Source organism: Rhodococcus parequi (assembly GCF_046042785.1).
Classification (GTDB): domain Bacteria; phylum Actinomycetota; class Actinomycetes; order Mycobacteriales; family Mycobacteriaceae; genus Prescottella; species Prescottella parequi.
In genome coordinates this window covers 344,638-402,308 of sequence record NZ_JBDLNV010000001.1, presented here as the reverse complement: position 1 = coordinate 402,308, position 57,671 = coordinate 344,638, and the positions used below count along the sequence as shown (strand labels likewise).

The 57,671-nt window shown below is 64.9% G+C and carries 52 protein-coding genes and 1 pseudogene (2 of these 53 only partly in view); 33 read left to right on the top strand and 20 right to left on the bottom strand.

The genetic code is table 11. The features are described 5' to 3' along the window. The 5 genes from ABEU20_RS01880 to ABEU20_RS01860 all read left to right on the top strand — a co-directional run. A protein-coding gene (locus tag ABEU20_RS01880) for an SDR family oxidoreductase (RefSeq protein ID WP_420162694.1) crosses the window boundary here: on the top strand, positions 1–655 show its 3' portion. Its footprint begins 368 nt before the window's first position; 655 of the gene's 1,023 nt are visible here — the last part of the coding sequence; the start codon falls outside the window, past its left edge; its stop codon occupies positions 653–655. Further along, the gene (locus tag ABEU20_RS01875) at positions 655–975 is read left to right on the top strand and encodes a hypothetical protein (protein ID WP_420162693.1); all 321 of its coding nucleotides are present in this window, start codon (positions 655–657) and stop codon (positions 973–975) included. Before ABEU20_RS01880 ends, ABEU20_RS01875 begins: the two co-directional genes overlap by 1 nt. A gap of 28 nt (positions 976–1,003) precedes the next feature. Further along, positions 1,004–2,107, top strand: coding sequence for an enolase C-terminal domain-like protein (locus ABEU20_RS01870; protein WP_420162692.1), 1,104 nt, complete (start codon positions 1,004–1,006; stop codon positions 2,105–2,107). 132 nt (positions 2,108–2,239) lie between these two features. Next, on the top strand, positions 2,240–2,725 hold the full coding sequence (locus ABEU20_RS01865; protein WP_420162691.1) for an oxidoreductase: 486 nt from the start codon (positions 2,240–2,242) through the stop codon (positions 2,723–2,725). Further along, on the top strand, positions 2,718–4,208 hold the full coding sequence (locus tag ABEU20_RS01860) for a molybdopterin-dependent oxidoreductase (RefSeq protein WP_420162690.1): 1,491 nt from the start codon (positions 2,718–2,720) through the stop codon (positions 4,206–4,208). The genes ABEU20_RS01865 and ABEU20_RS01860 overlap by 8 nt, the downstream gene beginning before the upstream one ends. 267 nt (positions 4,209–4,475) lie before the next feature. Here ABEU20_RS01860 and ABEU20_RS01855 read toward each other — a convergent pair whose 3' ends face one another. The 4 genes from ABEU20_RS01855 to ABEU20_RS01840 all read right to left on the bottom strand — a co-directional run bounded on the left by ABEU20_RS01855 (position 4,476) and on the right by ABEU20_RS01840 (position 8,154). Then, entirely contained in the window at positions 4,476–4,772 is a 297-nt protein-coding gene (locus tag ABEU20_RS01855) for a hypothetical protein (protein ID WP_420162689.1), read from the bottom strand. 11 nt (positions 4,773–4,783) lie between these two features. Next, on the bottom strand, positions 4,784–5,713 hold the full coding sequence (locus ABEU20_RS01850; RefSeq protein ID WP_420162688.1) for a YncE family protein: 930 nt from the start codon (positions 5,711–5,713) through the stop codon (positions 4,784–4,786). A 119-nt stretch (positions 5,714–5,832) separates the two neighbouring features. Beyond that, the gene (locus tag ABEU20_RS01845) at positions 5,833–6,336 is read right to left on the bottom strand and encodes a DJ-1/PfpI family protein (RefSeq protein WP_420162687.1); all 504 of its coding nucleotides are present in this window, start codon (positions 6,334–6,336) and stop codon (positions 5,833–5,835) included. Positions 6,337–6,396: 60 nt separating this feature from the next. Further along, positions 6,397–8,154: a glycoside hydrolase family 15 protein gene (locus tag ABEU20_RS01840; RefSeq protein WP_420162686.1), complete on the bottom strand. Its 1,758-nt coding sequence runs from the start codon at positions 8,152–8,154 to the stop codon at positions 6,397–6,399. Between the two features lie 119 nt (positions 8,155–8,273). Between ABEU20_RS01840 and ABEU20_RS01835 the strand changes: the two genes are divergently transcribed. Together ABEU20_RS01835 and ABEU20_RS01830 are read left to right on the top strand one after the other, a co-directional pair. Then, positions 8,274–10,067, top strand: a complete 1,794-nt coding sequence (locus tag ABEU20_RS01835) for a thiamine pyrophosphate-requiring protein (RefSeq protein WP_420162685.1) — start codon at positions 8,274–8,276, stop codon at positions 10,065–10,067. Positions 10,068–10,073: 6 nt separating this feature from the next. Next, positions 10,074–12,959, top strand: coding sequence for an FAD-binding and (Fe-S)-binding domain-containing protein (locus ABEU20_RS01830; protein WP_420162684.1), 2,886 nt, complete (start codon positions 10,074–10,076; stop codon positions 12,957–12,959). Between the two features lie 1,582 nt (positions 12,960–14,541). On the opposite strand, the gene ABEU20_RS01825 is transcribed toward ABEU20_RS01830, so the two are convergent. Next, on the bottom strand, positions 14,542–14,988 hold the full coding sequence (locus ABEU20_RS01825; protein ID WP_420162683.1) for an anthrone oxygenase family protein: 447 nt from the start codon (positions 14,986–14,988) through the stop codon (positions 14,542–14,544). 86 nt (positions 14,989–15,074) lie between these two features. Between ABEU20_RS01825 and ABEU20_RS01820 the strand changes: the two genes are divergently transcribed. The 5 genes and pseudogenes from ABEU20_RS01820 to ABEU20_RS01800 all read left to right on the top strand — a co-directional run bounded on the left by ABEU20_RS01820 (position 15,075) and on the right by ABEU20_RS01800 (position 19,838). Beyond that, on the top strand, positions 15,075–15,653 hold the full coding sequence (locus ABEU20_RS01820) for a TetR/AcrR family transcriptional regulator (RefSeq protein ID WP_420162682.1): 579 nt from the start codon (positions 15,075–15,077) through the stop codon (positions 15,651–15,653). Positions 15,654–16,208: 555 nt separating this feature from the next. Continuing rightward, positions 16,209–16,553, top strand: a pseudogene (locus tag ABEU20_RS01815) (PAS domain-containing protein); the annotation flags it as partial. An 82-nt stretch (positions 16,554–16,635) separates the two neighbouring features. Then, the gene (locus tag ABEU20_RS01810) at positions 16,636–16,866 is read left to right on the top strand and encodes an ANTAR domain-containing protein (protein WP_420163122.1); all 231 of its coding nucleotides are present in this window, start codon (positions 16,636–16,638) and stop codon (positions 16,864–16,866) included. Positions 16,867–17,443: 577 nt separating this feature from the next. Then, positions 17,444–19,711: a hypothetical protein gene (locus ABEU20_RS01805; RefSeq protein WP_420162681.1), complete on the top strand. Its 2,268-nt coding sequence runs from the start codon at positions 17,444–17,446 to the stop codon at positions 19,709–19,711. Next, a complete protein-coding gene (locus ABEU20_RS01800) occupies positions 19,659–19,838 on the top strand; it encodes a response regulator transcription factor (protein WP_420162680.1) in 180 nt (59 codons plus the stop codon). Before ABEU20_RS01805 ends, ABEU20_RS01800 begins: the two co-directional genes overlap by 53 nt. A 649-nt stretch (positions 19,839–20,487) precedes the next feature. Here the strand turns inward: ABEU20_RS01800 and ABEU20_RS01795 are convergent. Further along, the gene (locus ABEU20_RS01795) at positions 20,488–20,919 is read right to left on the bottom strand and encodes a hypothetical protein (RefSeq protein ID WP_420162679.1); all 432 of its coding nucleotides are present in this window, start codon (positions 20,917–20,919) and stop codon (positions 20,488–20,490) included. A gap of 339 nt (positions 20,920–21,258) precedes the next feature. Next, the gene (locus ABEU20_RS01790) at positions 21,259–21,465 is read right to left on the bottom strand and encodes a hypothetical protein (protein ID WP_420162678.1); all 207 of its coding nucleotides are present in this window, start codon (positions 21,463–21,465) and stop codon (positions 21,259–21,261) included. An 807-nt stretch (positions 21,466–22,272) separates the two neighbouring features. Here ABEU20_RS01790 and ABEU20_RS01785 point away from each other — a divergent pair. Beyond that, positions 22,273–22,605 (top strand): MerR family transcriptional regulator, encoded by a 333-nt coding sequence (locus tag ABEU20_RS01785; protein ID WP_420162677.1) that lies wholly within the window; start codon positions 22,273–22,275, stop codon positions 22,603–22,605. A gap of 397 nt (positions 22,606–23,002) precedes the next feature. Here the strand turns inward: ABEU20_RS01785 and ABEU20_RS01780 are convergent, their stop codons facing one another. Together ABEU20_RS01780 and ABEU20_RS01775 are read right to left on the bottom strand one after the other, a co-directional pair. Then, the gene (locus tag ABEU20_RS01780) at positions 23,003–23,290 is read right to left on the bottom strand and encodes an Rrf2 family transcriptional regulator (RefSeq protein WP_420162676.1); all 288 of its coding nucleotides are present in this window, start codon (positions 23,288–23,290) and stop codon (positions 23,003–23,005) included. 178 nt (positions 23,291–23,468) lie between these two features. Further along, a complete protein-coding gene (locus tag ABEU20_RS01775) occupies positions 23,469–24,008 on the bottom strand; it encodes a TetR/AcrR family transcriptional regulator (RefSeq protein WP_420162675.1) in 540 nt (179 codons plus the stop codon). A gap of 99 nt (positions 24,009–24,107) precedes the next feature. On the opposite strand from ABEU20_RS01775, the gene ABEU20_RS01770 reads away from it, so the two are divergent. Next, on the top strand, positions 24,108–24,515 hold the full coding sequence (locus ABEU20_RS01770) for a nuclear transport factor 2 family protein (RefSeq protein WP_420162674.1): 408 nt from the start codon (positions 24,108–24,110) through the stop codon (positions 24,513–24,515). A gap of 354 nt (positions 24,516–24,869) precedes the next feature. Here the strand turns inward: ABEU20_RS01770 and ABEU20_RS01765 are convergent, their stop codons facing one another. Then, entirely contained in the window at positions 24,870–25,202 is a 333-nt protein-coding gene (locus ABEU20_RS01765) for an SdpI family protein (protein WP_420162673.1), read from the bottom strand. Between the two features lie 150 nt (positions 25,203–25,352). On the opposite strand from ABEU20_RS01765, the gene ABEU20_RS01760 reads away from it, so the two are divergent. From ABEU20_RS01760 to ABEU20_RS01750, 3 genes are read left to right on the top strand one after another with little or no spacing between them, the layout of a single operon-like run. Continuing rightward, on the top strand, positions 25,353–25,748 hold the full coding sequence (locus ABEU20_RS01760) for an IS5/IS1182 family transposase (protein ID WP_041674480.1): 396 nt from the start codon (positions 25,353–25,355) through the stop codon (positions 25,746–25,748). Next, positions 25,723–26,016 carry a transposase gene (locus tag ABEU20_RS01755; protein ID WP_420162672.1) on the top strand — a complete coding sequence of 98 codons (294 nt, stop codon included), beginning with the start codon at positions 25,723–25,725 and terminating at the stop codon, positions 26,014–26,016. Before ABEU20_RS01760 ends, ABEU20_RS01755 begins: the two co-directional genes overlap by 26 nt. Beyond that, positions 25,940–26,248, top strand: a complete 309-nt coding sequence (locus ABEU20_RS01750; protein WP_420162671.1) for a transposase — start codon at positions 25,940–25,942, stop codon at positions 26,246–26,248. Before ABEU20_RS01755 ends, ABEU20_RS01750 begins: the two co-directional genes overlap by 77 nt. 680 nt (positions 26,249–26,928) lie before the next feature. Here the strand turns inward: ABEU20_RS01750 and ABEU20_RS01745 are convergent. The 5 genes from ABEU20_RS01745 to ABEU20_RS01725 form a co-directional block, all read right to left on the bottom strand. Next, positions 26,929–27,903 carry an SDR family NAD(P)-dependent oxidoreductase gene (locus ABEU20_RS01745; RefSeq protein ID WP_420162670.1) on the bottom strand — a complete coding sequence of 325 codons (975 nt, stop codon included), beginning with the start codon at positions 27,901–27,903 and terminating at the stop codon, positions 26,929–26,931. 1,052 nt (positions 27,904–28,955) lie between these two features. Beyond that, positions 28,956–29,435 (bottom strand): carboxymuconolactone decarboxylase family protein, encoded by a 480-nt coding sequence (locus ABEU20_RS01740; protein ID WP_420162669.1) that lies wholly within the window; start codon positions 29,433–29,435, stop codon positions 28,956–28,958. A gap of 322 nt (positions 29,436–29,757) precedes the next feature. Beyond that, positions 29,758–30,012, bottom strand: a complete 255-nt coding sequence (locus ABEU20_RS01735) for an Atu4866 domain-containing protein (protein WP_013417620.1) — start codon at positions 30,010–30,012, stop codon at positions 29,758–29,760. Positions 30,013–30,062: 50 nt separating this feature from the next. Further along, a complete protein-coding gene (locus tag ABEU20_RS01730) occupies positions 30,063–31,460 on the bottom strand; it encodes an amidohydrolase family protein (RefSeq protein WP_420162668.1) in 1,398 nt (465 codons plus the stop codon). Between the two features lie 29 nt (positions 31,461–31,489). Next, entirely contained in the window at positions 31,490–32,224 is a 735-nt protein-coding gene (locus ABEU20_RS01725; RefSeq protein WP_420162667.1) for an Atu4866 domain-containing protein, read from the bottom strand. 224 nt (positions 32,225–32,448) lie between these two features. Here ABEU20_RS01725 and ABEU20_RS01720 point away from each other — a divergent pair, with 224 nt between their 5' ends. The 3 genes from ABEU20_RS01720 (at position 32,449) to ABEU20_RS01710 (ending at position 35,454) form a co-directional block, all read left to right on the top strand. Beyond that, the gene (locus ABEU20_RS01720; RefSeq protein WP_420162666.1) at positions 32,449–33,630 is read left to right on the top strand and encodes an MFS transporter; all 1,182 of its coding nucleotides are present in this window, start codon (positions 32,449–32,451) and stop codon (positions 33,628–33,630) included. Continuing rightward, positions 33,627–34,457: a helix-turn-helix transcriptional regulator gene (locus ABEU20_RS01715; protein WP_420162665.1), complete on the top strand. Its 831-nt coding sequence runs from the start codon at positions 33,627–33,629 to the stop codon at positions 34,455–34,457. Before ABEU20_RS01720 ends, ABEU20_RS01715 begins: the two co-directional genes overlap by 4 nt. A 244-nt stretch (positions 34,458–34,701) precedes the next feature. Beyond that, entirely contained in the window at positions 34,702–35,454 is a 753-nt protein-coding gene (locus tag ABEU20_RS01710) for an SDR family NAD(P)-dependent oxidoreductase (protein ID WP_420162664.1), read from the top strand. 240 nt (positions 35,455–35,694) lie between these two features. Here ABEU20_RS01710 and ABEU20_RS01705 read toward each other — a convergent pair whose 3' ends face one another. Next, entirely contained in the window at positions 35,695–36,120 is a 426-nt protein-coding gene (locus ABEU20_RS01705) for a LysR family transcriptional regulator (protein WP_420162663.1), read from the bottom strand. Between the two features lie 75 nt (positions 36,121–36,195). Between ABEU20_RS01705 and ABEU20_RS01700 the strand changes: the two genes are divergently transcribed. The 9 genes from ABEU20_RS01700 (at position 36,196) to ABEU20_RS01660 (ending at position 46,948) form a co-directional block, all read left to right on the top strand. Then, the gene (locus ABEU20_RS01700) at positions 36,196–36,909 is read left to right on the top strand and encodes an SDR family oxidoreductase (protein WP_420162662.1); all 714 of its coding nucleotides are present in this window, start codon (positions 36,196–36,198) and stop codon (positions 36,907–36,909) included. Positions 36,910–37,472: 563 nt separating this feature from the next. Beyond that, positions 37,473–37,682, top strand: coding sequence for a hypothetical protein (locus ABEU20_RS01695; protein ID WP_420162661.1), 210 nt, complete (start codon positions 37,473–37,475; stop codon positions 37,680–37,682). Between the two features lie 163 nt (positions 37,683–37,845). Then, positions 37,846–39,303, top strand: coding sequence for an aldehyde dehydrogenase family protein (locus ABEU20_RS01690; RefSeq protein ID WP_420162660.1), 1,458 nt, complete (start codon positions 37,846–37,848; stop codon positions 39,301–39,303). Positions 39,304–39,369: 66 nt separating this feature from the next. Further along, positions 39,370–40,098, top strand: a complete 729-nt coding sequence (locus ABEU20_RS01685; protein ID WP_420162659.1) for an SDR family NAD(P)-dependent oxidoreductase — start codon at positions 39,370–39,372, stop codon at positions 40,096–40,098. Then, complete coding sequence (locus ABEU20_RS01680) at positions 40,095–41,336, top strand: low temperature requirement protein A (RefSeq protein ID WP_420162658.1); 1,242 nt, start codon at positions 40,095–40,097, stop codon at positions 41,334–41,336. The genes ABEU20_RS01685 and ABEU20_RS01680 overlap by 4 nt, the downstream gene beginning before the upstream one ends. Before the next feature lie 645 nt (positions 41,337–41,981). Beyond that, entirely contained in the window at positions 41,982–44,741 is a 2,760-nt protein-coding gene (locus ABEU20_RS01675) for an ATP-binding protein (protein WP_420162657.1), read from the top strand. A 188-nt stretch (positions 44,742–44,929) separates the two neighbouring features. Then, positions 44,930–45,754: an alpha/beta fold hydrolase gene (locus tag ABEU20_RS01670; RefSeq protein ID WP_420162656.1), complete on the top strand. Its 825-nt coding sequence runs from the start codon at positions 44,930–44,932 to the stop codon at positions 45,752–45,754. A gap of 53 nt (positions 45,755–45,807) precedes the next feature. After that, on the top strand, positions 45,808–46,131 hold the full coding sequence (locus ABEU20_RS01665; protein ID WP_420162655.1) for a putative quinol monooxygenase: 324 nt from the start codon (positions 45,808–45,810) through the stop codon (positions 46,129–46,131). A 124-nt stretch (positions 46,132–46,255) separates the two neighbouring features. After that, on the top strand, positions 46,256–46,948 hold the full coding sequence (locus tag ABEU20_RS01660) for an SDR family oxidoreductase (RefSeq protein ID WP_064059567.1): 693 nt from the start codon (positions 46,256–46,258) through the stop codon (positions 46,946–46,948). A gap of 973 nt (positions 46,949–47,921) precedes the next feature. Here ABEU20_RS01660 and ABEU20_RS01655 read toward each other — a convergent pair. The 4 genes from ABEU20_RS01655 to ABEU20_RS01640 are packed head-to-tail and all read right to left on the bottom strand — an operon-like array spanning position 47,922 to position 52,488. Further along, positions 47,922–49,421 carry an aldehyde dehydrogenase family protein gene (locus ABEU20_RS01655; protein WP_420162654.1) on the bottom strand — a complete coding sequence of 500 codons (1,500 nt, stop codon included), beginning with the start codon at positions 49,419–49,421 and terminating at the stop codon, positions 47,922–47,924. Between the two features lie 50 nt (positions 49,422–49,471). Beyond that, the gene (locus ABEU20_RS01650; RefSeq protein WP_420162653.1) at positions 49,472–50,638 is read right to left on the bottom strand and encodes an iron-containing alcohol dehydrogenase; all 1,167 of its coding nucleotides are present in this window, start codon (positions 50,636–50,638) and stop codon (positions 49,472–49,474) included. A 21-nt stretch (positions 50,639–50,659) separates the two neighbouring features. Continuing rightward, positions 50,660–51,601: a 3-carboxyethylcatechol 2,3-dioxygenase gene (locus ABEU20_RS01645; protein WP_420162652.1), complete on the bottom strand. Its 942-nt coding sequence runs from the start codon at positions 51,599–51,601 to the stop codon at positions 50,660–50,662. Between the two features lie 14 nt (positions 51,602–51,615). After that, a complete protein-coding gene (locus tag ABEU20_RS01640; protein ID WP_420162651.1) occupies positions 51,616–52,488 on the bottom strand; it encodes an alpha/beta fold hydrolase in 873 nt (290 codons plus the stop codon). A 166-nt stretch (positions 52,489–52,654) separates the two neighbouring features. Here ABEU20_RS01640 and ABEU20_RS01635 point away from each other — a divergent pair, with 166 nt between their 5' ends. The 4 genes from ABEU20_RS01635 to ABEU20_RS01620 all read left to right on the top strand — a co-directional run. Further along, positions 52,655–53,596: a LysR family transcriptional regulator gene (locus tag ABEU20_RS01635; RefSeq protein ID WP_420162650.1), complete on the top strand. Its 942-nt coding sequence runs from the start codon at positions 52,655–52,657 to the stop codon at positions 53,594–53,596. An 85-nt stretch (positions 53,597–53,681) separates the two neighbouring features. Next, positions 53,682–54,560 carry an amidohydrolase family protein gene (locus tag ABEU20_RS01630; protein WP_420162649.1) on the top strand — a complete coding sequence of 293 codons (879 nt, stop codon included), beginning with the start codon at positions 53,682–53,684 and terminating at the stop codon, positions 54,558–54,560. A 33-nt stretch (positions 54,561–54,593) separates the two neighbouring features. Continuing rightward, positions 54,594–56,327, top strand: a complete 1,734-nt coding sequence (locus ABEU20_RS01625; RefSeq protein ID WP_420162648.1) for an FAD-dependent monooxygenase — start codon at positions 54,594–54,596, stop codon at positions 56,325–56,327. A 70-nt stretch (positions 56,328–56,397) separates the two neighbouring features. Next, positions 56,398–57,671, top strand: the 5' portion of a protein-coding gene (locus ABEU20_RS01620) for an MFS transporter (RefSeq protein ID WP_420162647.1). 103 nt of this gene lie beyond the right edge of the window; the window shows 1,274 of its 1,377 coding nt (coding positions 1–1,274); it begins with the start codon at positions 56,398–56,400; its stop codon lies beyond the right edge, outside the window.

Genomic DNA, 57,671 nt, shown 5'->3' with positions numbered 1-57,671 from the left:
GCTGCGCTGGATGCGCACCCGCAACCGCGGCACGATCGTGCAGGTGGGCTCGGCGCTGGGCGTCCGGTCGATTCCGCTGCAGTCCGCCTACTGCGGCGCCAAACACGGCGTCAACGGCTTCACCGAATCACTCCGCACCGAGTTGCTGCACGAGGGCAGCAACGTACACGTCACGGTCGTGACCATGCCCGCCGTCAACACGCCTCAATTCTCGTGGGTCCTCTCGCGGCTACCCAAGCATCCGCAACCAGTGCCCCCGATCTACCAGCCGGAACTGGCCGCCCGAGCCGTCCTCCACGCCGCCGACCATCCGCGTCGCAAGCACTACCTGGTGGGCGCAAGCACGCTGGGAACCGTGATGGGACAACGCTTTTTGCCCGCGTTGCTCGACCGGTACCTCGCGCGGACGGGGTACGCATCGCAGCAGACCGACCAACCGGTGTCGCCCGATCGCGCGCAGAACCTCTGGGAGCCGCTCGATGGTCCCGGCGGCGAGGACTTCGGTGCGCACGGCGAATTCGACGATCGCGCTCATGGGCGCAGCGCGCAGCTGTGGTTCGCGCTGCATCCCGCCGCGTCGGCCGCCGTCGCCGGCGTCGCCGCACTCGTCGGGGCGTCTGTATGGGGTCGTCGCGTTCGGGAAGGAGTAAAGTGATGTCCGCCGAAATCGGCATCGAGCCGGTCCAGGACCACGAGTATCGCGTACGCGTCGTCGACGCCGGCGAGGGCACCGACTTCGAAGTCGTCGTCCACCCCGACGTCCTGGCGGATCTCGGATTCACTTCGGCCGACGAGGAACTCGTCGTCCGCCACACGGCTGCCTTCCTGGCTGACCGCCAACCGGTCGTCGACCTTCCGTCACTGGTCTATCTCGACGAGGTCGCCGCCGCTTATGACGACTACCCCGAACAGCTCCGGCGTCGGTGCGGTGATGACCGTCCGCGTCCGGGCCCCCATCCTGATACCGGCGCATAACATGGGCGGCCGTGGGTAGTTCAGTGACATGCCTGGACCGCACATCCCAGTCGACTCCGTCACGGCGGCCGCCTACGAGATTCCCACCGACCAGCCCGAGTCCGACGGCACGCTCTCGTGGACGTCGACCGTTCTGGTGGTGGTCACCGCGACCGCCGGTGGGCGCCGCGGCATCGGATACACGTACGCGGGACCGGCCGCTGTCCGGGTCGTCGACGACACCCTGGCCGGTGTCGTCACCGGGGCGGACGCGCTCACTCCTGCCGCATCGTGGGCCGCGATGCAGATCGCGGTCCGGAACCTGGGACGCGCAGGGGTGGCGGCGTGCGCCATCTCGGCGGTCGACATCGCCCTGTGGGACCTGCATGCACGCCTGCTCGATGTGCCGCTGTCGGTAGCCCTCGGCGCGATCCACGACAGCACGCCGGTCTACGGCAGCGGCGGATTCACCTCGTACGACGACCGCACCCTCGCCGCCCAGCTGTCCGACTGGGTCGCGGCGGGCATTCCCCGGGTGAAAATGAAGGTGGGACGCGATCGCGACGCCGACCCGCATCGGATCCGCGTCGCGCTCGACGCCGTCGCCGGCGACGCCGACCTCTTCGTCGACGCCAACGGGGCCTACGGGCGCAAGGACGCGCTGTGGTGGGCGGAGTATTACCGCGGCCTCGGCATACCGTGGCTCGAGGAACCGGTGACGTCGGACGACCTCGCGGGACTGCGACTGCTCCGTGACCGTGGACCCGCCGGTCTCGACATCGCGGCCGGCGAGTACGGCTACGACCTTGCCTATTTCCATCGCATGCTCGACGCCGGTGCGGTCGACTGTCTGCAGGCCGACGTCACCCGCTGCCTCGGCTACACCGGGTTTCTGCGGGTCGCCGCGTTGTGCGATGCACGCGGACTCGACCTGTCTCTGCACTGCGCTCCGCAGGCGTCGGCGCACGGCGGCACGGCGGCGTGGCACCTCCGGCATCTCGAGTACTTCCACGACCACGTCCGCATCGAGGCCATCGCGTTCGACGGGGTCCTGACACCACAGCCCGGTGGCGTACTGAAACCGGACCGCGGACGTCCAGGTCACGGGCTGGAGCTGCGCGCGCCGGATCTGGAGCGCTTCCGGGTTCTGTGACGCGCGGATCCAGCGACTCAGGTGGCGGTGCGGCTCGTCTCGGCGCGGACGAAAGGTGTCCAGGAACGTGTGGTCGACAAGTAATCGGGTACCCGCCCGACACACGAGCGAAAGCGAAAGGGCGTCGACCGAATGACGGCGATCGCGCAGCGAATAATTCTGCACAGCAGGATGTATCGCCTGGTGACCAGCTACCGGTACGTGGCCGTGGATCTGCCGCGGACGACGGCGACCGTGCTCGGCGCGGCGCTGCTGGGGCTCGCCGCAACTCACGTCTACATTCTCGTTTCCGAGCCTGTGGTTCCGCTCTACCTGGTGATCTACGTGTGGGTGCTCGTGGCGGTGTGCATCGCAGCGGGCGTGGCGCTCGCCCTGGCGCCGGGTCCGATCGCGCGCGTGGGACGGGCGGTAGGGGCGGGGACCAGTGTCGTGTTCCTGGTCGGGTACGTCACGAGCCGGCTGACCGGTCTTCCCGCGCTGCCCGGCGTGCGCGGTTGGTGGGACTACGCACCGGGCACATTGGGGGGTCTCTGCGCAGTCGCCTATCTGGCGATCTCGGGGGCGGTTCTGCTCGGCATCACCGTCGCGCGCCCCGAGGAGCAGCATTGGCATGACTGAACTCGACTTCCCCGCGTGGCTGCGCATCGAGCACTGGCTCAATTTCCTGTTCCTGACGCTCGCGTTGCGCAGCGGCCTCGAAATTCTCGCGACCCACCCCAAGCTGTATCGGCGGCCCGACAGCGCACCCGGCACCGAATGGGCACGGTTCACACGCAAGACCATGCCGACCGACAAGCTGTACGACACGCTCGACGAGGAGGAGAGCTACTCGCCGCTCGTGGCACTGCCAGGACGACGGAACCTCGGCATGGGCCGGCACTGGCACTTCGTGAGCGTGCTCGCCTGGATCATGGTCGGCGCCGTCTACTACGTGCTGCTGTTCGCGACCGGCCAGTGGCGCCGCTACATCCCCACTTCGTGGTCGGTGTTCCCGCAGGCATGGGACGACGCGGTCACCTATCTGTCGTTCAACCTTCCCCCGCTGCTGCCAGGCGAACCGCTCGACGCCATCCAAAAACTCACGTACGCCGCCGTGATCTTCCTGTTGGCGCCGTTCCAGATCCTCACCGGAGCCCTGCAGTCACCGGCGATCGAAGCCCGATTCCCGTGGGCGGTACGGGCGTTCGGGGGCAGGCAAAGCGTCCGCACCCTGCATTTCCTGGGTCTGCTCGCGTTCGCCGGTTTCATCGTCATCCACCTCGCCATGGTGTTCTTCTGGAGCTGGGGCCAACTGAATGCGCTGATGATCTTCGGCGAGGTTCGCAACATCTACTGGGCTGTCGCACTGTCGTTCGTCATCATTGCGGCGGTCGTCGCGGCGCATGCGGCCGCCACGGTGTGGAGTCTGCGCAGACCCCGATCGGTCCAGCGCCGTCTCGGCGCGATCGTGGGGCCGTTCCGGCGCCTACTGCTGCGCCCGCTGCGATCCCGGCAGGACTACCCCGTCCGAACCGTGTCCGAGCAGCACCGCGTCAACGGCAAGCCGCCAGATTCCACCGAGTACAAGGTGATGGCCGTGCATGGCTTCCAGGACTGGCGTCTGCAAGTCGGCGGCCTCGTCGAGCATCCGATGACACTCGACCTCGATGGGCTGCGCCAACTCGGCGACAGGCAACGACAGCGTGTCCTGCACAACTGTGTTCAGGGCTGGTCGAGCATCGCCGAATGGGGTGGTCTGCCGCTGGCTGAGCTGGTGGCGCGAGTGAAGCCACTGCCGGACGCCAGGTACGTGTGCTTTCTGACCATGCAGGACACCGGACGCGACGAGCCGAGCGCCAAAGGTAGGGGCCGTTTCTACGAGGTGATCGACCTCGCTCTCGCGTCGTATCCGCAGGTGTTGTTGGCCTACGAGATGAACGGGGCACCGCTGCCCATCCAGCACGGTGCCCCACTACGCCTGCGAGTGGAAACACAGGTGGGTTTCAAGATGGCCAAGTGGATCGATGGCATCGAGTTCGTCGAGGACTACGCCGGTATCGGCCATGGGATGGGCGGGTGGCGCGAGGATTACGTGCATTACGACAAGGATGTGGAGGTCTGAGCATGGACGAAGGCCCGCGGCCAACCCCGACGGACTGCGTGCCTCTCACCGCACCCGAGCGCACCGAAGTGCTCGCGGTGATCGACCGGCAGAAGCTACGCTGTCCCGGCTGCAGCGACGCGGACTTCACCGTCGGACCCGCACTACCACTGGGATTTCTCTTTTTGTCCGAGGATGCGGAGAGTTTCATGGTCGCACTCACGTGCCGCACACCGAATTGTCCGCGTCCCCGCACCGGAATCCGGCTGACGGCCAGCGATTTTCGTGTCAGCGGATCACGGGTCGGGACAGCCCGAAGCGGTCGACGAGATCGGTGACGGCGTCGAGTTGTGCCAACAGGTCGCCGTAGCGTCGGCGCTGGTCGTCGGTGAGTGCACCCCGCTCGAAGTAATAGTGCAATCGTGGAAACCGGCCCGCCATCATTGTTCCCCATTCGACCGCGAGGGTGTAGACGCGGCCGGGATCTGCGTTGCGGCGTGGGTCGTCGGCAAGTGCGCGTAATGCTGCCACCATGGCGAACAGCACGTCGAGATCGGCTTCGACACCGTCGGCGGACCCGGCCATCGCCTCACCCCTCACACTCGCGGCTTTGCGACTCCGACCACCCACGGCGCACCCGAGAACGTGAGAAAGACCCGGTGGGCGGCCACGGTCACACCCGCCACCGGCGCATCCTTCGCCTCGCCGGAAAGCGCTGCGCGATAGTCGAAGTCCCGAATCACAGGGATCGTACTTCCGGCGTAACCGTCGAAGCTGTGAGTTTCGAGCACGACCACGCGCCGATCGGTCACCGCATAGATGCGCGTGTCATCGGTGGCGAGGAACTGCACGTCCTCCCCCAGATCAGCGGTGCCCACCACCTTCAGACCCTTTCCGTCCGAATCGGAGTCGACCGCCAGCACCTTTCCTGTGCCAGCCGGTCCTATGTAGACCCGACTCACCTTCGCCCTGTCGCCCGCCACGGCCGCCGCACCCGGCGTGAGCCGCCCGACGGATCCGACGGGCGGATCCACGCCCTGGTAGTGGGTGACAGCGGAGTCGTCCACGACGTGGAAGTCGAGTTGACGGCCGCGGGCCGCGCCCTGCACCAGCGCGCCGGGCCGGGCGTCGACCCGCGTCGCAGGCAACAGTCGGTCCCGGTGCAGATCCACTGGCGTAACCGTTGACGCGTCCGCGCTCAGCGACAGCAAAGTGCGCGAGCCCGAGTCGAGCGCCAGCACGTCCGGTTCGGGGCCCGCGTCGAGGGCGTCGGTTACCGACAGGTCGGCGATGTCGAGTCGGGCGACGCTCCCGGCACGGGGCTGCGGTACCAGCAGCGTCGATTCGTCGAGCGGAGAGATCTCGATGTTGCGGCCCATATCAGCCAGCGGCGCTGACAATGCGGTGTCCGCCTCACCGCCGCCGGACGCGAGGCCTTCCACCGCTGCGATTCGGCCGTCGTCGGTCACACCAAGAAGCTTCCCGTACTGAAACGACCACAGCGGCGCATGCAGCGCGGTGGCCATCCGGTCGACGGTGACCGCGTCGACGGCTTCGAGTTCCTCTCCCGGTGCGGCGCAGGACACCAGACATGCGAGCGCGGCGACCCATGGCAGCACTACCCGCCAGATCGGTGCGGGGCGGCTCACGGCGGCGCCGTCGAACGCGGGTCGTGGGGGTTCTCGGGCGCCAGCGCAAATTCGGTGATCGTGCGGGTCGCGAAGGCCTGCGCGTCGTCCGCGCTGGCGCCGGTGACGAGCCCGTGGTCGGCGACTACCGGGTAGGCGACGCAGTTGGCTCCGGCATCGAGGATCTGCGGGCGCAGCGATTCGGTGCAGCTCACGGTGCGGTTCCGCAGGACGCCGGCGTCGAGCAGCAGATGGACTGCCTCGCCGAGGACTGCGACGGGTTTCCCTTGCGCGAAGAATGCGCGCACGAACGCGATGATCGGGTCGGTTGTGTCGGGTCGGCCACCCAATGCCAGCAGGCCGTCGTAGCTGGACGCGTCGAGCCCGCTGCCCTGCACACGGTCGACGGCGGCGCCCGCTCCGGTCAACTCGTCTTCCACTGCCTCCCGTACACGCAGCTTCGCAGCGCTCGCCGGACCCGTGAGCAGAAGCGCGAACCGTTTCCCGGTCAGCTTTCCCATGCCGACTCCATCCTCCTGTCGCGCGTATCGACTACCCCACCGACGTGTCTGCAAACCTCGTCAGCTTCGCGGATCTGTGAGCCGGTGGGCGGTCTCGAACAGCATCGCGTGGACGAATGCCTGCGGCAGGTCACCGCGCATCTGCCGTTCGATGACGTCGAACTCCTCGGTGAACAGACCGGGCGGCCCGCAAGCCGCGCGGTTGCGTTCGAACCACCGCACCGCCCGCCACGCATCACCCTGCTGGTCATCGGCCAACGCCATGACGTAGCCGCACAGTAGGAACGCCCCCTCGGCATCTGCAAGTTCGCGGCCCCGATGCCTATAGCGATAGACATATCCGTCCTGGGTAAGGTCGCGGCGCACCGCCCCGAGCGTGTTCACGGTGCGCGGATCCGATGCCGCGACAGCGCCCCTGATCGCCGGCAGCAGCAGGGCCACATCGACACGGTCGTCGTCGGGGCTGCGCCGCCACACGCCGGTGCGCCGATCGAGGCACCGTGCCGACGTGTCGGCGAGGACGCGGTCGGCCAGCATGGTCCACTGCGCCGACTGCCGAGCCGGCGCGATCCGTGCGGCAGCCCGCAGACCGGCCACGCACACCAGTCGCGAGTGCGTCCAGTCTTCGTTGTCGATCTCCCAGATCCCGGCATCGGGCTCCGTCCACCGCTGCTCGATCGCCCCAGCCGCGATCTCCACTGCCCGCCACACGTCCCGGTCCAGTCGGTCCCACTGATCGGCAGCCGCGAACAACAGCAACGCCTCTCCGAACACATCGAGCTGAAACTGCTGGTTGACCCAGTTGCCCACGATCCCGGTACCACCGGGATAGCCGGGCAGGTCGAGATGCCGTTCGGTGGGCACCGCGCGCCCGTCGATGCGGTAGGCCGGCACCAAACCCGGTCCAGCGTCCAACAGTCGGGCCGAGACGAAGTGCACCGCATCATCGAGCAACCGATACGACCCAGCCGCGCTCACCGCCACCCCCGCGTAACACTGGTCACGGATCCAGCAGTACCGATAGTCGTAGTTCCGGCCCTGCTCGGCCCGCTCGGGAAGCGCCGTCGTCGCGGCCGCGACCATCCCGCCCCCGGACGAGGTCAATCCCCGCAACACCGCGTACGCGTGCCGCGCGTCCCGGTCCGCGAGGGTGCCCTCCACTGCCGGAACGTCGGCTCGCCACGTCCGTTCGGTCCTTGCCCAGGCCGATACAGCGTCGACCGGCGAATCCTGCGGCTCGCCGCAGGCGATCTCGAGAACGAGATCGCGGTACCCTCCACGCGGCACCGCCACGACCGCCTCGAGCCGACCATCACGAAAGTGGCCGTCCGGTATGCCCGACAAGCGCAGGTGCAGATCTCCGGTACGGAGCGTCCACACACCGTCACGAACACCGCACTCGTGGGCCTGGTGCACGTCGAACCCCGCCCGCGGGGTCAGCGCTACCCTCACTTCCGCGTCACTGTCCACCGCGACGACCCTGCGCAGCACGACTGCCCGCTTTGCCTCCCCCGGGAGGGCCAGGGCCGCTCGACATTCCGTGGCGCCACTGGTGGTGACCCACCGGCTGTGCCAAATGAGCGTGCCGTCCTCGTAGTAGCCGCCCCATGTGTAACGCGTGGTCGTGGGCGCCACGACATACTCGCTCACCCCTCCGAGAAGGGAGCAGAACACGGCATCGGAATCCCACGACGGCGCGCACATCCAGACCAGATCACCGCGGGGGCCGATCAGCGCGCCGCGCTCGCCGTCTGCGATGAAGGAGTACTCCCGCAGCACGTGCGGCGCGAATTCGCCGCCGATAGTCCCGTCACCCATCGGAGCACTCCTTTCGCACCACCGCGTCCGTCGTTTGCCCGCGCACACGCGGGGGTACCCGACACCGACCGGTCCGAAACGACCGCCTGGCAGGACGATTCACATCGAAGGAGGTCGCGATGGCCAGCCAGAACGTTGCCGACTACCTGTTGGAACGACTGCGGGCGTGGGATATCGAGCATGTCTTCGCGTACGCCGGCGACGGCATCAACGGGATCCTCGCCGCGTGGGGAAGAGCCGACAACCATCCCAAGTTCGTCCAGGCCAGGCACGAGGAGATGTGTGCCTTCGAAGCCGTCGGATACGCGAAGTTCTCGGGCCGGTTCGGAGTGTGCATGGCCACGTCCGGCCCGGGCGCGATCCACCTCCTCAACGGCCTCTACGACGCCAAGCTCGACCATGTCCCGGTGGTCGCGATCGTCGGGCAGACGAATCGGAGCGCGATGGGCGGTTCCTATCAGCAGGAGGTGGACCTCGCCAGCCTGTACAAGGACGTCGCGGCCGACTACGTACAGACCGTGAACGTCCCCGAACAGCTACCGAACGTCCTCGACCGGGCAATCCGCACCGCGCTCTCACAACGCGCGCCGACGGCCGTGATCATCCCCGGTGACGTGCAGGAACTGCCGTACTCCCCGCCCACCCACGACTTCAAGATGGTGCCGTCGAGCCTCGGCTTCGAACTTCCGCGGATCGCTCCGGACGACGACGCGATCCGACGGGCCGCCGACGTCCTCAACGCCGGCTCCAAGGTCGCGATGCTGGTCGGCACCGGGGCGCGCGGGGCCCACGCCGAACTCGCCGAGGTGGCCGACCTACTCGGCGCGGGCGCCGCGAAGGCTCTGTTGGGCAAGGACGTGCTGTCGGACGAACTGCCCTGGGTCACAGGGTCCATCGGTTTGCTCGGCACCCGGCCGAGCTACGAGATGATGAGTGGGTGCGACACCCTGCTGACCGTGGGTTCGAGCTTTCCGTACAGCCAGTTCATGCCCGAGTACGACCAGGCCCGCGGAGTTCAGATCGACGTCGACGCGCGTTTCGTCGGCATGCGGTACCCCAACGAGGTGAACCTCGTCGCCGACGCACGCACCGCGTTGCGCGCCCTGATCCCGCGCCTCGAGCGGAAACAGGATCGGTCGTGGCGCGAGAAGATCGAGTCCGACGTTGCGCGCTGGTGGGAGACGATGGAGATGCAGGCGCAGGTCGCGGCCGACCCGGTCAACCCGCTGCAATTGTTCTCCGAACTCTCGCCGATCCTGCCCGATGACGCGATCGTCACCGCCGATTCGGGATCGGCGGCCAATTGGTATGCGCGCCAACTCCGTTTTCGGGGACACATACGCGGCTCACTGTCCGGGACGCTCGCGACGATGGGTCCCGGTGTCCCGTACGGCATCGGCGCGAAGTTCGCCCACCCGGGCCGGCCGGCGATCGTGTTCGCCGGCGACGGTGCGATGCAGATGAACGGGATGGCCGAACTGGTGACGATCAAGCGGTACTGGCAGGAGTGGTCGGATCCGCGCCTGATCGTCGCGGTTCTGCACAACAACGATCTCAATCAGGTGACGTGGGAGATGCGGGCCATGGCCGGCGCACCGAAGTTCACCGAGTCGCAGACCCTGCCCGACGTCGACTACGCCGCGTTCGCCGCGGGCCTGGGTCTGCAGGGGATCACCGTCGACGACCCCGACTCGATCAGCGGCGCATGGGAGCGGGCGCTGACCGCGGATCGACCCACCGTGCTCGACGTCCACACCGACCCCGACATGCCACCCATCCCGCCGCACGCGACGTGGGAGCAATTCAAGGACGCGACCGCCGCCGTTCTCGGCGGCGACGAGAACGCGTGGGGGTTCATCAAGACAGGGATCAAGACGAAGGCTCAAGAGTTCCTGCCCCACAAAGGAAGTTGAACGGTCATGACAGCAGTGCTGTTCCGGCGCCTCGCCGAGCAACTCCACGACCGCGTGGACGGCGAGGTCCGCTTCGACGACGGGTCACGCGCAACGTATTCCACCGACGCGTCGAACTACCGGCAGATTCCGATCGGTGTCGTGATACCGCGCACCGTGGATGCCGCGGTCACCGCGGTCGAGGTGTGCCGCGACTTGGACGTTCCCGTCCTGTCCCGCGGAGGCGGCACGAGCCTGGCCGGCCAGTGCTGCAACGCAGCCGTCGTGCTGGACTGGAGCAAGTACTGCACACGGGTGGTCTCGGTGGACCCAGACGCCGGGGTTGCGATCGTGGAACCGGGCATCGCTCTCGACGGCCTGGACGACGAACTCGAGCCGACGGGCTGGATGGTCGGGCCCCGACCGTCGACCCATGTCAGTTGCACGATCGGGGGCATGGTCGGCAACAACTCGTGCGGGTCGACCGCGCAGGCGTACGGAAAGATGTCCGACAGCGTGCGTCGGCTGGAGGTGCTCACCTACGACGGCACCCGGATGTGGGTCGCGGCGACCTCCGACGACGAGTATGCCCGGATCACCGCCTCTGCCGACCGCCGCGCCGAGCTGTACCGGGGGCTGCGCGAGCTGGCGGACCGTTATGGCGACGAGGTACGCGCCCGCTTTCCCGACATCCCGCGAAGGGTGTCGGGATACAACCTCGATTCGCTCCTGCCCGAGAACGGCTTCCAGGTGGCGAAGGCGCTCGTGGGCAGCGAAAGCACGCTCGTGACGGTTCTGCGCGTCGAACTACAGCTCGTCCGCCGTCCGCCGGCGAACGCGCTCGCCGTGCTCGGCTTCGACGACATCGCCGCTGCCGCGGACGCGGTTCCTGCCGTCCTACAGCATCAGCCCGCCGCGCTCGAAGGACTCGACCACCGCCTGGTCGAACTCGAGCACAGCAAGCATCTCGCGGAGAAGGCACTGCGCCAACTACCGTCCGGAACTTCATGGCTGATGGTCCAGTTCGACGGCGACAGCCAGGAAGAAGCCGACCGCAAAGCACACGACCTCGTCGAGCACGCCGAACAGAACCTCACCGACCACACCACCATCCTCGACGACCCCATGCAGAAGAAGCAGGTGTGGGAGGCACGCGAGGCCGGCCTGGGAGCGACGGCATATCCCCCGAACGACCCCGAGACACACGAGGGTTGGGAAGACGCCGCGGTGCCACCGGACCAGCTCGGCAACTACCTCCGCGACTTTCGCGACCTACTGGACCGATACGACTACGGAACCGCCTCGCTATACGGGCATTTCGGACAGGGCTGCGTGCACACCCGGATTCCGTTCGATCTCCGCACTGCCGATGGAGTGGCGAAATACCGGCGGTTCGCGGAGGACAGCGCCCGACTCGTCGTGCGCTACGGCGGTTCGCTCTCCGGCGAACACGGTGACGGCCAGTCCCGCGGCGAACTTCTCCCGATCATGTTCGGCGAACATCTCGTCGGCGCCTTCGAAGAACTCAAGGCGCTGTTCGATCCCGCCAACCGGATGAACCCAGGCAAGGTCGTGCACCCGAACGCACTCGACTCGCACCTGCGCCAGGGCGCGGCGTACCGACCGTGGGAACCCAGCACCCAGTTCACGTACGGCGAAGACGACCACCGGTTCAGCCGTGCCGCGGCCAGATGTGTCGGCGTCGGCAAGTGTCGCGGCCACGAATCCGGGGTGATGTGCCCCAGCTACCGCGTGACCCGCGAGGAGGAACACTCGACCCGAGGCCGGGCCCGTCTACTGTTCGAAATGGTCGAGGGCGACGTCATCACCGACGGCTGGCGCTCGACCGAAGTCCGCGATGCGTTGGACCTGTGCCTGGCCTGCAAGGGTTGCAAGCGGGACTGTCCGGTGAGTGTCGACATGGCGACGTACAAAGCGGAGTTCCTGTACCACCACTACCAGCACCGGTTGCGGCCGATGTCCCACTACTCGATGGGCTGGTTGCCGCTGTGGGCCCGGGCCGCCGCGTTTGCGCCCCGCGCGGTGAACGTCCTCACGCACACGCCGGGAATGTCGAAGGTGGCCGCGCGAGCCGCGGGCGTCGACCCCCGGCGGCCCCTGCCGTCCTTCGCGCGCGAGCGCTTCACCGAGTCGTTCCGGCCCGATCCCACAGGGGTGTACCGCGGTCGGGTCGTGCTGTGGCCCGACACGTTCGCCAACAACTTCGACCCGCACGTCGCGCACTCCGCGGTTGCCGTTCTTCGCTCCGCCGGCTTCGACGTCGAGGTACCCGACCGGACCGTGTGCTGCGGGCTGACGTGGATATCGACCGGGCAACTCGGCGTGGCCGCGCGTATCCTGCACCGCACACTCGCCGTACTCGGCCCGCACCTGCGGGTGGGTACCCCGATCGTCGTACTCGAACCGAGCTGCGCCGCCGTCTTCCGCTCGGATCTCCCCGACCTGCTACCCGGCGACGAGGATGCGCGCCGACTTGCACAACAGACCTACACACTAGGTGAAGTGCTGGCACGGTACGCCCCCGACTGGCATCCCCCGGCACTACACCGCGCGGCGATCGTCCAGCCGCACTGCCACCAGCACGCCGTCCTCGGCTACACCCACGACCGCGACGCTCTCACCGCCGCCGGCATCGATGTCGGAGTGCTCGATGCCGGATGCTGTGGCCTGGCCGGGAATTTCGGGTTCGAAGCCGGTCACTACGACGTGTCCGTCGCATGCGCCGAGGACAAAGTGATGCCCGCCATCCGCAAGTCCGAACCCGACACCCTCGTCCTCGCTGACGGCTTCAGCTGTCGCACCCAGATTCGCGATTTGGAACCCGGATCGCATCCTCGGCACAGTGCAGAGGTACTCGCAGCTGCGCTACGCCACGGGGTCGACCTTTCGTAACAATCTTCACGCCAGGGTTTTTCGTCTCCTTGTGAGACCGAACCCGTCGCCGTGATTTCGCTGCACCCGCGACCGCGTGGACGCCCTGACCGGGGCTTTGCGCCTGCGAAGCGGGGAGGAGTCCGGCCGCAACGGGGCGGCTCTCTGCGACAAAAGTCGATCAGCAGAGGTTTCGGGGTGACTCGCTGATTCCCTAGGCGTTGCAGGGGATGACAACGTACGTAGGCGATCGCATCGTCCGACGTGTGGGCCAGATAGCCCATCGCCAGCTTTCAATGCGCGAGTATTTGTCCAATCGACTTCGCTCGATGTGTTACCGCCGAGGGCCGGTTGGTACAGGTCAGGGCTGCGGCAAGTCGACTGGAATGCCACCGTTCGGGTGGCGGCCGTGCCCGATGTGTCGTTTATCCGCCGGTCGACATCGCATCCCTCCCCCGCACCTGAGGCCCCCGGAAAGTGGACAGTGGCTACGCGACTATGACGGGCGCGTTCAGTGACTGCAGCTATCAACGAGTAGAGCTCTACTTTCGTTGATTGGCTGCGGATTACGCGGATGCTTTCTTCGGGAACGCGATGTCCTTTTCCTGCTCGGCGACCTACTTACGTAGCCGGGGGGGAGTTCGGTGCGTTCCGCTGTGGTCAACGGCTCATCACCGATCACGCCTGCTGTGTTGATACGGCGTCGATCGTCCGCGGCCCAGCGGCGAGCAGCCCCGCGTTCACGCCCAGGTCGCGGGCGACCTCGGCGATGGTGCGGCCGGAATCGATCACGCTGCGGGCGGCCTCGACCTTCTACTCGGTCGTCAACGACGGGTGTTTATGGGGCATGAGGGCATACTCTCAGGCGATCGTTAGTACCGCTATCTCGGTGTCCACCGTTCGGGGAAACCTCAGTCGCCCTGCCCACCCCATACGTCCTCCGGTGCGAACCCTTCTCATCCAGCGGGCGAAAGCCTGCCCGCGGTCGGCTTGATCTGGCTAGCGTCCTATCGGGTGTGGCGACGAGCAGGGGGTGCCGCCACACCCTCCAACAACGAATGGCCCACGACACCGCGTGCGTTGATAGTCAACGTTTCGGGAACAGGGGCATCGGCGCCGCTACATTGGCGATCGACGACAGCTAGATGCCGCGGGGCCTACCTACTCACCAGGCGCGCCGCCAAGCCAGCAGCCTCTGATGTTGTCAAAAGGCCGACCCACGACGAGTCGAGCGCAGCCGACGCCTAGCAGCATTGAAAGCGGCAACCACGGACACAGCGAAGAATTCGTGCGACTGCCGTCGGCACGCCTCCCGCAGCCCGTTCATGCGCAGCTACCCTGGACCGCTGAGAGCGGATCGTTCGCGACAACGCGCGCCGGCGCGAACTCGACGACCTGCGTGATCAACTGACGAGGTGAACTGAGGTGTACTCGGCCAGGCGCAGGTCGCGTGCGCCAACTCGACAAGTCATCCGTCTGCGCGACGATAAGACACCAGGTTAGGTCGACCCGGCCGGCCGGCACGACAGCGCGTGCGCCCCGCAAGCTCGGCATGGTCTAGCAGGTCCCTCGTTGCGGCTGTCGGCGGAGCTGCTGGTCCGGCTCAGCTGAGCGCCGTTGCCAGCAGCGCGAATGCCGCGACGATGACGGCGACGCGGATGTAGTGGAAGCGGTCCCAGTGGTTCATCTGCTCCTTCCAGTTGTCGGGCAGGCTCTCCGGGGTCCACGTCTTCCCACGATTGTTGATCGGGACGAGCAATAGAAGCGACATGATCACGCTCAGGATCAGCAGTGCGGCCGCGATAACGACGAGTACGGCGCCGTGATGAGGCCAGGCGACGACGGCCCAGACTGCAGTCAGTACGAGCGAGCCGATGTACCAGAACGGCATCACGGCGCCGAGCATCCGGCCTCCATGAGCGCGGCCTCGCACGAGGCTTTCGTCGGGAAGCCCCTTGAGGATCGGGTTGATGACGAAGGCTACGGCAAACTCCACCCCTACCATCAACCCGACGATCACAGTGGTGGCGACCGCTAGTGCGTTGAGCATATGACCTCCAATTCTAGTGCTGCTAGATTTTCGTTCAACGCTAAACCTATCGCTGCTTACTTGTCTAGCGCTGCTAGCATCGAGAAATGTCTACACAGGAACGCAAGCAGCGACAACGGGCCGCCCGCGAGCGCCTTATCGTCGCTACGGCCCGTGATCTCGCTGAGCAGGAGGGCTGGGATGCAGTCACGACTCGCCGACTCGCCGAGCGGATCGAATACAGCCAGCCCGTCCTCTACAGCCACTTCCGCGGCAAACGCGAGATCATCGGCGCCGTCGCCCTCGAGGGCGCTGCAGGAATGGCTGCGGCGGTCCGGGCCGCGACGTCTCATGCGGTTGACTCCCACACTCGCGCCACCGCCCTCGCCCGCGCCTACCTCGACTTCGCCGAGCGTCACCCAGCGGTCTACGACGCCATGTTCCAACTCGACGGTGGCCTCCTGTTCGCCAACGAGGACACCCCCGAACCACTGAAGGATGCCTTCGCCGCTCTCCTGGAAGTCCTGCAAGATATCGCCGGGGACGGCGTGCATCCGGCACTGTTCACCGAGGTCTTCTGGGCGGCCCTCCACGGGCTGGCGACGCTGACCCGTGCGGGGCGGTTGCCGCCAGGGGACGTCGAGCGCCGAGTAGCACTGCTGGTCGACCGACTCGCCAAGATCTGACAACATCGGCCCGCTTCTAGTGCCGCCGCGTCGCGACGCGCTGCGGCTGGAGACCTACATCCAGGATGCCGAACGCGACGGCGACACCGAACTCGCCGATTTCTTCGTCGGACACAGAGCGTCATTCGCAAAGGCGGCGAAGAGGGAAACGTCTGCTGCTGGATAGGCTTTCACGATCTCAAGGCTGCGGCAGGTAGATGGCTGGATACTGCTGCGTCGGCGATCTCGATGCGCTCACGATCGCGCCTCCGACTCGGTTCATTGTGCGAAAGTGCCGGTGTACCCCATCACTCCTGCCGATGACCAGTTCTCGAAATCCTCCAAACACGGCCCAGACGAGCCGGGCGCATGCGCGGACCCCCGGCCTGTTACGACAGCGGCGAGGCAACCTCAGAGGACGCAGCACACCCCCAGCAATCCACAGTGGCCGTGGCCGAGGAAAGGACAGCGGTGCCGACACCAGAGTGCCGGGAAAGTAGGTTTTCAGATTCCCCAGTTGGCGCTCCATGCCCACGTTCCTGGCAGGTCATCGCGGATTGGTGCTATCACTGACAGATGAGTGACGCGGTGGAAAGCCCGGTCGCCTCGGCAGAACCCGCGGCCCCGCCGCTCTCCCCCGCGGTCGGATCATTTCGCTTCTTCAGCAAGAGCCAGCTTTGGCAGTGGTCCGCCGAAGTCGCCCACATGCACGGATATCCGGACGCAATGGAAGTCACCACTGAACTCGTCCTGGGCCATAAACACCCTGATGACATCGAGCGCATCGCCACTACGATTCAAACTCTGATCGCATCAGGACGGGCATTCTGCAGTCGGCACCGCATCATCGACATCCACGGCCACGAACATCCGGTCATGGTCATCAGCCACAAGATGCTCGACAAGGACGGCACCGGCCTCAGATCCGAGGGGTTCTACATCGACTTGACCGGCACACGAGACATCGACGTGGAAGAAGTGATCGACAGCCGCGTCGCCGACGCTGCCGCGTCCAGGGCCGCGATCGAGCAAGTCAAAGGCATGTTCATGCCGTGTCTACGGCATCGATGCCGAGACCGCCTTCCACCTACTCACCTGGCGGTCCCAGGTCACCAACACCAAACTTCGAACGCTTGCCGAAACGATCCTCCGACAGGTCCGGCACGACCCGGAACCGCCTGAACTGCGGGAAAGACTCGGCCACCTTCTCCTGACCGCACACCGACACACGTAGCGGCAAGCGCCTGAAACCCCTTTGCCCTCAGCGCCGAGAACGGATTCGATGCCGCCGAAACTCGGGCCGGCGCCTCAACCGAACTCTGCGCAGCATCCCCACTCGATGGCTCGGGAGAAGAGGAAGGGGCACCGACACTGATCAACTCTTCAACGGCAGTCACTCTCGAGAGTCGAGGACCTCACGCACACCGTCACCTCCGCCGACCCGAGTCTTCCTGCAACGGTCGGATGCGGCCGCAACCGGCCAGCGTCAACCACAGAGCGACAGATGAACTAAGGGTGGGCTTGCCGTACGAAGTGTAGTGCCGATCGAGAGCCGAGTCGGCGCTGACGAGACATGTCGACCTCGTAAACCTATCAAGATCAACTTCGGTGATATCTTGGGTTGGCTCATTTCATCTGCCGCCCTCCCCGTGGTGTAGCGCGAACCACCATCAATGTCGGAGACTGGAGTGCTCACCTCACACAGCGAACTAGATGACATCTCGCACCGGCCGCGACTGTTTTCTCGGTTGGCGGACTCCACTCGTCTGACCGTCGTGTACGGAACTAGGTTCGCAGGAAAGACGTCGCTGGTGCGTTCGTGGCTGGCCACCGATCCGGTTGCAGGCACGACCGTAATCTTCGTCCCCAGCGGTAGCGTCCATACCTCCGCAGACGCGTATTGGAGGACTGTTTCGGCAGCTGTCGGCGGTGAGTGTGCCGACGAGACGAACGACGGCGGGTCACCGTTCGAGGCTGCATGCATCGGCATCGTGTCTCGCGAGGGACCCGTCCGTCTCGTGCTGGACGATCTTCCCGTTGTCGACGGGATCGAAAACAGCGTCGGCGAACTGGCCTGTCGTTGCCCTGACCTGCGGATCGTCGTGACCGGTCGCGTACGCGGTGCATGGCATCGCCTGGGCAGACCCATTCCAGTGACGCTGATCGGTCCCGCGGATCTTGCCTTCACCTCCGATGAGACATCCACCTATCTGCGTTCACGAGGAATCGAGCACGACCTCAGGTGGGCGCAGTGGATCACGCGTAGGACAGGGGGGTTGGCCGCGATCATCGACGCCCTCGGGGTGGAGATCGAAAAGCAGGGCGCGGACATCGGATCCCTGGGCGACACCTTCCTCACCCGCACCATCGACGAGTCGATCGCACGCGTTGTCAGCAACGACGCGATGCTGGTGCGGCTCGGGCCGACCGTCGCACTGGCGGCCGCCGCAGTCCCCCTCGTTCCCGACCTAGTCGCGACCCTTCCGGGAGTTCCTGACGACATGACTCTGCCCACGGTGTTGGAGAGACTCGGTGTCACCGAACAACTCGAGGCCACGGACGCACAATGGCGATATCCCGACCCCGTTCGAGAGTCTCTGCTGCGCAATATCGATACCACCCACCACAACGACCTCCGTTGTGCACGAGCGGCATTCGTCGAATACTGGCTCGACCACGACTGCCCACACAACGCGTTGGCAATCGCGATCGAAGGCGAAGACTGGCATACAGTCCTCGACGTAGTCAGTGAACATTGGACCACCCTGTATACAAGCGGGTTTCTCGCGTCCATCGACGAAGCACTCATCGACCGCATTCCCGAGCATGTCGCCCAGGGCCATCCGACAGTCGACGCGATCCGCCGCATGCATCGCCGGTTCGCCACTCCACGCGACGTCCCGGTAGTTGCGGCTACCCCCGAAGCGCCACCGGAGGACACTGCTGGGCCGGCAGAGGTGATGATGCGAGTGATCACCTTGCGCATCGAGGGTGCACTCCTCGATGCGGCCGCGTTGTGTGAAGATCTTGCGGCGGCCCCGGTGCCGGCCTTCGACGAGCTGGACGAGCGCATCCGGCACGCGTACGCGTTTCTCTACCTTCATATCGGAATCACCTATCAGTTGGTCGATCGAGCCGACGAGGCGACGACGATGTTTCGGCGGGCTCACCGTGCCGGCGCCGGAATGTTCGTCGAGCGGGACGCAGCCGGGAAGCTGGCCCTGATGTACGCGGTGCGAGGTGCGTGTTTCGACGCACAGCGGTGGTTGGACGAAGAACAGCGACATCCTCCACTGCCGTCGAAGGAGAGTGAACGGCTCGTTCGGACAGCAGGAATGGTGGCCGCCGCACTCATCGCTGTGGATCGTCTGGAACCGGAATCAGCCCTGGCGATGTTGACAGACCTCAGTTCGCCAACCGACCGCGAAGAGTACTGGGCTCACGTGCTGTATGCCGTCGGCCAGCATGCCTTACTGGCAGGCATTCCGGCCGAGGGGCTGCGACGGATCGTGCATCATCTCGAGCATTACCCGGAGCTCCACGGAGAAGGGTCGGCAGCCGGACCGATGCTCGATGCCGTTCGCGCGAATCTCTATCTTGCGATCGGCGAAATCGACTCGGCGCGCAATCTTGTCGGACAATCACATCACCCGCAGACGGTGGCAGCCCGGGCACGGATGCATCTGTTCGCAGGCGAACCCGATGATGCCGAGAGTCTGGCCGACCAGTACTGGACCAACGTTCGCTGTTCCGCGCGAGAAGCGGTGGAACTGTCGGTCATCGGTGCCGTCGCAGCCGACACGAATGGAGATCGGAAGAGGGCGCTCCAGCATTTGGGGCGCGCGGTAGCTTTGTCGCGCCAACACGGACTCCAGCTACCTTTTGCTCTGCTCGAGCCGTCGATGGTGCGTCGCCTCGCCACGCTCGGGGCCCCGCTTCCAGTCAAGGCCGACCGCGTAGCGGACGACCTTGCCGTCTTCCGCCCGATCCTGCCGGCAGTTCGGCTCACGAAACAGGAAAACGATCGTGCTTACCGCCCTGGCGAACGGCGGAACGATCGCGGAGATCGCCAAGCGTAGATTCGTCAGCCCTCACACCATCAAGTCACACACCATGTCGCTGTACAGGAAGCTCGGCGCGCACTCCCGCAAGGAAGCAATCTCCCGAGCCGTCCGCCTCGGTCTCCTCGTCGATCGTGACAGTTGAGCGGGCATTTCAAGGGCAGGTGGCGGTAAGCCCAGGAATGTGCCGGAGCGAGTTCTAGCTCTCTGCAGTAGGGCTGGACGTGGGCCAGACCTTGACGGGGCGACGCCGAGCCCGTTGCGATGACGACTGAAAGGAGCGGGAAACAGCCCGTTCATGCGGGCCCAAAAGGACTATCCCGGTGGAATTCTCCCGAACAGCGGGAAGCTCGCGCGAATGCCGGCGTAGCGGGCGAGTGCGCAGCACAGACGCTTGTCGATTTCCCTTGCCGGCATCGGCACCTTGGCTATAACGGTGTCAGCCATAGGATCCCAGAGCAGATCCGACTCGGTCGCAGCAACTTCCCGGGCCAGTCCCCTCGCCCACTGCGCTACAGCCTCATCGTCGAGAGTGGGATCCCAGGCACGGATCCAGGCGCTCAACGCCACCCATCGGAGCTCCGGGTTGCGGACAGTGAGCCGCTTGGCGTTCGGGTGCACTCCGTGAGTGTAGATACGGGTCGGCAGACATGCCTGGCACGCGTCGGGCGACGGGTTCGAGAGTCGCGAACAGGCGACTGGTTGGTGCTTATCGGTTCACCGCCAGTGCATTCGTACGTCCGCGGGAGAACGGTCGAGGTAGGTAGGAAGGCTGTTTCTGCCTTGCTGAGTCGCTACTCGCCTTCACGGTCGGTGTTTGCTGCTGCAGATCCGGCCTCCACTGTCGTAGGGCGTTGGCGTTGTTCTTCTTCGCGTGCGAACTCGTCGAACTCGGCGTCACTGGGAATCCAGTCCGAGGAGTGCTGCAGGGTCTCGAGTGCGGAGTCGAAGGCGTCGATCAACAAGGGATCGCATGCGCTGGCCAGCACCAGCGGTGCTCCGGCGTCTTCCTGGCAGATTCGAATCAGCCACGTTCCGGAGGTGTCCGGATCGTCCGACAGTCCCTCCATGCTGTTGGCTGCGAGAACGAAACGGTTGTGCGCGAGATCGACGCGGATCGCGTAGCGGCCGTCGAGGTTCACGACGTTCGCCGGATGATGCGTGGCCTCCGCCAGCGCAGCCAATGCATCCGCATATCGTGCTGCGTGTTCGCGTCTTCTGGGCATCAGTCGAGCCTACGAGGGAAACACCCGCGGTGCCACGCCTACATGGGGGACGGCACCGCGTCGCCCGGCGCAGCGCCGTCCCGTGGCGCGTTCGTCACCACTGTGACGCCCGCGCTGTGCGCCATCTCGAAACCGCACAACTCGAGGGTAAATGCCACTTCGACCACCGACGAAGGTGATGGGCTCCCTGCATTGAAGTCGTGACGACTTCGGTCGATGAAACTCCGCGTCAGTCTGGAAGGACCCCGACCTGGGGGTGTGCCGCGGCGTGACTTCAGGCGATGTGCCGGAGTAGTCGAGCGCTGCGGGGATGTATTTGTCCCGGATGCAGAGGGATAGCTACTCGCAGCAACCGGCGCCTGTGTCGTGCCCGTACGTGAAGGTGTGGGTCACTGTGCTCGGATCCTCGAGTGTGAGTCGTGCTTGCAGTGTCAGGTCGGTCCAGTTCTCGACCAGATGCTCGTCGAGGTGGGCGATCGCGACGTCAACGGCTGCGGCGTCGGACAAGCCGGCGGGAAGGTTGAGACTCAGTCGCACGATTCCCATGGCTGCAGCCTAAGCGCTCAGCAGATTCGGTGCGCGCCTCCAACGTCCCGCGAGAACGTGTTCCTACCGAGGCACCATCACTCCTGTGCCCGTTGAAGCCCGCCACCCGACCACGCACCTTCCGGAAGGAAGACCAGAAAGTCTGTCCTCGGTCCTCGCCCAGTGGTGGACACGTCACAAATGGGCGGCAACGTGCGAAGTTGATGGATCTCTTCGGTTGGTGTCCTTACGCTCGGGGAACGTGTCGTGTCGGTGAGGGCTGAAGGGGACGACCGCAGCGAAGGTGAGGCCCAGCATGTCCGCCAATCTCTTTCAGCTGCTCGTGGTGTTGGTACTCGGACTCGGCGTCGGCGGTACGCTCTCGACGATCGCCGGCTTCCGTATTCGTCCGCCTCGGCCCAGTGCATTCACGTCCGGTCGTCGGCGCCGTCTACGCCGCCCCGGATCGGGGTAAAACCTGAACTCTCTAAGTCGGCTCAGCGGACTCTCGCCGAGCCCCGGATGAGTTCGGTGTCCACGCCACGGTGTGCACTCTGAGATGCGGTGGGGCCGAACCGTAGTCGTGCGGCGGCGGCGACTCCGCGACGGTACTTTCGCGGGTGGCAAGTCGGATCGCCACCGATCGTGGTTGGGCAACAAGTTCGGACAACGCCACTCGCGGCGGAGGCAGTGAGCGAGACAGGCTTTGTAGACCCGCGGGCGAAACTCGCTGGCGACGGTGTCCCGGGTGTGCCAACTCGGACTGACAGTGCACACACCTCTGAGCTGCCGGGGGCGGGTCGGTCGCGGGCTGGTAGTTTGCACTCCATGGATTTGCGCGAGCACCGGCGACAACCATCGTCGGATCGCTCGCGTGGCGTGTTCGGAATCTCGGTGATATCCGAGCTCACTGGGGTCGGCCCACAAACGTTGAGACTGTACGAGCAGCGCGGGCTGATCACCCCGAGCCGAACGTCTGGCGGTAGGCGCCGCTACAGCCACGCAGATCTCGAAGTGCTCACCCGAATCACCGAACTGGTCGACGCCGGCGTCAATGTCTCCGGCATCAAGCTGATCCTCGCTCTCGAACAGACGAATCTGAGACTTCAAGAAGAGCACGTCCAACTCCGCAGCCGCGCCGAGGTTGAACGACGCTCGTAGGTGTCCGACTCTCCCCTCGGGCGACGCGCCCCGCGTGCGTTCCGAGTTGCCCCCTCCTGCAACACCATAGCGCCGAACACAGTCATAACCGTATTCACTTTCAACACGCCGACGTGTACGACCGGTCGGGCGCCGCACGGCGCGGCGCGTGAGCGTTCACTACGTCCTCCCGCCACTACCGTCTCCTTTCAAGGCATCTGCACAATGACGCCCCGGCGTCGTGGCCGCTAGTGGGACAATTGTAGTTACATCAATGGCGGGGGATGCGCCGTCCTCAATCAGGGGAAGTCGACGGTTTGAGATCAGGCGGCTTTCAAGACGTCCCGCAGCACGTCCTCCAGCGTGGTCTTGGCCAGCTCCCTACGCAGGGCGGCCTCCACGTCGTCGAACACGGCGGTCATTGCGGGCCCACTACCGTGGCCCACGACGCATTCGGGGTCGGTGTCGCGCGATGCAGGGCGAAGACCGGTCCCGGTTCGATCGCCTGGTAGACGCCGAGCAGGTGATCGCCGCCAGGTCCCGCGCGAGCGTCCAGCCGCCCCCGCCGTGAATCGGCCAGGCCAGCCTGACGCAGCTCGCCCAGCAGGCGGCGGATCACCACGGGGTTGGTGTTGACGTTCGTCGCGATCTGCTCGGAGGTGGTGACTTCGTGGCCACGCCGCTGATACAGGCCGATCCATGTCATTCCGGAATCAGCCGCCGTGAGCGAGCGCCGACCGACCGCGGCCTGGCCCCGGTCATCGTCAACGAGGCGATGGGGGAACAGATACTCAAGGAGACCGGGCTAGGGCGTGTCTGACAAACACCTCGTCCACGTGATGACGGCATTCAGAACCACGGCGGCGAGGTAGAAGGTGTACCACTCACGCCCTTGTCACCCGCATGGCCAGCTCGGCCACGCGGCGCAGCTGCTCCTCATCGGCGCCGTCGCGAGCGTAGGACGACAGGCCCAAGAGGAGGGCATGGATGAAGGCGGCGAGTGTTTCGGCGTCGATGCTTGTTTCCGTGTCGATTGCGACTCTGCGCAGTTGGTCTGCGGTGATCGCGCGGTTCTGGTTGCGATTGCCGGTGAGCTCGGGTGCGCTGTTGACGAGGCATCCGCGCGGATGGGCTTCGCTGGCGTACTCCTGGCATGCGCGGTTGAGCATCATCCGCAGCACCTCGTGCGGAGTCGTGCCGGCGGTCCCCGCTGTCGTCACGGACGCGGGGTTGGCTTCATAGCGGGCGACGGCCTCCTTGAACAGGGCCTGTTTGTCGCCGAACGCGGCGTACAGGCTCGGCGCGGAGATGCCGAGCTCCTGCGTGAGGTCGGCGATGGAGGTCTGCTCGTAGCCGTGCTCCCAGAACAGGCGCATCGCCTTGTCCAGTGCGGTGTCTCGATCGAAGCTGCGCGGCCGTCCCATGCATTCATTTTATAGGGACCACTACAGATCTGCTAGCATTCTGTATCGACCACTACACAATGCGGTGGCCGGCGACCACCACGACAGACAGGACAACCGATGACCCCCACCACTACAGACGTGACGACCGCCTTCCTCGAGGGCCTCGGAACACAGGACGCGGAGAGAATGGGCGAGCTGTTCGCGGAGGAGATCGACTGGTTCGTTCCGGGCGATCCGGCGGTAGCGCACTGGGTCGGCGCTCGCTCGCGTAAGAGCGAGGTGCCCGACTACTTCCGTGCCCTGTGGGCCGCTCTCGAACCGGGTAAGAGCGTCGTCTCCGTCGAGGCTGTCGTCACCGACGGCGAAGACGCCGTCATTTTCGGTGCGTTCGACCACGTCGCAGCGCCGACCGGGCGCCCGTTCCACACCGACGTTGCGCTGCGTTTGACCGTGAAGGCGGGAAAGATCACGCGCATGCATCTGTTCGAGGACACGGCAGCGACGGCTGCGGCATTCGCCGCCTAGGTGTACTGAGCCGTCAGGTGGGCGACACTCGGGCTGCGAGCGTGAAGCCGTGGCCCGAGTGGACCCGGCCAGTATCGTCGCGCTCGGAAGGGCTTGGGCACGAGCTTCGGTGCGCAGTTGGGCGACAGGTAGAACTGATCGGACTGACCGAGGCCAAGATCGTTGGCCCCCAATGAATTCCGTCACTAGGGCATGGCGGATAAACGGTAGCGGCGCAGCACGCGGCTGATCACAGCTCAGTTAGGAATCGCCTGTCGACCATCATCTCGATCCGCCGGGGTCGATATCGGCGCCCGCTGGTAGCAAAGCAGGCGACTTTGGTCAGGACTCGGAATAATGAAGAGCGGGGTCGGATCAACACCGAATCCACTTAGCCGCGGCGTTGCCCTTGATCGCCGCGTAGATCAGGGCGATGAGCACCGCCAGAAGCGCAGCGGGTGCAGCGACAGCCGTCGCCACAGATCCGAAACCTGCCACGATACCGATGATGACCTGGATGGACAGTCCAGCAACGGCTGTCCACACCGTCCGGCGCAGAAGTGGCCGAGCAACGCGATGGGACAGCTTCCACGCTGCAGGGCTCGACATCGTCGCCTTGGTGCGTATGCCCACAACGGAATTCGGTTTATCGCCGACGATTCGTGGCATAAGTGCAGCGGCAAGGGCAATGACGAGCGTCGACGACATCAGCGAAATCGTCAGACCCAGCAAGTCAGATGACCCCACTACCAGCCCCCTGCCTACGGATTTGACACAACGGACATACCGACTTTCCCGACTGGGGTCCGCGGGGTCCCTCATGCCTGCATGTGAACCGCTGCGTGTGAGCCTGTTCGTGTGACGCGGCTTCAGGTGTTGTCGGATGAGCAGTGGGAGTCGATCTCGGACTCGCTGCCAATCCGGACCGGTCGCCGGGGCCGGCCGTTCTCCGATGCGCGGACGATGGTGAAAGGCGTTGTCTACTGGTATCGGTGTGGGATTGCGTGGCGGGACGTGCCGAAGGTGTTCGGGCCGTGGCAGAGGATCTGGACCTGGCACCGCAGACTCGCCGATGACGGGACCTGGGACCGGGTACTGCAACGCCTGCTGACCGCCGCCGACGCTTCGGGGAAGATCGACTTGGCGGTGTCACTGGACTCGACCATCGCGCGCGCTCATCAGCACGCCTCGAACACCACCCGTCACACAGGGGGATGGGTCGAATTACGTGAATCCTTCGGCCGAGTCGCCTGACCATGCGATCGGCCGCTCCCGCGGTGATCTGTCGACGAAGATCCATCACCTCGTCGACGGCCACGAACGACCGCTAGTCGTGCTCATCTCACCGGGCCAGTCCGGGGACTGCCCGGCCTTCCCCCTGCTCGACCACCTCAAAGTTCCCCGGCTCGAAGGCGGGCGGCCACGCACGCTGCCGGATCGGGTTCGTGGCGACAAGGCGTACTCCTCCCGCGTCAATTGGGAGCTGTTGCGTCGCTGCGGAATCGGTGCGGTCATCCTTTGAACCGTCCGACCAAGCCGGGCACCGTCGTCGACGCGGCTCACGCGGTGGCAGGCCACCGGCGTTCGACTCCACCGACTACCGTGGCCGCAATGTGGTCGAACGCCGGTTCTGTCACCTCAAGCAGTGGCGCGGTCTGGCCACTCGCTACGACAAACTTGCCATCGTCTACCGGTCAGCGATCGTCCTGCACGCCGTGATCGCCTGGACCCGCCGATTGTCAGACATGCCCTAGCCGTCCTCCTCGTCGAACAGGCCGTCGAGGCCGCGACGAGCGTGGTCGACCACGTAGCCGTTCTCGACCCTGGGAAGGTCGTGACTCGCCGGCGTCGGAAATCGACGAGATCGCGGCGCTGCGGGACGCGTACTGTGGCCTCGTCTGAACCTCACTGCACACACACCCTGAAATGGGAATCCACGGCACGCTTCGCTCGCGACACCGTGGCGCGGGGCTCCCGTTCGGTGTTTCACGGGCAGGAACAGGAGGGAGATAACACATCAGGGATGGGAGCTACGCTGGACGTGGGGCTGTGAGGAGCGTCGGCAGCATCTCCGTCGCTCTTGCTAGCTGCTGCCAAAGGCGGCGAAGACCCCGCACCAGGGGGTAGCACGGGGTCCTCACCGACGCTGCGGCACAGCGCATTCAACGTATCTCACCGGAAGGTTTCACTCAAATCCGCTCGGACAGAACGCATCATGATGAGCATCGACTCATGGTCGCGCCCGTCCGGTTCTGCCCGCTACTGCGATATGCCCGAATCACACCTCGACCGTCATCAGCCCGGAGGTTATCCCCCGGCATGACTCCGCGATAGCACCGTCTTATCCGCTAGCCCTGTGGCGTTTTGGGCAGCAGGCTATCTAGACGAGCCGAGCAGGCTCTGGGTGATCGTCACAATCGCTGATCGGTGACGGTTAACGGCGGATGATGCTCCCGCCATCCACGGGTAGAGCGACACCAGTGACGTAGGAGGAGCGCGGTGAGACCAACCAGACTGCTGCGTCTGCCTGTTCCTCGGGCCGTCCCGCACGTCCAAGGGGAATCGCGCTCGTACGAGCCTGATAACCGGCGGGATCCATCTCGGCAATGCCTCTGATCGCTTCGGTTTCAGTGCTTCCGGGGCATAGTGCGTTCACCCGAATGCCGAATCGTCCGTTCTCGACGGCCGCAGATTGAGTCAGGCCGATCACGCCCCACTTTGCGCCGCCGTAGGCCGCGAGTCCGGCGAGTCCGCTCAGACCAGCAGTCGACGCCGTGTTCACGATCGCACCGCCGGCGTTCTGCTTTCGCATCTGGATGATTTCTGCCTTGAGGCAGTAGAAGACACTCATGTAGTCGAGTCGGATTGTGTGTTCGAAATTCTCCTTGGTGTCCCTGTGGAGTGGACGCCCCGCGCTTCCTCCTCCGGCGTTGTTCATCGCGAAGTCCAGTGAACCGAAAGCCTCCACAACAGCTTGGACCATTGCGAACACCGCGTCTTGGTCAGTCACATCAGTGTGGAGGTACTCCGCGGTTCCGCCTGCACTCCGGATACGTTGAACGGTCTCCACACCTGCGTCGTCATCGATATCGGACACCAGCACGTTGGCACCCTCACGGGCGAGACTTTCGGCCATCGCTCGGCCGATTCCGTTGGCGCCGCCGGTGACAAGTCCACTTCGGCCATCCAAGAGACCCACTTCTTCTTCCTTTCTCCGCGGCCACGCGCGAATCCCATCCCGTGACAACTCGTGGCCCGAGAACGATAGATGTCCATGTTTGCTGTCACCGAGACGATTCCGCTCAACGGAAATTCGAGATCGACGAATCGTGCGGAGGACACTGGAACCACCGGCCTCAACATCGAAGTCACGGAAGCCGACGACAGCAAGTCCCGTTCCCGGACGCATCTTCGAGTCTATCGGCGCGCACACGCTGTGGCGTGATTCGGGAACGCACGGTTGCTGGCCCATGCCTCCTAGCCTTCGCAGACGCCGACGGCCGCTGTCTCGCTTCTTTCGCTGAGCAGACAGCCTGCCTAGCGGAGAGCGGCGGCCGCACAGTCGCCGCCACGCTACTGCCCAGGCCGATACTCCTGAATAGAATCGCAGCCACGTTCGGTTGCGAGCCAGCATCACCAGCGCCTCCCGAGGGCCGAGCGAAACCGTTGTCCGAGACCTGGGTTCGCGAGATCTTCAGCCGGATCTCGCCGCTGCGTCCCCAACGCCCATTCGTTGACGTCGGGGATCCACAACAGTGGGTGGCTCGAGCGGTCGTGGGAAGTGCCACGAGGCAACGGGATTACCGCTCGACGTCACCATCGTCGGGTGCGCGCCAGTGTGAACGATCATTGGGCAATCTGGGAATACGTTCGTCCGGCATGGCCCAGGCCGGTCTGCGGGAGCTGTCGGCGACAGGCCTGGCGACGAGTAGGAAACGCTGTCGCTGACCCGTGGCGAGTTCGACAACCTCGCCGCCCGGGAGATCTGCAGCCGTCGGGCAGCCCACTGAAGCTGTCCCACTCCTTCGCAACAGCATCTGCAAGGCCGCTTCAAGCCTCCTCCCGGCTGCCGGCGCTGGTGTCGCGGACGGCATGCCGGTATGCCAGGCATCCGGGCCGGGCCCGACGCTCCGAGGACGGTGTCCGCGGTCCGCTCGAGCAGGACGCCGATCTACTCCACAATAGTCTCGGCGGCTCGGCGGCTCGGCGGCTCGGCGATCGCGTCTTGCGGCACTTCCCTCGCACCCACACCGCGCAGCGTAGGTCGGATCCGGAGCTCCGACCTCTGCGCTCCAGTACCGTCCCTTGATTCGAGCCCTAACCGACGATCCGGGTTTCGGTGCCGGTGCCGGACAGCCCTCCGTGAGCCGACCGCCGGATGACGCGGAGGTGCTGGGTAGGTATCCCGGCAAGCTGAAGGGCACGCGAGAAGACCCGCTCGCTCGGGGTTCGACAGATTCGTCAGAGTTCCGGGAGGGCGCACACCGTGTCGAGGCCGAGGACGTGGTTGAGTCGGCCCGAGACGATCCAGGAGCCGATGGACATCGTGAGCTCCACGATCTCGTGCTGGTCGTAGTGCTCGGCCATGCGGGCCCAGAACTCGTCGTCGAGGTTGTGGTGGTCGAGCGCGTACCGCTGCGCGTACTCGGCGGCCAAGCGGGTCCGGTCGTCGAATATATCTGTGGTGCGCCAGCTCTCGACGGCCTCGAAGAAGCCGTCCTCGACCCTCTCGCCGTCGCGTTCGGTGCGCCAGTCCATGCAGACGATGCACCCGTTGATCTGGGCGATGCGCAGACGAGCGGCCTCGAACTCGCGCAGCGCGAGCGTGGACTGCGAGTAGACCGCGCGCGACAGCCTGGACGCCGCGACGCCGATACCGGGGACCATCTCGCCCCACACGTATCCGACGGGGTCCTTGCCTTCGGGGATGTCGATTCTCAATTGCCGGGTCCTTTCCGTTGACTCCAGTCTGCCCAGCGCCGACGATCCTGTCTCCGGAAATCCCAGTGGTCGACGATCGCAGCGGGAGCCGCATCACCGCACACTCCGGCGACCGCGTCAGCGCTGGTCGACGTGCGCCGTGAAACGAACAGCCCCCGCAAGATCTACAATCGCTGTAGACCTTGCGGGGACACAGAGGGCGACCTGCCGCAGTGGGATCCTGCAGGTTGTGTCGGTCAGGTATTTTCACGACGCTGCCGGAATCCTGGCCTAATCCTGTGGGATCTGCACTCGGTAGGAGCCGATTAAGGAAGAGTTACGTCTATGGGAGCGTTCGAGCGGCCGCCTCTCGGTACATCACCATGCCCGCGTGGTACAGGACGTCGTCGCGAAACTCGCCGTCGGCGGAGAAGCCAGTGTCGTCGCGGTAGTAGATCATGGCGCCTTCGATCCGATACGCGCCGGTGTAGGCGGCCTCGCGGTTGCCGCGAGCTTCGACGTAGCGGCCTTCGGGGAGGAGGCGTTGGCGGATGTGCCCGTCGGCCGTTACCCATAGCCCGACGAACGAATGCTGCATTGCTGTAGCCCTTTTCGTGTCTCCAGCGTCTCCCCTGTCTCCGGTATCCCTCACAGTGCCGCCACCCGCCGGGTGATGTCGTCGCGCGAGCGGACGACCTCGGCGCGAAGTGCGTCGATGTCTTCACCGACCAGCGATCCCGCCCATTTGCGAGGATTGCCGGCAACCAGAACGGTGTCGATGTTGCGGGCATCCGAGCCGAGTACCAGGGTGCCGATGGCGTCGTTGAGGGGCATGTTGTTGATGTCGTCGGCGCGGACGATGAGGAGGTCTGCGTCTTTGCCCGGGGTCAGCGAGCCGGTGACATCTCCGAGTGCGTTGGCGCGGGCGCCTTGAAGGGTTGCGAAGTCGAGGACGTCCCGTGTGGTGATCTTGCTGCGCGACTCGTCGGTGCCGTAGGTGGCGTTGGTGGCGCGCATCCGCTGGATGGCGTGGAGGGCCCGCATCTGGGTGAACATGTCGCTGGCGAGTGCCACTTCGACGTCGATGCTCAGGCCCGGGCGGATCCCGACGGTGAGGGCTTCGTCGACGGCGGGGACCGCGGTGTCGAGACCGATCTGTGCGTCGGATGTCGGCGCGAGCGACACCGTGACCTCGGCATCTCCCATCGCCGACCAGGCATCGGCAGTGAGCCCGGTCGAGTGGATGAGGGTGAGGGTCGGGTCGAGGATACCCATCCGCGCCCACCGCAGAATCGCCTCCGACGACGGCACTCCGAAGACGGCGTCGATGCTGGTCCACAGGCCGAGGTCACGCGCCACGGCCGCGAGCTCGGGCCCGTATGCGATGGCCGGGCCGGCGATCTCGTCGGTGGACAGCGCAGCGAGTCGCACGGTCACGAGGCCGCCCGCGGCGCCGTGGAAGTCGCTCACCAATCGGCTCATGTCGGCGGGCCACTGACGGTCCCACTCACCGAAGTGAGGACCCATCGAGGCGTGTACGCCTCGGATTCCGGAGTCGACGAGTGCGTTGAGCGCCGCATCCGAGTGGGCGGTGCTCCGCGAGTTGTGGGAGAAGTCGAGCATGGTCGTGATGCCCGAGTCGAGCGCGGTCAACGCGGCGAGGCGGGTGCCGATGTACATGTCGTCGGGGGTGTAGCTCGGTGCGATGCCGGAGAGCGTCGACATGACGTATTCGCCGAGGTCGCTGACGTCAGGGATGCTGCGGCGCAGTTGCGCTTCCCAGGCGTGGCGGTGGGTATCGACGAAGCCGGGGCACACGATCGCGCCACGGGCGTCGACGACGAGCGCTGATGCGGCAGCAGCGCCGTGGTCGGGGTCGGAACGGAGGTCGAGTCCAACGGCAATGATGCGCGAGCCGACGAGCAGGACATCGCCGGAGTCGAGATCCGGAACATCTGGGTCCATCGTCACGACGGCACCGCCGCTCAACAGGATCGGGCGGCCGCTGGCGCGAGCGGCGTTGAAGTCAGCAAGGGAGGTGTGCATGTGAGTCTCTTCTCAGTCTCAAGTCGAGGTCAGGACCGGTGGAAGGTGTATCCAGCGTGGTGCAGGGTGCCATCGATGAATTCACCGAAGGCCCAGAAGCCGAGGTCGTCGCGGTAGTCGATGCGGTCCCCGGTGATCCAGAAGGAACCTTGGAAGGCGTGCGGTCGCCCGCCGCGGGTTTCGTCGTAGCGGCCGTCGGCGGTCAGGTGCTGATGCACGAAGTCGTTCTCGTCGATCCAGGTGCCGAGATACTGGTCCGAGGGTGCGTTCGCGACAGCGGGCGCTTCAGCGGCGTCGCCGGTGTTGACACTCTGCCCGCCCCAGAGAACCACGTCGCCGGCGATGACCACCGTGGACGCGGACTCCGGGGCGCCGAGGAATCGGCAGAGCGCGGCGGATGCTGATTCGTCGGAGTCGATGGGCAAGACCGCGAAACTGGCCGGATTGCCGGGTGCAAGCGCGGTCGGCGACCGGAACGAAGCCTCGCGGTGGCCGCGCAGCTGAGCGATGTCGATGTCCATCGGCACGATGACGTAGCCGTCGCAGTCGATGACGATGGCGCCGTCGTCGTCGGCCGCGGTGAGTAGCCCGGGCCCGATGCCGACCACGCGGGAGCCGCCCAGAAGAACATCACCGCGGTCGAAGTCACCGATCAGTGAGTCGTCGGTGATGACGCGGGCGTTGCCGAACAGAAGTGGGCGGTGCCCGGTGGCGCGGTTGGTGTTGATCAGCTCGAGCAGTTCAGGGCTGAAGGGGGTGTTCATGTGAGCTCCAGAATGGCGATTCGAGGGACGCCGGTGTTCCCGGCGAAATCCACTATCGGGCTGGATGGGTGACTGGAACAGGCCGGTGTGTACCTGGGTGCGCTACGGCCTGGTTCATGCTCGCTAGGGAGGAGAGAGTCGAATCCTGCCGATCTGCGGCATCTCTGAAAGGACTCGCTCCCATGACTTCACCCGCACTCTCGCGAATACGCAGTGTGGTCACTGTGGCGGTGCTGACGGTGACGGGCATCCTCGCCGTCGGACAGACCTATGTTGTGCTCGGTCTCATCGATTCGATGGCCGACAGCTTGCGCGTCCCGCCCTCAGCTGTGGCAGCGTCGACCACAGTCTTCGGGATCGCTTACGCCTGTGGGTTTTTGGCCGCCGGACCGCTTGCCGGGCGCTTCGGCGCCAAACCTGTCCTGCTCGTTGGCTTGGTGTGCGCCAGTGCAACGGCGCTGGCTGCGGCCGCGCCGACATCGATCAGCGCGGAGCTGGTAATCCGCGCGGGGCAGGGTTTCGTCACCGCTGCTTTTGCGCCCTGTGCGTTGGTGTACGTGGCACAGCAGTTTCCCGCGCGTCTTCGGACCGTCGCCACGACCGCCTTGACAACCGGGTTTCTGGCATCGGCTGTGGTCATGCCCTTGATCGCCGGTCCGGCGGCCCACTTGTGGGGCTGGAGAGGCGTTTTCATCGCGAGCGGAACGGGCCTAGCAGTGTGCGCCGGCCTACTTGCGGTCACGCTGACCGGAGGTGCGGTTGCGCCCGTACCAATGACCCAGGCATTGCTCGTACTTCCCCGAGTGATACGACACGGACGGATGATCGCCCTGTATCTCGCGACCGCGGCGGTGCTCGGCGGTTACGTGGCCCTGTTCACAACATTGCAGCTCAGTGATTCTGCCGTCGTCGCGGGCTTCCCCGGCGGCCTGCAAGGTCTACGGATCGCCACCCTGCCCGCCCTTGTTCTCGTGACGGTGGCCGCGATTTTTCTGCACGGCGTTCCGGCTCGCCACCGTGCCGTTGCAGGGTTCCTTCTCGCCGCGATCAGCGCAGCAGTTGTCGCCACGCAGGCCGCTACCGCGATCGTCGCCATCGGCGTCGTCGTCTTCGTCGCAGCGATCGCACTCACGACGCCTGCTCTGATCGCGCGGATCGTGGAGATAGCCGCACCGGAACAGACCGCCGGCGCGACCGCTTGGTACGGCGCCTTCATGTTCCTCGGCGGAAGTATCGGCCCGGTGATCGCGGCATCTGCCCACCGCGGCAACCTGACTGTCGCGGCTTTCATCGTGGTTGCAATCACACTGTTGGGTGCTGTCCTGGTCGCCTCGGTCAACCGACCTCTGCCAGGGTGCGCCACGGCCTGCCAGACCCGACACCGAGAAGCTAGCGTCGTCTCATGAGCTCGACCGAACTGGGAACGTTCCTCAAAGCACGACGCGGCCACGTGCAGCCGTCCACCGTGGGCATCAAGGCCCAGCCCGGCCGCCGCGTCTCGGGGCTCCGCCGCGAAGAAGTAGCCATGCTCGCCGGCGTCAGCGTCGACTACTACACCCGGCTCGAACAGGGCCGCGAGCGAAATCCTTCCCCCGGGGTGCTCAACGCTCTGGCGGGTGCGCTCGACCTCGACGCCGATCTGCGCGAGCATTTGTTCCGCCTTGCCGGTCTGGCGCCGGCACCGCGTACGCCGATGCGCGAGACCGTCGACGATTCGCTCCGTCAGCTTCTCACGTCGTGGTCGCACACCCCCGCGCTGATCATCAACCGCCAGTTGGATGTTCTCGCGTACAACGACCTCGCTGGCGCTCTGTACAACGGTTTCGAACGCATCGACAACATCGCCCGTATGACGTTCCTCGACCCCTTCGGGCGCCGGTTCTTCACCGATTGGGAGCGCGCTACAACCGCCTGCGTCGCGAATCTTCGGCTTGCTCTCGGCCACATCGGCTCCGCAGACGACGTCCGGGCACTCATTCTCGAGGCACACGCTGCGAGCGCAGAGTTCCGCGACCTCTGGAACCGGCACGACGTGAGAGGCAAAACACACGAGGCCAAGGCATTTCGCCACCCCGATGTCGGCGACCTACTACTCGAGTACAACGCATTCGATGTCCGCAGCGCACCCGGACACCAGCTGATCGTGTACCAAGCACCGCCCGGATCACCGAGCGCCGACAAGCTCCAACTGCTCGGAGCCCTCGCCGCAACAACGAGCCTCGAACTCCCGTAGATCGTCGTTCAACCAGGCAGGGCCTGCCTATACATCAGGGTATTTCGAGTGTGACCCTTGGCAAATAGAGCGGCGGCGTTGAGGGTGCTGGTGCCACCTGTAAGGACGGTGCCCAGCCCAAGCGAGTTGGATACTGTTATCTATCGGCGAACCGGCCTCTCCATGAGGAGATCACGCCTTCTGGTGGACGGCGAGATGACAGGTCATCGGTGGGATACCCACCGCGAAGGAGAAGATGCAGTCCATGCGAAAGGTTCTGGTCACCGGCGCGTCGAGCGGCATCGGCCGCGCCACCGCCCATGCATTCGCCGAACTCGGTGACACCGTGGCAGTGCACTATGCGACCGACCGAAAGGGCGCCGAACACACGAGGTCAGAGCTGCCCGGTGAAGGGCACACGCTCGTCAGCGGTGACATCGGAGATCCGGGGCAAGCACGAAACCTCGTAGAGCAAGCGGTCAGCGCGCTCGGCTCGTTGGACGTGCTTGTCAACAACGCCACCGTAGCGCCGTCCGCAATCAACCGCCATCCGATTGCGGATACCAGCTACGACGATTGGTGCGCCATCTGGACCCGGGTGGTAGACGTGAACCTCCTCGGTTCTGCTCGCGTGACCTGGGCAGCCGTCCAGCACATGACCGCAGGGGGCTGCATCATCAACGTCGGCTCTCGCGGAGCGTTTCGAGGTGAACCCGAGCACCCCGCCTACGGTGCAACCAAGGCCGCACTGCATGCCCTCGGACAATCCCTGGCGATCGCCCTCGCACCGCGAGGAATCACCGTGAGCAGCGTCGCACCCGGATTCATCTCCAGCGAACGTCAGCAATCAAAGCTCAACAGCCAAGAAGGCGCCGCACTACGGCAACAGAGTCCCCTCGGCCGCGTGGGGACACCGGCCGAAGTAGGCGCAGCCGTCGTCTATCTCGCCTCACCCGAAGCCCAATGGGCCACCGGAACGATCCTGGACCTCAACGGCGCTTCCCACCTTCGAACATGACCAGCGGAACGCCACCGGTCTCTACGGCCATAAGCACACTCCTCGTCTATAACGGAGGTTTGTGAGCCATTGATGTCCACGGTTCGTCCCAGGTCCCGGTGTAGTCGCCGCTGACGTCACCGCCAGCGACCAAGCCTGCTGTCCTCGCCGTCGATGTCCTCCTGTGCCGGTGGAGTTGGTGACGGAGACCGAACAGCTCATATCAAGGACTTCACGATCGACTCAACCAGTCCCTCGAAACTATGGCCCGTGACTTCTGCATGCCTTGCCATCACGCAGCAAACCCGCTTGTTCGCCAACTTCACACAGCAGAACATCGATCGGGTCGGGATGCTGTTCGAGTAGTCGTTGCAGCAGACCATGAGACGCCCCTGCTTTCGTGGCCAGAACAAGAGGTTTCGACGCCCGAACGGTCAGCCGCCCGGCAGCGGCGACTGCATCCAAAGCGATACGCGCCTCCCGATGGAGCACAGATCCGGCTTCGGTGAGCGAGACACCGCGACGGTCACGCACGAACAACTGAACTCCGAGTTGATGTTCGAGCTGTCGGATCGCCCTCGACAACGGAGGTTGAGCGATGTGCAGCTTGTCCGCGGCTCGTCCGAAGTGGAGAGCCTCGGCGACGGCAAGGAAGTAGCGCAGCTGACGTGTCTCGAGATCCTCCACTCGACCACCTTAATACCCGGTGGGTATCACCATCGCCGGAAAGGGTAATGGACAGCTGCACCCCGGGCATCGAACATGGCTGTCGTGAACGATACGAAAACTGCGCTGGTCACCGGCGCGAACAAGGGAATCGGTTTCGCCATCTCCGAGGGCCTCAGCAGACTCGGCTTCAAGGTCGTGATCGGTGCGCGCGACGAGGAGCGAGGCAACACCGCTGCGGCACAGCTGAGAGAGCGTGGACTCGATGCAGTGGCGGTGGTGCTCGATGTGACGGACGCCGACAGTGTCTCCGCAGCCGCGGAGAAGTTGGATCGTCTCGACGTTCTCGTCAACAATGCCGGGATCGGTGGCCGGACCAGTTCCGGCGCTCAGAATCCGACCACCCTCGATCACGACGTTCTGCAAACCGTTCTGGATACCAACGTGTTCGGTGTCATACGAGTGACAAACGCATTCGTCCCGTTGTTGCGTCGATCACCCGCACCACGGATCGTGAATGTTTCAAGCAACATGGGGTCACTTGCACTGCAGACGGGTCCGCAGATGGCCGCCTATGCGCCGTCGAAGACGATGCTCAACAGCATCACGGCACAGTACGCGCGAGAACTCGCCGACACCGGCATCATCGTGAACGCGTGCTGCCCGGGTTACGTCGCCACCGACTTCACCGGACACCAATCTGCGCGGACGCCCGAGGAGGGCGCCGCTGTTGCGATCAGGCTCGCAACCCTCCCCGATGACGGACCACGCGGAGGATTCTTCGACGACAACGGAATCGTGCCGTGGTGAAGCACCACACGCTGTCGCGAACCATCAGATGAAGTGAGATTTCACGTTGCCACGCCTATGCCACGTACGTGAAGAACTACCCACTCAACGACACTGACTGCGCCCGATCGTTCGAAGGAACTGACGCAGGGTCGACCAAACGCCCGCCCACTCCCCACCGGGACCCTAAGAGACAAAACTATGACGCGCTTCGGCTACAACGCCATACAGCTCGCAGGCGGCGGGTGTGCAGCCCGCGGACGGCCCCACCAAGAAGTGGGCGGGACACCTGCAACGTTCGTGATGGAAACGTTCGTGATGGAAGTGGTGGCGCTATCGCCGTCGTCATCTGGAGGAAGTCCTCTCCGACGAGGACGCCTCTAGTGGGTGGGGCGGGAACAGTCGGAGCAGGCGGATGCCGTCCTCGATGGAACCGTCGATCAATTCGCGCAGCTGCGGGACGAGTTCTCGCATCCGCGGTGCCCCCAGATGAGCGTCGAGCGGCTCGCGCTGCTCGTAGCGCTCGTAGATGATGAACGTGCCAGGCTCGCACGCAGTAGTTGGTGCCGACGGGGATTCCATCGATGATCGGATGGAGCTGGTCGGTCGGCACCACCGAGCTGTTCGGGGTGGCCCAGCGCACGGCGATGCTCACCGCAGTGATGCGGAACATGGAGGAGAAGGTGATCGACGAGGCCCTGGACCTGTTCCAGTTCCTGATGGCATCCCAGCGCCTCCACCGAAGAGACGACACGACACCTCGTCCCCGCCGCGAAACACCGGCCCACACCTGATCAGCGGAAACACGCCTGCCATTCTCGGAAAGACAACGGCTTCTAAGCGAGCTGTCGGCCGGATGTCAGTCAGCTGACGGAGGCTGTCGGCACGGTGGCCGAGCCATTCTCGTGGAGACATCGAAACCGCCCGGTACCCGGGCGAGACCACGAGGAGCACACCATGAACACCATCGCGCAGCACTGGATCAACGGACAGTGGACCGGCTCCGACTCGGTTCTGGAATCGATCAACCCGGCCGACGGCACAGTCGTCGGCTCGTTCTACGACGGTGGCGAGGCGGAGGCCTCGGCCGCGGTGGACGCCGCCGCCGCCGCGTTCGAGACCACCGAATGGTCGCGCAATCCCTCGCTTCGGGCGACCGCACTCAGTCGACTGGCCGACAACCTCGAGGCCCGGGTGCCCGAGGTTGCGGCCATGTTGTCCCGGGAGAACGGCAAGCTACTGGGTGAGACCACGTGGGAAGTCAGCGGTGCGGTCGGGTGGCTGCGATACGCGGCGGCCTCTGCGCGCACCCAGAACGCCGGGCGCGCCGCCGAGACAGCACCTGGCCAGTACACCCACTCGGTGCCCGAGCCGCTCGGTGTCGCCGGGATCATCTCTCCCTGGAACTCTCCCGTCATGCTGACCGTGCGGGCGCTGGGCCCGGCGCTGGCCGCCGGCTGCACCGTCGTGGTCAAGCTTCCGGCTCAGACGGCGCTGACCAATGAGCTTTTCGCGCAGGTCCTGGCCTCGGTCACGGAGATCCCGGCCGGCGTGGTCAGCGTGTTCACCGAGTCCGGCAACACCGGGGCCCCGTTCCTGGTCTCCTCGGACAAGGTCGACGTGATCAACTACACCGGCAGCACGCCGGTCGGGCGCCGTATCGCGGCCGCGGCCTCCACTACGCTCAAGCGGCTCGGTCTGGAACTGGGCGGCAAGGCGCCGATGGTAATCCTTCCCGACGCCGATCTGGACATCGTGATCCCGACCGTGGTGCAGTCGCTGGTGCTGATGAACGGGCAGTTCTGCTGCACCGGCTCCCGTGTACTGGTTCACCGGGACATCGCCGACCAGGTGCGCACCCGACTCACCAACGCGCTCGCTCAGGTGCGGCTCGGCTCGGGCGACGACAAGGATGCCCAGCTCGGCCCGCTGATCGACAGGGCGTCCGCCCAGCGGGTGGACGCGATCGTCGAGGAAGCCACCTCGTACGGCACGGTACTGCTGCGCGGCGGCGCGGTCACCGACGGCCCCCTGGCCGCCGGTGCGTTCTACCGGCCGAGCCTGATCGAGGTCGACCGCACCGATGTCCGGATCGTGCAGGAAGAGGTCTTCGGTCCGGTCCAGACGTTCGAGATCTTCGACGACGAGGACGACGCCGTGACCAAGGCGAACGCCACCATCTACGGCCTGGCCGCCTCGGTGTTCAGCTCGGACTCGATGAAGGCCCGCCGGATCGCCCGACGCATCCGCACCGGCACTGTATGGATCAACACCTGGGGAGCCATCAGCGAGGACTTTGAGGAGGGCGGCGTCAAGGGCAGCGGTTACGGCTATCTGTGCGGCCCGCGAGCGATTGAGGAGTTCCAGGCCCTCAAGGTGTATGTGGAGCAGGACCACACCCAGTCCACTCACTGATCAGATCATGACCCGACCGGCGCCCGCCGGGCTCCGGGCCCGGCCCCCGCACCAGGAGGCCGCACCATGCCGTCGATTCCGATCACCGGCGCGACGAACGGTCTCGGTCTCGCTCTGGCAGAGGAGCTTCCGGAAGCCGGGCACCAGTTGCTTCTGCACGATCGCAACCCGCAGCAACCGATGCCGATCGCGCAACATTTCAAGGCCGAGCAGTACATCGCAGATGTGTCCATTCCGGCCAAGACCCAGCGACACGCGGCCGAAGTGGCGGCACGACACCAGCAGCGGCTGGCGGTGAACCATCTGAGTCCTGTGCTGCTCACCTGGCAACTGCTGCCGCTGTTGCGCGGGCAGCCCATCACGCAGCGCCAACATCGCCTCGGTTGCGCAGGAACCGATGGAATCAAGACGCAGCATTTCGATTTGGAGTGGTCCATGAACGAGAGAATTGTTTCCCATGCCTACAGTGCCGACGATCCTGGGCTGCCAAGCCCACCGGCAATGACAGACATCCGGCACACGCTCCGGGAGCAGAGCCGGAACGCGTTCGCGAAAGCCGAACCCCGGCTCGGCCCCACCGTTCCAGCCGACGTCCGGCGTTGGAAGCTGTGGCTGCTCACCGTGTGCGCTATCTACCCCACCATCGTCCTGCTGGGCCTGGCTACGAACCCTGTTCTGGAGGATCTGTACCTGCCGGTGCGACTCGCTGTACTCGTCCCGGCGGCGGCAGCAGCGATGGTCTGGCAGATCAATCCCCGACTGCAGCGGCGTTTCGGAACTTGGCTCACCAGATGACAAGCAGCCCGGCTCCGCCGCCGGTATGCCCCGCGGCGCCCGCACACCACAGACCACTGCGCAGGCTCACTGCGCGAGGCCGCGATGAGACCCACCGCGGCGTCTCCTCACTGGAACTCTTCTTCGACCTGTGCTTCATCGTGGCCATAGCCCAGGCAGGCGCCCAATTGGTACACGCCATGGTCGGGGGGCACACGAGCGAGGGGATCCTCAACTACTTGATGATCTTCTTCGCCATCTGGTGGGCGTGGATGAACTTCACGTGGTTCGCCTCGGCTTACGACAATGACGACGTGCTGTACCGGATCGTCACGCTGATCCAGATAGCCGGCGTGCTCGTCCTGACGGCGGGCGTCTCCCAGGCGTTCGAGGAACACGCGTACCCAGTCGTCATTCTGGGCTATGTGATCATGCGGCTCGCGATGACGGTGCAGTGGCTGCGCGTGGCGCGGTCGAGCCAGGGCCCCGAACGGACGATGGCGCTGCGGTACGCCATCGGGCTGTGCCAGATCGGCTGGCTGGGGCTACTGGCCCTGCCGGAGGCAGACCGCCCATGGGTCTTCCTGGTGATGGCGCTGGTGGAGATGGTCGTACCGCTGTATGCGGAGCGGGCACATCCGACGCCCTGGCACCCCCACCACATCGCCGAACGGTACGGGCTGCTCACGCTCATCGTGCTCGGCGAGACCATCGCAGCGGCCACGGTCGCAGTGAAGTCGGGGATCGACGAGCACGAGGACCTGGGGGAGTTGGTGCCCATCGCCGCCGGCGGACTGCTGATTATCTTCGCCGCCTGGTGGGTGTACTTCGCGGTCCCCATCCACGGGCACCTCCGGTCCAACCGGCAGTCCTTCCTCTGGGGCTACGGCCACTACCTGATCTTCGTCTCAGGTGCCGCGATTGGGGCCGGCTTGGAGGTGGCGGTGGAGCAGGCGGTGGGCAAGGCGCACCTTTCGACGCTGTCGGCGTCGGCGGCGGTGACGCTGCCGACAGCGCTGTTCCTGCTCACGGTGTGGGCGCTGCACTCGCGCTTCTACAAGATGGGGATCGCCCAGCAGTCGGTGCTGCCGGCCACGGCGCTGCTGGTGGTTGTCTGTACGTTCCTGGGTCACTGGGCGGTGCTCGCGGCGGGGCTGGTAGCGGCGCTGGCGGTGGCAGCCGGGGTGACGCTGACGGCGCTCTGGGCGAGCCCGGAGCGTGGGAAGGGCGAGGAAAGCGCCGCGGTGCCAATTCTGTGAGGGAACCCTCGCCGCCGCGGGAACCTGGCCGGCAACGCCGGCGCCCGTGCCGTGCGCCCGCTGCTCCTACTCAACGACGGCGGCACGTTGTTCACGCCGACGACGCGGACGCACCCGCTCGGCACCGCGAACCCGCTGGCCCTGGACGACGTCCTCACGGAGCCTCTGGCTCCACAGCAAGGCCACGTCACCATCACCGAGGCAGACCTGATCGTTGCCGACAAGCCCTTCCCGGTCCTCAAGCGCACTCCTACTGTTCGGTCGACAGCTGCGCCCATGTGCCCGGCTGGGTCTGCCGCTGGAGCCACCGTCCGATGGCGACGCTTTCCATCAGCACTACGGGCTAAATTTCGGGAAGGCTGCCGGCGGAGGCGACCATGTCGTCCGGGTATTTGCCGGGCGGAGGACGACGGCGCGATGATCCGCGTGACCTTCGTGCTGTCGCTGCGGTGAGGCTGCAGCGCCCGGCTGTGTTCTGCATGATCTTCGCCTGGGAACTGCGAGTGTCGGCGAAGCGAATGGCTTGACGATCCGTTTGCCAGTGGATGCGATAATTGCTGGTCAAGTGCGCGGCTGATGGTTCGACTGCTTCGCGAGGTACGACGAAGGACGCGGCGAATGTGGGCGAAGTCAAGAGCAGCAGACATGAGCGTCGGCCCAGCCGGACTGGTCGGTCGGGAGGGCGAGCTCACCGAGCTTGCGGCGTTCCTGGATATGGCCGGGACGAACGGAGCCGCCCTGCTGCTCACCGGTGATCCGGGTGTGGGGAAGACTGCGCTCCTGGACGCGACCGCCGAGCTGGCGGTGGCGAAGGGAGTGCGGGTCGTCCGCGGGAGCGGCGTCGAGTACGAGACTGACATCAGCTTCGCGGGACTCCATCAGCTCATCGGTTCGCTGCCGGACGAGCTTGGTCATCTGCCGCGGTCCACGCGGGAGGCCCTCGAAGTCGCCCTCGGTCTCGGCGTTGGTCCCGCGGCGAGCCGGATCGCCGTCCTGAACGCGGCACTCGCCCTGTTCGACGACGCCGCGAAGGAGCGGCCGTTGCTACTAGTGGTCGATGACCTTCATGCCGTCGACGAGGCGAGCCACGCTGCGGTGGGTTTCGTCGCCAGAAGACTGGGCGGTCGCCGCATCGGGCTGCTCGGAGCACAGCGAGACGAGTCCGACAAATCCTTCCGATCCACCGGTCTGCCAGAGCTCGAGATCGCGCCGCTGGACGACTCGGACGCCCTGCGACTGCTGTCCCGGCGCTTCGCCCACCTCCCCCGCCGGGTCCTTTCGACCGTGGCGCACGAGGCACAGGGAAACCCCCTGGCTCTACTCGAGTTTGCCGGGTCCACGGACGCGTCCGGCGATCACCGCGGCCAAGGGACGGGGTGGGCGAGCGGCCCGGGGCGGGACGTGCGCGCTCTGTACGGCGCCCGCGTCGGACGACTACCGCAGAGAACGCGCGAGGTACTGCTGCTCGCAGCTCTCGAGGGCTCCGGCGACATCGGCGTTCTCGAGGCGGCCGGCGGGCCCGGCAGCCTCGAGGAACTCGCTCCCGCGGAGCGTGACCACCTGGTCATGGTCGCGGAGAACGGCCGCGCGGTGCACTTTAGGCACCCGCTGGTCAGGTCCGCGGTGGTCGACGGTTCCACCGGCGAGCAGCGGCGCAGCGCCCACCGCCGACTGGCCGACGCGCTGGGCGACCAGCCCGAGCGGCGCGGTGATCACCTCGCGAGAGCCACGACGGCGCCCGACGAGACGGTCGCCGCCGTCGTGGAGTCGGCGGCCCGGAGCAGCCTGCGACGCGGTGACGCCGACGGCGCGATCGCGAGGCTGCGGCGCGCGGCCGAACTGAGTCCCGACCGAGAAGTCCGCAGGCGCCGCCTATCGAAGGCTGCCTACGTCGCCGCCTGGGTCGCGGGTCATCTGGAGGTCAGCCACGAGATCATGCGTGAGGTCGAGGGCGATCCCGCGGCCCGGTCGCTCTCGGCGGCCGCGGCGGCCGGCTTCCTCGTGCTCGTCACGGAAGGCGACGCCGATACGGCGCACGCGCTCTTGATGGAAGCGGTCGGGCAGGCCTCAGCGATACCCGAACCGCCGCGTGAGGAGCTAGAGACCGCGCTCTTCACTCTCACCCTCGCCAGCCAGTACTCGGGCCGGCCCGAGCACTGGCAGCCTCTCGTCGACGTGCTCGACCGGTTCCCCCAGGCATCGCCCGCCGCCGCGGCATCGCTGGGGCGCGTCCACCACGACCTCGGTTCCGTCACTGACGTCACGCTGCGCCGCCTGGACGAGGAAATCTCGCGGCTGAGGGACCAGAGTGACGCCGACGTGGTCATCCGCACCGCCCTGACCGCCTCGTACCTCGACCGGCTTCCGGGCTGTCGCGAGGCCGTGTCCCGGGTCATACGCGACGGCGGCGCGGTGGGGTCGAGCATGCCGGCCCTGATGTTCGTCGCCCTGGACAACCTGTACGCCGGCCGGTGGCAGCCGTCGGCCGACGCCGCGGACGAGCTCATCGCACTGTCCGAGGAGACCGGATACCACTTGTTCGCCCAGGTGGGACACTACGTCGCCGCAATGACCGCGGCCCAGCGCGGCGACCTCGACGCGTGCCGCCGCCACTGTGAAGCAGTCTGGGGGTGGTCGAGGCCCAGGGGACTGCAACGGCTGGAGAACTGCGCCCACCAGGCGGCCGCCCGGGGGGCCCTCGGCGCCGCCGACTTCGAAACGGCCTTCCTGCACGCCACAGCGATCTGCGCCCCGGGTGTGCTGCCGCCGTTCAGCCCCGAGGCCGTGTGGTCCGCGCCGGACCTCGTCGAGGCCGCCGTGCGCACCGGGCGGCACGCGGAGGCGCGACAGCACGCGGACGCGCTGCGCGACGCCGGTGTCGGCCACCTCTCGTCGCGGCTCGCGTTGAGCTCGGCCGTGGTCACAGCGATGACATCAACTGCCGAGGACATGGTCCAGTGCTTCGAGGAGGCACTCGGACTGCCGGGCGTCGAGCAGTGGCCCTTCGAGGTCGGCCATGCTCGTCTGGCGTACGGCGAAGCGCTTCGCCGGCAAGGACTCAACCGTGACGCCCGGGTGCAGCTGGCCGCCGCCCGTGACCGCTTCGAGGAACTCGGGGCCCGTTCGTGGGAGGCCCGGGCCGCTGCGGAGCTCCGCGCCACCGGCATGACGCGGACTGGCCGGGGCAAGGCCGGTGAGGCCCTCACCCCCCAGGAGCTGGAGGTCGCCAGGCTGGCGGCGACGGGGCTGTCCAATCCGCAGATTGCGTCGCGTCTGTTCCTTTCGCCGCGAACCGTGTCGTCGCATCTCTACCGTGTGTTCCCGAAGCTGGGGATCACGTCGCGGGCCGAGCTCCGCGACGCTCTGGAGACGCTGCCTCCCGAGCCTTCGGCCACCCAGCTGTGAAAGCTACCGGTCGGGTCTCAGCACTGTCGGCCGTGATCGGGCCGCTGGTGTCGGCCCCGGCACTGACGTAAGCGAGCCGCCGGCCGGATGTCAGTCAGCTGACGGAAGCTGTCGGTACGGTGGCCGAGCCATTCTCGTGGAGACATCGAAACCGCCCGGTACTCGGGCGAGACCACGAGGAGCACACCATGCCATTCGTCACCGTCAGCGACGGAACCGAAATCTTCTACAAGGACTGGGGCTCGGGCCGGCCGGTCATGTTCCACCACGGCTGGCCGCTGAGCTCGGACGACTGGGACGCCCAGCTGCTGTTCCTCGTCCAGCGGGGCTACCGTGTCATCGCCCACGACCGCCGCGGGCACGGGCGCTCCGCCCAGGTCGGCGACGGGCACGACATGGACCACTATGCGGCGGACGCCGCCGCCGTGGTGGCGCAACTCGGCCTGCGCGACGTCGTCCATGTCGGCCACTCCACCGGTGGTGGAGAGGTCGCCCGGTACGTCGCCAGGCACGGTGCGGGGCGGGTCGCCAAGGCCGTCCTCATCGGAGCGGTCCCGCCGCTCATGGTCCAGTCCGAATCGAACCCAGGAGGGCTGCCGATCGAGGCCTTCGACGACTTCCGCGAGGCCGTGGCCACCAACCGCTCCCAGTTCTACCTCGACCTCGCCTCTGGGCCGTTCTACGGGTTCAACCGCCCGGGCGCGGACATCTCCCAGGGCGTCATCCAAAACTGGTGGCGCCAGGGAATGACCGGCAGCGCGCAGGCACACTACGAGGGGATCAAGGCGTTCTCGGAGACCGACTTTACCGACGACCTCCGGGCGATCGACGTGCCCACGCTCATCATGCACGGCGATGACGACCAGATCGTCCCGATCGCCAACTCCGCCGAGACGGCGGTCACGTTGGTCAAGAACGCGCGTCTGAAGGTCTACGCGGGGCTGTCGCACGGCATGTGCACCGTGAACGCCGACACCGTCAACTCCGACCTCCTCGACTTCATCGAGAGCTGACACCGGCCCGGTACCGACACAGCCTGTCAGCACGGAACAGAAAAGGAATCACCATGACCGCAACACCCACCAGCTACGTGACCGTCGTCTGGGACGCGAAGGCGAAGGCCGGCCGGGAAGCCGACCTCAAGGCGTTCATCACCGCCGCCGTCACCCCCTCGCGCAACGACCCGGGCAACATCGACTACGAGGCATACGAAGTCGAGGGCAAGCCCTGCGAATTCGTCATCTACGAACGCTGGGAGACCCGCGCCCACCTCGACGCCCACCTCGCCGCGCCCCGAATGCGGGAACTCGTCCCGCAGATGCTCGAACTGATCGACGGATCCATCGAGGACGGCATCCGCCTCCTGCGCCCGTTCCGTCCCGCCCACTAGCACCGGACGCCCGCCGGCACCGACGCCGGCGGGCCTCACCACCGCGAACCTACCCCAGGGGTGCTCCCGGTGACCGCTTCTGCGGGACCACCCGCTCAGACGACACGCACAGGAGAGACACGACGTGACCACCACATTGATAACCGGCGGCAACAGAGGCCTCGGCCACGAGATCGCGCGCAGACTCGTCCAGGCGGGCCAGACGGTCTGGATTGGAGCCAGGGACGCCGAGAACGGACGCAAGGCCGCCAACCGGCTCGGCGCAGACTTCGTCCAGCTGGACGTGACCGACGACGCGTCGGTCGACGCGGCGGTCAAGATGCTGCGCGCGCGGATCGGCCACCTGGACATCCTCGTCAACAACGCCGGCATCCTCGGTGAAGTGACGGCCCCCGAGGACATGACGGCCGACCAGATCCGCCACGTCTACGAAACCAACGTCTTCGGACTGGTGCGGGTCACGCACGCGTTCCTGCCCCTCCTGCGGAAAGCGGCCGCTCCGTCCGTCGTCAACGTGACCAGCGGCCTCGGCTCGTTCACGCTGACCCAGGATCCGGAACGGGTGGAGTCGCAGTACCCGCTCGCCGCGTACGGCTCGTCGAAGAGCGCGGTCACCATGCTGACCACCCAGTACGCCAGGACGATTCCCGACGTCCACTTCAACGCGGTGGACCCCGGCCAGACCGCGACCGAGTTCACCGGCCACATCGGACAGAGCGTCGAGGAGGGCGCCGAAGCGGCAGTACGTATCGCCACCCTTGGGCCCGACACGCCCACCGGCACGGTGACCGACCGCACCGGCGTGCTCCCCTGGTGACGGCGGCAGGCCCGACGCCAGGACAGGCTTGTCAACCGCCCTCACCCGCACCGCACTTCCCGGGCGCGGACCGCATCAGCTCCTGAGCGCCTCTCATCGATCGCTCCTGCCCGCCTGATTCCTTGCCGCCTCCGTGCGCGTTCGGCGAGCCTGTCGATGTACCCGTCACTCGGGACGAAGGACCACATCGACAGGACAAGCTCACAGGACTACCTGCCCGAGAGGAAGGCCCTTCATCTGTAGGGCAGGATCCGATTCAGCGGTTTGCCACCGCTGAATCAAGTTGTCCTCGAGCGCTTCAGAGTGCACCCCGTCAAGTCAATGGCGTTGCCTCTGGCGTAGATCTGAACTCTGTACCGCTGTGCACCAGGGTACGAGGACACTGACCGTGGGCGAGGCGTTCAACGCCGGCTGAGCGGAGGGCACCCAGGGACCCCACGGCCCCGGGGCCGCCCGGCCGGGCACGTACGCACGGGCCAGCCGAGACACAGCCGAAGCCGAAACGGAGAGCAGAACTCGCCCCCAGCCAATTGCTGCCGGTGGGCGCGAAAGTCACTGGGGCGGTCAGCTTTCGGCGATGACTGCCGACCAGGTCCACCAGCGTCGCCAGGACACCGGCCGGTGTCCCATGTCGACCAGGGTGCCGCACGACGGGCCTGCCGCGCCAGGAAATTGACCGGCGCCCAGTAACTTTCGCGCCCACCTGGTTCCGCCGGTCTTCTAAACGCCTCGCCCGGCTGAATGGTGTTCGCCAAACGATCGTTTGCCGACAGGCAGGCGCCGCGTCCCACGAAACCGTGCGTTGCGGGGTTCCCGCAGCGCGAATCCAATCAGATCCGATGGCGATTGCTGACAGCGGTCGTAGCCAAAACTTCACTCCATCCTTCCGTCAAGATCGACGGAGCGGGCGTTTGATTGCGAAACCCCCGCCCGCTCCACCCACCTCGATGCCGCACGAAAGTGCATCTGCATATCACTGCCCGCGGCTGTGTTCGGCTAGCGCGTCCATCCCGACTACCGGCCCGGTCCGGAGAATCAGAGCCTTCTTACGCAAGAACCGAAGGAGCCCAGCCGGGCCCATTCGAGACCCTCCCAAGCCGGAGCCCTTGAACGCGACCTTCTCGACGTCGCGCATGATTCCAATCGTCAGTGACGTGTCTTGCAGGCTGATCGCCCCAGCGTCTAGCCGGCGTGCGATCGCCTCCGACTCTTCCACACTTCCGGAGATGACAGCGCCCGACAGTCCGAACTCCGTGTCGTTCGCGAGATTGACTGCCTCGTCGATACCCTCGAACGGCATCACTGGCATGACAGGACCGAATGTCTCCTCGGTCATCAGCTTCATTGTGTGGTCCACGCCGACTACGACGGTTGGCCGCATGTACAACCCGCCACCGAGCTTCACGCTCGTACCTCCAGTGAGCAAAGTTGCTCCACGGTCCACGGCGTCCTGCAGCTGGTCGTCGACAATCTTCGCTTGCTGTTCAAGAATAAAGGGTCCGATATGGCCGTGAGAGGGATCGGGATAGGTCAACTCCAGGGCCTCGGACTGACTGACCAGCTCGGCTACAAAAGTGTCATAAATAGTCCGATCGACGTAGATTCGCTCAGTTGAGAAGCAGAGTTGTCCGGTGTTGTGGACTGAGCCCTTGAGCACTGCTGCGGCAGCAGAGGAGGGGTCGGCGGAGCTGGTGACGATCGCAGCATCTTTCCCACCAAGCTCGAGAAAGGCCGGGATGAATCGAGACGCACAAGCGGCAGCTACGGTCCTTCCGGTGGAAACGCTTCCGGTGAAACACAGTGCGTCGACGTTGTCGATCAGTGTCCGGCCGACGTCTGCTGCACCGGGCACGTAGGCGAAAACAGCTGCAAGCTCCGGCACTCTCGCGATCGAAGCCATGACAGGTTCGATGAAGCGTGGAGTGATCTCGCTTGGCTTGACCAGGACGGCGCAGCCGGCGATCAGCGCAGGAATGGCGTCTGTCGAGGACAACAGAAAGGGGTGATTCCAGGGACTGATTATCCCTACGAGTGCATAGGGGTCCAATTGCGTGGTAAACGTGACATCGGGCATGACACTGGAACGTCCTTCCAGTACTGCGCTTTCCACGATACCGGGCGCTTTCGCGCACCAATCACGGACGGCCGCACTGACCATGTACGGAACCTCGTCGGAAACGCGCCGACGACCGGTGTCGATCCCCTCAGCCGTAGCGATTCGGTCATGCTCGCTGTCGATGGCGTCTGCCCACCGCAGCATCACCTCGATTCGACCCTCGATCCCGAGATCCCGCCACCTGCGCTGGGCGTTGCGTAAGGAGGCCGCGAGTGACTCGACCTCTGAGGGCGACGGAGGCGTCACGACGTAGTCTTCCTTACCGGTCCGAGGATTCCTGGCCCGCAGCCGCCGACTCGGAGACGAGGGCTCGGCCCCTCCGTCGGTCTGCACCCGTGTCGTTGCAGAGATCGTCATTTGTCCACCTTAAAAGCTGTTTGTTCCAAGAACTATTACTCAGTTCGATGTCAACCAATAGTCGATCGGCTATCGAACAGGGTTTCCCGCGAAGGCCCCATCGCCTCGAGCGCCATCTGCGTGTAGTCGGCAGCCGTTGCATCGCCTGGCGCAGATCCATTGAAGGCACTAGCTGCCGCAAGCACGCTGAAGTCCATTAGTTTTGAGCGATCGACGCCCAGAGCTTGAAGTCCGTTGGGAAGGCTCAGCCGTCCGGTGAACGCGATGAGGTCCGCCGACAGCGACTCTGGAGTGGACCCCAACGCCGCCGAGACTGCTGTCATCCGCTCGGCGGGCACGACGGTCCGGAGGAAACCGACAGTATGCGGCAACAGAACGCCGACGACGGTGCCGTGGTGCAGACCCAGGTCGTCGAACGGCATCGACAGCGCATGCGACAGACCCAGCCCTTTCCATGTCGTCATTGCCGCTTCGAGAGCACCCATCATTACGTTCCAACGCGCTTCGCGGTTTGTACCGTCGGACACAGCTCGAGGAAGCCACTCCCAAAGGCGGCGGATCGCATCGAGTGCGATGGCATCGGCCGGCGGGTTCACGGCGGGAGACAAGTAGGCCTCAAACGCATGGCTGAACGCATCAATCCCGGTCGCGGCGGTCAGCCACGCGGGAAGTCCGTGGGTGAGTTCGGGATCGCATATGGCAACTCGTGGAACCAGGTTGGGGCTGAGAAATACCTCCTTCTCACCTGAGTCGAGGGTGATACCGGCGCCGCGTCCAATCTCGCTGCCGGTACCCGCTGTCGTCGGAATCGCAATGATCGGTGCGACAGCATCGGTGATTCGTGATTCGCCAGCCGACCTGGCAAGAAACGATTCGAGAGGCCCGTCATGGGTGGCCAGTAATGCGACGGCCTTCGCGCAATCTATCGGGGACCCGCCTCCGACTGCGATGATGCCGTCGCAGTCGCCGTGCCGATACACAGCGAGGGCGGCCTGGGCGGCTGCTTCGGTGGGGTTACTCGGCACCTCTAGGAACTGTGGCATGTTGATTGTGCCGTCCAGGTGCTCGAGTGCCGCCGTGAGTACTCCGCATGCCTCAAGACCACGATCGGAGATGATCAGTGGGCGCCGGAGCTTGAGTCTGGCGAGCTCATTGGGTAGCAACCCCCGCGCGCCATCGTCGAATTGAATGCGGCCAATGTACTGGATGAATGCCATGTCTTTCCGTTCTCTTGGAGACTATTCGAGCACGGCCGTCGTAACGGCGAACCCCGCAAGGAACTCCTTGATGGGCCGGTAGAACCGAAAGTCGACACGGTACTCACCGAGGGCAGCTAGTGCCGCATATGCGGCGACCCACGTGCGGATCTCGTGCGAGGAGTTTCCCGCCACGTCGGTCATCCATTGGGGACTCCAGCTGTCGAGTGAAGACAGGTCTCCACCGGCAACAATGTCGAGAAATCGTTCATCCCATTCGGGTGCGAGTTCCTTGATATCCGCCTTGCCCGCCACGAAGTCGTGGGCGGCGCGGATCACTCTTCGCTCCCGCTCATCCCGGGCGTCGGGGGACAAATGGCGACCACCACCGAGTAATGCTTCCCGCTGTTCCGCGCTGGCGGTGGCTAGGCGAGGCACCGGTGGATCATGCGACAGCCCTCCCGACGCAAGAAAGAGCACGCGCTGCTCGGTGTTGGCGAAGTATCGACCGATGGCCGCGCCGAGCGCTCGGACCCGAGCCAGCGGAACGAAGGGCGGCGCAACCGAATTGACAAATACTGGTATGACCGGTTTCGCCGAGATCGACCCATACACGATCTCGAGGGGTTGAACCGCACCGTGATCGATTTCCATACGAAGCGAGACTGCTAGGTCTACGCCCTGATCAAGCACGTATTCGGCGAGCGCCCTAGACGTATCCGCGGGCACGTCCAGGGGACCTGCCTGGCTTCCGTAGTCACCAATGCTCACCGCGTTGTAGCCGACACAGAAGGGGGGCATGAGATCGTAGAAGAAGCCGTTGTAGTGGTCGGGGCTGAAGCACACGATGAGATCGGGGTCGAAGTCCTTGACGAACCTCCGAACAGAGTCGAACGCTGACTCGACCGCGGACGTCGTGTCCGGCCCGGGATCAACCCGCCCCAGCAGGGGGCTGTGCGACATCGCAGCCAAAGCAATAGGCATTATGGCCCTTTCGGCTAGTCGTTCCCGAGGAGGAAATCGAGGTGGATACGGTCGAAGGTCGCCGTGTCCTCATACTGCGGCCAGTGTCCGCAGTTCTCCATTACTGCCAAAGTTGAATTCGGAATGAGTGAGGCGATCCGACGCGCCTCGTCAACGGGGCCGGACGGGTCCTTCGTCGTCCAGAGGACGAGTGCCGGCGCCTCGATGCCCCGGAGATCGTCATCGGTGATCATATTGCGCGCACGCGTTTCCGGATCCTGCAGCGCCATGTTCATCTGGCACGCCATCAACCAGTCAGGCTGCTGAAAGATCATCTGACGGGTTCGAATGAGGTCGTCCGTGACCATCGCGGGATCGGCCATCAGCCATTCGAGTCTGGCACGCACGTTTTCCCAGCTGGGATCCCTGGCAGCGTTCATCGACAGAGTCAGCAGACGTTCCATTACCTTGGGGTTGGCCATGGTGCCTCCCATCGTGTTCAGGGCGATCCGATCGACACGCTCGGGGTGCTGCTGGGCAAGCCGAGCAGTGACCCAGCCCCCGAGCGATTCGCCGGAGAACGACGCCTTGTCCGCTCCGATTGCTCCAAGGAAACCTTGAACCTGATGGACATAGTGCTGGATCTCGAGGGGATGGTTTGGTTTGGCACTGTAGCCGTGTCCGATGAAATCGATGGCCCAGACATCGAAGTGCTCCGCGTGGGAGGCAAGGTTTCGGACATATGCCTCTGCGTGTCCGGTGATGCCGTGAAGCAGCACCAGCGGCGGCTTCGAGGAGTCACCTGCGTGCAGGTACCGGGTGCGGTAGCCACCGGCGTCGATGAAGCCTTGGCTGAACTCGACCTGATTCAGGTCGGACCAGACGCTGCTGTAGGGCCGTTCAGGCATCGAAACGCTCCATTTCTGTGCTTCCCGCAGTTGGTGAGCGGGAGAGCGAGGGGGTCTGTTGTGCACATGACGCTACGGCTGTAGGTTCGATTGCTCTATGACGTTGTTGGATCTCGTTTCATAGCCGTTCGGCTATGAAGCTGGACGAGCGGAACCGGAGGCCGATATGGCTGCCGACTTTAGAATCTCGTTACAGAAGCTCGAAGTCTTCTGCAAAGTCGCGGAACTCGGCGGTGTGCGCCGTGCCGCCGAGGAGCTGTATATCTCACAACCAGTGGTGAGCGCCCATCTACGCTCACTGCAGGAACGGGTTGGAGCGAGACTTTTTCATCCCGAGGGGCGTGGGATCGCGCTGACCGAGGCAGGCGCACGCACACTGATATGGGCGACCGAAGTACTCAAAGGACGGATGGAACTCGAGAAGGACCTCGCCGAATTGTCGGATGGTCGTTCCGGGTTTGCCTCGGTCGGTGCAAGCATCACTGTGGGCAACACGATCCTGACCTCCGAGGTGATCGCGTTCAAGTGCGAGAATCCCGGCGCCTCGGTCCGACTCGAGATCTCCTCAGTCGAGACAGCGCTGGAACAGACACGACTTGGCCGACACGATTTCGCGGTGGTGGCAACTGACGCGGTGCTCGACTCGCGTTCGTTCGATACCGAACTGGTCGCCCAGCCGGCCTGGACGTTGATCGCCTCGGCCCAGAACAGCGACATACCCACCTCGATCACGCCGAGCCAGCTGGCGAGATTGAGCTTCGTGTGCCCTCCTGGTGGAATGGCAATCCGGCGAAGCCAGGACAATGCGCTCGCCTCGATCGGAGTGACAAACCGTCGGGTAGAGATCGAACTCGGAAGTGCCGAGTCCATCAAGCAAGCTGTGATGGCTGACCTCGGCGTAGCGTTGCTCTGGCGGCCATCGGTGGAGGCCGACATCATGTCCGGTCAGCTGCGCGAGATTGTCATCGATGCACCTCCGCTACGGGACAGATTGTTTATCGTGCGCCGCACAGACAGCCGCCTGACGCCGTTGCAGAATCGGATGCTCGATCAAGTGCGACGGGCAATCAATGACAGGTTCTCTGATACTCCCCCGAGTATCACTTGAGGAAGCAGAACCTAATGGTGCAACGCCGGCAGTGCCCCTAGCGTTGACGCCGTCCTCCGGTGACTGCAAGGGAGAATGACGAATCATGCGCGAATCCAGATTGACCAAGTACGCAATCGACACCCACCACCATGTCGGGGAGTTGTCTCTTGGAATCGGAGACGACGTAACCGGAAGAGACGACACTAGTATCCGTCCCGTCGAGATACATGAGCAGATGCTTGACTCCTTCGGCTTCACCGCGGCGTGTGTCCTTCCGGGCTTTCAGTACGACCGCACCGACGGCATCGCGAACACGAGGCGCGTCAACGACGCCATTGCCGCATACCGGGACAGCAAACCGACCCGATTCCCCGTTGCCTTGGGCACTCTCGAACCACTCCACACCTTCGACACATGCCGGGACGAGGCGGACCGCCTTATCGACGACCTGAACATCGACGGTTTAGCGTGGCATACTCGCTATCAGGGCGTGTTTCTTTCGGACCGACGAATGCACACACTCGTCGACCTGGCGGTGGAGCGCGGTCTTCCGTGTTTCGTCCATCTGTTTGCGGAGTCGAACATGGAAGCACCTTGGTCGCTCCTCGAGCTGGCGAGGGCGCACCCTGAAGCGACCATCGTGGCGTTGGACGGGTTCTCAGGCTCCACACAGACGCGCTATCTCATGGACATCGCCGAACGATGCCCGAACGTCCTATTCGACACCGCCATCTGCTTCCCACTCACGCGCCCCCTCGACACATTCGTCGAGACATTCGGGTCCGAACGCTTGCTGTTCGGAACCGACTCTTACGCGCGACCCGTCCTGTACAACACCCCATCGGTCCTTCATGAGTTGATGGCGTCGGACATGCCACAGGATGATCTTGAGAACATCATGTGGCGCAACTTCGTTCGCTTGTTTCCCCAAGCACTGACTCGTATGAATTTAACTATCGGTGCTGATGAAACTACGGCATAGTGCTATCGGCCACAACCATCATAACGTCGTCGTGTGTTCAAACCTCAGAATCAAACCTCATCTACTCAGGCGTCGGACACTGCGTTCGCGGACAAGGTCTGGGACGTCGTTGTCGTCGGCGCCGGTCCGGTCGGAATGACGCTCGCCACCGAGCTGGGTATGCGCGGCGTCGAGACGCTCGTGATCGAGAAGGCCACCGAAACCACGACCAACCCCCGCTGCAATACGACGAATGCCCGGTCTATGGAGTACTTCCGGAGACAAGGTACCGCCGACCGTATCCGTCGGGCCGGTTTGCCGCTCGACCATGCCACTGACGTCGTCTATGTCACGAGCCTCGACTCATACGAGCTCACGCGTTTCGAGTTCTCGTCGAGCGGCGCGGTTCTCGACGGTACCGCAGACGAGTTCGATGAGTGGCCCACGCCCGAACCGCAGCACCGTATTTCGCAGATCTTTCTCGAGCCCCTACTAGCCGAGCGACTCGACGAGCTGCCCAGCGTCACAGTGCTGCGGGGATGGCAGTCCGACACCGTAGAGCAGGACGGCGAAGGCGTCGAGATCACTATTCGTGAGTCCTTGACTGGAGCGTCACGAACCGTGCACGCGCGCTATGCAGCCGGATGTGACGGTGGCGCCAGCATCGTTCGCCGAGCCATTGGTGCCCGCCTCGAGGGCGACTCGGAGGCAGCCGAGCGGCGGCTTTCCATCTACTTCCGTTCCGACGAGCTCGTGTCTCTACTCGGCGACAAGCCCGGGTGGATGTACTGGTGGTACGGACCCGAGCTGCGTGGCTCGTTTCTGCAACTGGACGGGACGAGCCTGTTCCTCTGCCACGCAAGAGTTCCGGAGGGTATGGACCCTGAGGAACTCGACCCCGATCGTGTGCTCGAAGCTGCCATCGGCCGCCCGATCCCACACGAGAAGCTTCAGGTGATCCGCTGGACGCCCAGGCGGCTCGTTGCCGACAAGTTCCGCAACGGTCGAGTGATACTGGCAGGTGACGCAGCCCACCTATGGCTCCCACTCGGAGGCTTCGGTATGAACACCGGCATCGCAGATGCCGTGGGATTGGGCTGGAGACTCGCTGCGATCATCGGTGGCACCGGGACCGAAGCGCTGCTCGACGACTACGAGATCGAACGTCGCTCTGTGGGAGAGGCCACCTCTCGAGCAGCTCTCAAGATCGACAGAGATATGACCGCGATAGGCCGGGATCCGGAATTGCGCGAAAACTCTCCTCGTGGGGCAGAGTTGCGCGCCGAGGCTGGCCGCCTGATCCAGTTGATCGACCGCCAGCAGTGGCATAGCCAGGGCGTACAGTTCGGATCTCGCTATGAGAACTCGCCAGGGATCGTGTCCCCCGCGGTCACCGACCCCGTCGGCACCCCGACGATCGCGGCAATCGACAAGTACACGCCTTCTGTGCGCGCAGGGTCCCGCCTTCCGCATCTCTGGCGCGAGGACGGCACCTCGCTGTTCGATGCGTTGGGTCGTGACTGGAGTCTGATCGTCCTCGACACCGGGGACACGCGGGACGTCGAGGACCTGGTGACGGCGGCGCGGACGTCAGGTATCGGCCTGACGGTGGTGCGACTGAGTGTGGACGAAGCGAAGGGCGTCATCGACGTGCCGGCAGTGGTGGTGCGTCCTGATCTGTATATCGCATACAGCGGACCGATACCGAAGGATCAGGACTCGATCTTCAGCCATCTGCTTGGTTCGGAGCGTCCTGCTATATCCTCCCGCGCATCCACACCCGCCTGACCAGCCAGCATCTTCCCCAACTCACGTCATTCGTTTCGACATCACCCCCGTGTAGATCGAAGGCAAAACTATGAGCATCGTCAACAAACAGAAGTATCCGATGTATGTCGGCGAAGACGGCAGCGAACTGAAACGCGTGCTGGCGTCAAGCTACATCGGCAGCATGGTCGAGTACTACGACTTTGTGTTGTACGCGGCAGCATCCGGCCTTATCTTCAACAAGCTGTTCTTCAATGACCTCTCGCCGGCAGCTGCGACCCTTGCGGCATTCGGCACTCTCGCAGTTGGTTTCGTCGTTCGACCAGTTGGGGCCGTGATCTTCGGTTACTTCGGCGACCGAGTCGGCCGCAAATCCGTATTGGTACTGACAATGAGCATGATGGGTGCTGCCACGGCATTGATGGCATTTCTGCCCACCAGAGACCAGATCGGAGTTATGGCACCGATTCTGCTCATTGTTTTGCGCATCGTGCAAGGGCTCTCGGTGGGAGGCGAGTGGGGCGGGGCGGCGTTGATGGCGTTCGAGCATGCCCACCCGAAACGCCGAGGATTCGCAGCGGTTTTCGCAACGGCCGGTCAGCCAAGCGGGTCCATGCTCGCCGGTATCGTATTGGCACTATTTGCCTTGATGCCCGATGAACATTTCCTCAGCTGGGGCTGGCGAGTGCCATTCGCGCTGAGCGGCGTACTTGTGATCTTCGGCCTTTGGATCCGGTTGCGTGTCTCAGAGTCCCCGCTCTTTCTGCAGGAACAGGGGCGTCAAGCCGCGGCCGCGGAAAAGTCGAAATTGCCTATTATCGAAGTCCTGCGGCATCCCGGCGCACTCATCCTCTCGTTCGTCGCTCTTCTCGCGCCGTTCCTCTCGTTCACGTTGTCGGGCGCCTTTGGCATCACCTACGGCGCCACACATGGTTTGACGACGTCGAGCGTTCTGTTCATCTCCTCCGCAGGATCACTCGTATGCATCGGCGCTGAACTGTACTTCGCGGCGCTTTCCGATCGTATCGGGCGTAGGCCCGTGATGATCGGGGGCGTCATTGCGGGTGCCGCGTCCGTGTATCCGTTCTTCCTACTCCTTCAGACAGGTACGACATGGGGTGCGCTTCTTGCCTTCTCACTCATCAACGGACTCGGAATCGGCGCTACCTTCGGTCCACTCGCAGCTTTCATGGGTGAACGATTTCAGACCGGCTCCAGGTTCACCGGGCTGTCGCTTGGTTATCAGATCGCAGCGACAATTGGCGGCGGATTTGGGCCACTGATCTTCACGGCACTGCTCGCGAGCAACGAAAGTGACGCTATCCCGATCGTCTGGTTCGTCCTCGGAGTCTCGTTGCTAAGCAT

Excerpts from the sequence above, each read along its gene's own strand:
- ABEU20_RS01665 (WP_420162655.1), top strand. The coding sequence starts at position 45,808 with ATGACCGCAACACCCACCAGCTACGTGACCGTCGTCTGGGACGCGAAG.
- ABEU20_RS01710 (WP_420162664.1), top strand. The coding sequence starts at position 34,702 with ATGCGAAAGGTTCTGGTCACCGGCGCGTCGAGCGGCATCGGCCGCGCC.
- ABEU20_RS01695 (WP_420162661.1), top strand. The coding sequence starts at position 37,473 with ATGATCGGATGGAGCTGGTCGGTCGGCACCACCGAGCTGTTCGGGGTG.
- ABEU20_RS01635 (WP_420162650.1), top strand. The coding sequence starts at position 52,655 with ATGGCTGCCGACTTTAGAATCTCGTTACAGAAGCTCGAAGTCTTCTGC.
- ABEU20_RS01670 (WP_420162656.1), top strand. The coding sequence starts at position 44,930 with ATGCCATTCGTCACCGTCAGCGACGGAACCGAAATCTTCTACAAGGAC.
- ABEU20_RS01675 (WP_420162657.1), top strand. The coding sequence starts at position 41,982 with ATGAGCGTCGGCCCAGCCGGACTGGTCGGTCGGGAGGGCGAGCTCACC.
- ABEU20_RS01835 (WP_420162685.1), top strand. The coding sequence starts at position 8,274 with ATGGCCAGCCAGAACGTTGCCGACTACCTGTTGGAACGACTGCGGGCG.
- ABEU20_RS01845 (WP_420162687.1), bottom strand. The coding sequence starts at position 6,336 with ATGGGAAAGCTGACCGGGAAACGGTTCGCGCTTCTGCTCACGGGTCCG.
- ABEU20_RS01680 (WP_420162658.1), top strand. The coding sequence starts at position 40,095 with ATGACAAGCAGCCCGGCTCCGCCGCCGGTATGCCCCGCGGCGCCCGCA.
- ABEU20_RS01850 (WP_420162688.1), bottom strand. The coding sequence starts at position 5,713 with ATGGCCACCGCGCTGCATGCGCCGCTGTGGTCGTTTCAGTACGGGAAG.
- ABEU20_RS01775 (WP_420162675.1), bottom strand. The coding sequence starts at position 24,008 with ATGGGACGGCCGCGCAGCTTCGATCGAGACACCGCACTGGACAAGGCG.
- ABEU20_RS01870 (WP_420162692.1), top strand. The coding sequence starts at position 1,004 with ATGCCTGGACCGCACATCCCAGTCGACTCCGTCACGGCGGCCGCCTAC.
- ABEU20_RS01865 (WP_420162691.1), top strand. The coding sequence starts at position 2,240 with ATGACGGCGATCGCGCAGCGAATAATTCTGCACAGCAGGATGTATCGC.
- ABEU20_RS01825 (WP_420162683.1), bottom strand. The coding sequence starts at position 14,988 with ATGCTCAACGCACTAGCGGTCGCCACCACTGTGATCGTCGGGTTGATG.
- ABEU20_RS01770 (WP_420162674.1), top strand. The coding sequence starts at position 24,108 with ATGACCCCCACCACTACAGACGTGACGACCGCCTTCCTCGAGGGCCTC.
- ABEU20_RS01820 (WP_420162682.1), top strand. The coding sequence starts at position 15,075 with ATGTCTACACAGGAACGCAAGCAGCGACAACGGGCCGCCCGCGAGCGC.
- ABEU20_RS01855 (WP_420162689.1), bottom strand. The coding sequence starts at position 4,772 with ATGGCCGGGTCCGCCGACGGTGTCGAAGCCGATCTCGACGTGCTGTTC.
- ABEU20_RS01790 (WP_420162678.1), bottom strand. The coding sequence starts at position 21,465 with ATGGGAATCGTGCGACTGAGTCTCAACCTTCCCGCCGGCTTGTCCGAC.
- ABEU20_RS01860 (WP_420162690.1), top strand. The coding sequence starts at position 2,718 with ATGACTGAACTCGACTTCCCCGCGTGGCTGCGCATCGAGCACTGGCTC.
- ABEU20_RS01650 (WP_420162653.1), bottom strand. The coding sequence starts at position 50,638 with ATGGCATTCATCCAGTACATTGGCCGCATTCAATTCGACGATGGCGCG.
- ABEU20_RS01745 (WP_420162670.1), bottom strand. The coding sequence starts at position 27,903 with ATGCGTCCGGGAACGGGACTTGCTGTCGTCGGCTTCCGTGACTTCGAT.
- ABEU20_RS01765 (WP_420162673.1), bottom strand. The coding sequence starts at position 25,202 with ATGTCGTCGACGCTCGTCATTGCCCTTGCCGCTGCACTTATGCCACGA.
- ABEU20_RS01645 (WP_420162652.1), bottom strand. The coding sequence starts at position 51,601 with ATGCCTATTGCTTTGGCTGCGATGTCGCACAGCCCCCTGCTGGGGCGG.
- ABEU20_RS01700 (WP_420162662.1), top strand. The coding sequence starts at position 36,196 with ATGGCTGTCGTGAACGATACGAAAACTGCGCTGGTCACCGGCGCGAAC.
- ABEU20_RS01875 (WP_420162693.1), top strand. The coding sequence starts at position 655 with ATGTCCGCCGAAATCGGCATCGAGCCGGTCCAGGACCACGAGTATCGC.
- ABEU20_RS01830 (WP_420162684.1), top strand. The coding sequence starts at position 10,074 with ATGACAGCAGTGCTGTTCCGGCGCCTCGCCGAGCAACTCCACGACCGC.
- ABEU20_RS01655 (WP_420162654.1), bottom strand. The coding sequence starts at position 49,421 with ATGACGATCTCTGCAACGACACGGGTGCAGACCGACGGAGGGGCCGAG.
- ABEU20_RS01780 (WP_420162676.1), bottom strand. The coding sequence starts at position 23,290 with ATGACATGGATCGGCCTGTATCAGCGGCGTGGCCACGAAGTCACCACC.
- ABEU20_RS01715 (WP_420162665.1), top strand. The coding sequence starts at position 33,627 with ATGAGCTCGACCGAACTGGGAACGTTCCTCAAAGCACGACGCGGCCAC.
- ABEU20_RS01795 (WP_420162679.1), bottom strand. The coding sequence starts at position 20,919 with ATGCCCAGAAGACGCGAACACGCAGCACGATATGCGGATGCATTGGCT.
- ABEU20_RS01630 (WP_420162649.1), top strand. The coding sequence starts at position 53,682 with ATGCGCGAATCCAGATTGACCAAGTACGCAATCGACACCCACCACCAT.
- ABEU20_RS01785 (WP_420162677.1), top strand. The coding sequence starts at position 22,273 with ATGGATTTGCGCGAGCACCGGCGACAACCATCGTCGGATCGCTCGCGT.
- ABEU20_RS01690 (WP_420162660.1), top strand. The coding sequence starts at position 37,846 with ATGAACACCATCGCGCAGCACTGGATCAACGGACAGTGGACCGGCTCC.
- ABEU20_RS01685 (WP_420162659.1), top strand. The coding sequence starts at position 39,370 with ATGCCGTCGATTCCGATCACCGGCGCGACGAACGGTCTCGGTCTCGCT.
- ABEU20_RS01840 (WP_420162686.1), bottom strand. The coding sequence starts at position 8,154 with ATGGGTGACGGGACTATCGGCGGCGAATTCGCGCCGCACGTGCTGCGG.
- ABEU20_RS01640 (WP_420162651.1), bottom strand. The coding sequence starts at position 52,488 with ATGCCTGAACGGCCCTACAGCAGCGTCTGGTCCGACCTGAATCAGGTC.
- ABEU20_RS01730 (WP_420162668.1), bottom strand. The coding sequence starts at position 31,460 with ATGCACACCTCCCTTGCTGACTTCAACGCCGCTCGCGCCAGCGGCCGC.
- ABEU20_RS01725 (WP_420162667.1), bottom strand. The coding sequence starts at position 32,224 with ATGAACACCCCCTTCAGCCCTGAACTGCTCGAGCTGATCAACACCAAC.
- ABEU20_RS01735 (WP_013417620.1), bottom strand. The coding sequence starts at position 30,012 with ATGCAGCATTCGTTCGTCGGGCTATGGGTAACGGCCGACGGGCACATC.